Below are 57,671 nucleotides of genomic sequence, written 5' to 3'. Positions count from 1 at the left end.
CGCATTTTATTTTATTCATTCAAAACTCCCTCACAATAGTTACTAATTAAGTTAATCTGGTTGAATATCCTGTAAATATCCCTCCAGTCTTTCTAGTGATAGCGCACCACTTACCATTTCTTCAATTTCTCCATCTGGATTAATAAAAAATGTACTAGGAATCGGTCCTACTTTATATAAATCTCTAACCTCTCCTGATTTGTCATAGGGAATTGGGAAAGTTAAATCATATTTATCAATAAAACGATCGACCACTAGTTCTGTGCTATCTAAGCTAACAGCTACGATTTCAACGCCTTTTTCTTTGTATTCTGGATATAATTCCTGCATATATGGCATTTCAGCTTCACATGGTTTACACCATGTTGCCCAGAAATTTAACATAACCCCTTTTCCTTCTAAATCACTAAGTTGTACCGTTTCTAACTCACTATTTTTGTTAATTTGTTGTAATTGAAAATCCGGTGCCTTGTCTCCAATACTGTAAACCTTATTATCTGCCTGTAAGTTAGAAACAAGTGCAAATATCACTGCACCTAGTAACACTATTAATATGGCAGACCTGAAGATTAATCGGTTTCTTTTTTTACCTTTTTTCTGCTTTTTTATTTGATCTAAACTCATTTATATCACCCCTGATTACTAGTAAGGATTTCATTTCAGTTTGCTAATCAGAAACCCGTAAAGCCGCCGAACAAAGGTATTAACAAGGAAATAATTACCGTCATCAAATCAAAATACAAAAGAACACCCATGATAATCATTAAAATACCACCAAATACCATAAAACGATTTGCATACTTTTTTATGAAAGTCATTTTATCAATAAATAACGTCATAATTAAAAAGGGTATTGAAAATCCTAAGATATAAAAGGACATATAAAAAAGGCCCATACCTGGATTTACTACACCTAACGTAATCACTCCTGCAAGAATTGGTCCTGTACAAGGTGTCCATCCCGCAGCAAATCCCAAACCAATTAAAACAGATCCCAAGTACCCAGTAGGTCTTTTTTGAAAATGTAATTTTTTATCTTTAAGTAAAAATTCAAAATTTAAAACACCTGTTAAAATCAACCCGAAAAACACCAATATTATAGCACCAAATTGCCTTATCAAATCCTGATAGGTTATAAAAAATGCACCTATAAAAGAGGTTGATAGTCCTATAGCTAAAAACACAACTGAAAACCCTAATAAAAAGAGTAATGTATGGATTATAGCCTTTTTTCTTAATATTCCTCGTTCGGTCCTCAATTCATCCACCGTCATTCCAGTTATATAAGAAAGAAAAGCTGGATATAAAGGAAGCGAACACGGTGATAGAAAAGATAATAGGCCTGCCCCGAATGCAAGGAATAGATTTAATTCTCCCAAAAAATATTCACCCTCCATTTAAAAAATATATACTACTCCGTTATTATAAGTAAACTTTATGTAGAATGTGTGAAGATAGATAAATCAAAGGCATAACATAGTGAACTTTTTTTGAACGTTTGCTATAAAGAGAGAGTGTAGAGTGGTTAAAAGAGAGAATTCATTATAATAGTTCTATTTTCACGTTGATGTTTAATGACAAAATACTTCTCCCTCTTGTGCAAAAATGAACAACCTAGAATCCACACGATAATTCCAAGTCATGAGAGGACAACAATCTTAACCTATATAAAAAGAATTATGTTGCCCCCCGGATTATTGCCCTTAAATCCCTGAAATCTTATCATCTAATTATGTAGATTCTGTGAGGATTTGGTTAACATATTTGAATTCGTATAAAAATCATCATGATAATGTTTTAATACTTGGAAGGTGAGGTGAGACCTACATAAAAACACTAAAATAACATTTATAGAAATCCTCTCATATCAAGAACAGATTACACTAAAGTATTTATACTTTCTAATGTAGCGAAATTACTGAGCTATAAAATGTAAAAATGTAGCCTATAGATTTGATTAAGAAATTTATTTGTTTTATAAATAGATTATATTCATTGAAACAATTAAAACATCACATCAAAAAAAAGATTATAATACCAATACTTAAGGAGGTTGATATTATGTTAAATCATGAAGAAAGCAATGTAAAAGAATTAAAGTTAAGCAGTAGCGAATGGGTAGACACATTGCAAAGGGTAGGAGAATTAAAATATCTTTTTCTGGAAGTCCAGTGCGGAGAATTTTTATTTTGGTCAGATGGTAATTGGCTTTATAGAAAAGATAGGGGGGATTTGTCAAACATCCTCCCTTCTCCTCATATACTTCTTACTAAGGAAATGCTAGGAAAGATAACTGAAAAAAGTGTTGAGAACGTAATCTTTAACATTCAAAGATTGTTAAGTTTCTATAATACTTATATTACATATGAATATTATAAAAAAACTAGTTCTGAGGAATATCTGCAAACAAAAAAGAACTTCGATATATCTTCTATTTTAAACTTCAGTGTCTATGAAAGTTTTTGCCACTCATATAGTTTTTACGTTAAAAATAATAACATTGAATATTCTTATATTTTTGAATGGAGTAAAACCGGAGAAGATATTCGTTATATTTTAAATAATTCAAAGTATGGATATACTGGCTTTTACGCTCTGACAAACTTTCTTTTAAAAGAGTCATCAAGTATAACTGACTATGAAACGTTCACACGTTTTTGCAAAGAAATAAGAAAATTCCAAAGTTATTTTTATTATACTAAGTCAGAAGGTAACCCCAAGGGAGAATTATATACTTCAATGATAGAAGTAGAATTACTAAACCCTCAAAATAGATACAACTGGTTTAATTTTAATGGAAATCATTATGAAAAAAATCCTGCAGTTAAGATGGGAGATATTATTAACTACTTTGAATTGGACATTAAAGTAAACTCTCAAGAACAATTGAATAAGTGTATTGATACATCTTATCTATTTGATTTTTTCGCGTCTTATGAATACTTGGGTAACATTACAGTTTCAGAGGTCGAGGCTATTGTTGTTGAGACTATGGAAGATAGACTTCAAGAACCCTTCCAAATAAGGAAAGACAAATGTTCATACGAAAATAACTTTTCCATTAAGATTAAGGATAAAAATATTCTAGTAGAGTTTTTGGTTGAATGGAATTGTCTAGACGGGTGTTACAGAATTAGAAAAGATTTACTTCCATACGAATATTTTCGATCACCACATTTCTTAATTGATTTTATATTGTCACAAATCCCAACTGCCGATACTATCATCTACAATAATGAAATTAACGCTCTACTATCAGATTTATTGAGGACCATTGAAAAATCATCTAATCATGATTTGGAATTAGATAATTTACTTAAAAGAAAAAATGGTGTGGATACACCTAAGGAAATGTATGTCGATAATTTACCTTTTTAATATAAGCGTTATATAAGTAAACAACCCCTCTGCTATGGCAAAGGGGTTATTTGATGCTTGAATACAAGGTTATGAATGAAGTTAGAATTTTATAACCTTCATAAAAGAAATAACATATTCAATATCAAAAATTCAAAGTACAGGTATGCTATTATTGTTTTATATTTTACTTAAAAAATTTATAGAGACTATTTATATTTTTTCATACACAGACTTTGAAGTTGCGTGGATACAAGTGGGGAGACAAGCAATTACTTACTCAAAGTTAATAGATGAGCGTATTCTTAGAATTATTTGTCATATGATAAATATTTTTACTCTAAATATCAAAGTCCCTACTGTTAACCAGAGGGACTTTTGAGAAATTTTTAATCCACTAAACTCAAAAAGGCACGGAAAGTTTCGTTCTCCACCATAATATATATTCCTAATGCTATAAACACAATTGGAATAATCCATCGGCCGTATTTCTCAAGTGTTTCAGAAACATATCTGAACCTTGCTAGACGATAGCCAATAAAACACCAGACAGCAACCATTATAAAGAAAGTAACAACTGTAATTATCAGTTGGTTGTTATTTAAAGTAGAAAAGAATGGAACATAAATTCCAATATTGTCTCCACCATTGGCGAATGTGATAAAGGCTACACTTAAATAGAACTTATTAAATTTGTTTAAGCTGGAAAGAATGTTACCTTCATCTTCATCTTCACCCTTTATAAAGAGTTTTATTCCTAAGTAAATCGGTATTAATCCTAACAAACCTACCCACTGATCAGGAATGAGTGTTACTCCAAATGTTGCTAAGAGACTGATTAAAACTAAAAGTGCAAAACCAAGATATTGGCCAATGACTATATCTCTTGGATAAATACGGTTTCCATTCGACTCCATGCTAGCTACTCCGCCATTACTCGATTTAGCTTGTGTCCTTGCCTGAGAGAACAGTAACATCAAGACAAAAATGTCATCGACATTGGTTACTATAAAAGAACCTAAAGCAGAGAGAATTGTTAAAATTAAATTCATTTGTGGTTCCTCCTTCATGATAAACTCAATCATTGAACAATTGAGTTCATTTTCATTATGTTGCACTGATCAGATTAGTTTTTTATCTAAGCATTTCAATAACAATTTTAAAAACTAACCTATAATAGGAGCAATTTGCTCAAATATCTAATAAAAGGCAAAATATCATAAATTCCTATAACGAGGAAAAGAATTGCTAGTTGGTCTTTGCACACATACGTCACAGTTACAACAAGTAACCAAACCTATATATGAAAAACACCTATAGTCATAGAAAGAGATATTGAGCAAAGTTTAAATACAGGATAGCCAATGTTAAGACATAGAACAAAATAACCTAATATTCCCACTTCATTATAAAAAATTCAACCTGCACTTATGAATAGTGCAGGTTAGTCATCATTCACATTATTGTTTTTTATTTAACATGTGAATAGCATGTCCCATCACACCTTCTGCTGCTTCCATAAGTGGCTCTGGTAAGGTAGGATGTGCATGAATCGTAAGACTGAGATCTTCGGCTGTTGCCCCGGCTTCAATAGCAAAAACAGCTTCTGCAATGAGAGAGGATACTTCTGGCCCTACCATTTGCACACCTAACACGCGATTAGTTTCCTTATCTGCCACAACTTGTACAAAACCATCGGCATCCGAGACAGATAATGCCCTACCGTTAGCTGAGAATGGAAAACGACTAGAAACTGTTTCATAACCTTTTTCCTTTGCTTCCTTCTCCGTTAAACCAGTATAGGCAACTTCAGGATCACTGAAAATAACAAACGGCATCGCTTGAAAATCAATGACACTGTTTTGGCCACTGATCACTTCTGCTGCTACCTTTCCTTCATAGCTAGCCTTATGAGCAAGGAGATCACCACCAGCACAATCCCCTATTGCATAAACATGGTCAACGTTTGTTTGACATTTTTTATTTATCTTAATAAATCCTCGTTCGTTTAACTCCAATCCGATATTTTCAAGACCGATTTTTCCTGTGTTTGGTTTTCTCCCAATAGAAACTAAGCAATAATCACCTTTAATAATTTCCTCCTTTCCATCAACTTGAACACGAACATTAACTTCATCCTCTGTATTTTCCCCGCCTTGAACAAGAGCATTCGTTATAACAGTAACTCCAAGTTCCTTTAAATGACGTTTTACCGTTTTTGTTAGGATAGGATCGGTCCCGGACAAAATTGCATCCGATCCCTCAAGGATAGTCACTTTTGCCCCAAACTTTGCATAAGCAGTACCTAACTCTAAGCCGATATAACCACCACCCACCACAACTAAATGATTGGGTACTTCCTGTAGTTGCAATGCCTCCGTTGAAGAGATAATCCTTTTTTGATCAAATGGCATACTTTCTAACTCGACTGGTAAAGAACCTATTGCAAGAATTAAGTCTTTGTAAGAAAAGATTTGTTCTTCGTTCTCTATTTTTAATTTTGCACTATGTGCTTCAGTGAGATAGGCCTCCCCACTGATGACCTGTACACCATTTCCTTTTAACAAGGTACGAATCCCATTTGTTAGTTTGTTCACGATTCCGTCTTTCCACTTTACTACTTCAGGCATATCTACTTCAATATTGCCCGATACCTTGATGCCCATTGCATTGGCATGTTTAATGTGTTTTACTCGTTCAGATGCACTAATTAGTGCCTTTGATGGTATACAGCCACGATTGAGACAAACCCCACCTAGTTCGGCTTTATCAACCAAGACCACTTTTTTTCCTAATTGAGCAGCACGTATAGCCGCCACATAACCTCCAGACCCTGCTCCTATCACTAAAAGATCTACATCTTTTTTTACTTCTCCAGTCATCCTAGATTCCTCCTTTGATAAATAACTATAATTACTATTTGTACTCAAGGATATAGTTGTGTAATATGTATCTAACCTTTTTCTTATTTTCACCTATTTTTCTTCTCTTATTAGACTAAACTTGAAATTTATATAAGATAACCTAGTTTTTATTGAAAAGGGCTTTCCTGTATATACGGAAAGCCCTTTTACCTTTACTCTTTCACTCGCATAAGTCTTAAACTATTTAACGCTACAAGAAGTGTTGCCCCCATATCTGAAAGAATGGCAATCCAAAGCGTTAGCCAACCAGGTATAACTAGTAGTAATGCAATTAGCTTAATACCAATAGCAAAAGTAATGTTAGCCTTAATTATATTTAGAGCTTTACGGCTTAGTCTTACAGCAAATGGAAGTTTTCCCAAATCATCTCCCATTAACGCAACGTCTGCCGTCTCGATCGCTGTATCTGTACCAGCTCCACCCATGGCTATACCGACTGTTGAGGCTGCCAATGCCGGAGCATCGTTAACACCGTCCCCAACCATGGCTACATTCCCATGTTCTGATCGTAACTGTTTGATATAATCCAATTTATCTTGAGGCATTAATTCTGCCTGAATATCAGATACCCCAACATGCTCCCCTATTGCCTTTGCAGTACCCTGATTATCACCAGTTAGCATTATCGTTTGTTTTATCCCTAACTGATGTAGCTTTTGAATCACATCTTTGCTTGTTTCACGAACTTCATCAGCTACTGCAATAACTGCAAGTATATTTTGTTCAGTTCCAATAATCATTGCAGTTTTTCCCTGATTTTGAAGGTTTCTAATCTTATCTTCGAACTCTTGGCTAAAATCAGGAACATATAACTCCTTAAAGAGTTTTGGACTTCCTATATAATAGGTTGTTCCATTTACAATTCCTTTTATACCCCGACCCGTAATAGAAGAGAAGTCCTCGACATTTACATCTGAATAAGTGATATTTTCTTGCTCTGCTTTTTTCATAATTGCTGAAGCAAGAGGGTGCTGAGAACGGTATTCAAGAGCTGTAACGATTGAAAGTAATTCTTTCTCTTCTATTTGTTGATTTAATACAGTAAAGTCTGTTACAACTGGGACACCTTTGGTTAGTGTACCTGTTTTATCAAATGCAATGGACTTTAAGGCACCCATTTCTTCAAGGTAAACACCGCCTTTAATCAGCACACCTTTTTTCGCTGCATTCCCGATTGCTGAAACAATCGAAATTGGTGTAGAAATAACTAACGCACAAGGACATCCGACAACAAGAACAGCTAAACCTTGGTACACCCATGTTCCCCAGCTTCCATCAAAGAATAATGGAGGAACTACAGCAACTAATGCTGCAATAACCATAATGATAGGTGTATAATATTTTGCAAATTTATCAACAAAAGCTTGGGCTGGCGCACGCTCTCCTTGCGCTTCCTCTACAAGATGAATAATTTTAGAAATTGTTGTATCTTCTACAAGTTTTGTTATTTTTACTTCAAGTAATCCTTCTTCGTTTAAAGTACCTGCAAATACTTCGTCATCAACTGTTTTTCCGACGGGTACTGATTCACCTGTAATCGCTGCTTGGTTGACGGCAGAGTAGCCATTTACGACTACACCATCCATCGCAATCTTTTGTCCGGGTTTCACGATCATGATGTCACCAACAACGATATCGTCTACATGAATCATTAGTTCTTGCCCATTCCGTCTTACAAGTGCTTCTTTTGGCGCGATATCCATTAATGAACGAATCGATTGTCTTGCTCGATCCATGGAGAATCGTTCAAGCTCTTCACTGATAGCAAAGAGAATGACAACAAGAGCAACTTCTCCCCATTCACCAATAATAGCTCCACCTATAACAGCTACCGTCATAAGGGTTTTCATGTCAAATTCGAAGCGTAATAAGTTTTGAAAACCTATTTTAAAAAGCGACAATCCTCCTACCAACATTGATGCTAAAAATAATAAGGTTGTAAGAAGATTTTCTTCTCCATTTACAAAGTTGGAGAGATAACCTAAGGCAAGGAACGAAGTTGAATAAAGCAGTGTACTATACTTTTTATAAAATGGAATCTTTTCTTCTTTTGTTTCAACTGTTACCTCTTGCGAAACATTCCGAGCAGATTTTTCAGGAAACACTTTTAAATTCTCAAAAGCGCCTGCCTTTTCTAGCTCTTCAACCGACGCATTTCCATATACATCGATTTTTGAAGCTCCAAAGTTTACTTTTGCATCCTGAACTCCTGATATTTGTTTTACATTTTTTTCAAATTTTCCAGCACAGTTTGCACAGGAAAATCCCTCAACACGGTAAACATTTTTATCTTCAATTAACACAGGTTCGATACGTCTCTTCGGTTTTTCTGGTGCAACTTTAAGATTCTCAAAAGCACCAGCCTTTTCTAGCTCTTCAACGGTTGCATTGCCGAATACATCAATTTTAGAAGCCCCAAAATTGACTTTAGCATCCTGTACTCCTGGTAATTTTTTTACATTTTTTTCGAACTTCTCTGCACAGCTTGCACATGAAAATCCATCAACACGATAGACATTTTTCTCCTCTAATGGCTTCGTTGCTTCACTCATTTTTAATAACCTCCTTCTTAATTAACAAATGTTTATTTTATCAATACAGGTGGAATTCCTATTTTCTTGGTCACCTCTCATTATAATATTAATTTGAATGTTATATTATATTGCTATTCTATACCAACACATATAGATAGTCAAATGATTATTTGATTGAAGTTAAATTTTTTTGCTATGAAGGATTAAACTAAACGTTTTACGAATCTACTCATTTGAATTAATCATAACTATAACCCTTTCTTTTTTGCTTATTATTCAACTCCAACAACTCCTATGATCCAAGATGCTACGTAAAAAACAGCCACACCAAGTAAAACATAAAGACCAGTTTTTCGGTTTTCCGATTGATTAACTACTGGAAGTAAGTCCGTTGCCGCAACATACAGAAAAACACCTGCGGAAAAGGACAAACTTATTCTTGCAAAAGAATCGCCTAGTACTTCAGCTGCAAATCTTGTGTCGCTGAGTAGCCATACTAAAGCCCCCCCAAATATGGTAGCAGAAGCCAGTACTAACGACGCAATAAAAGCCTTTTTCCTGTCATTGAACGCTACGAGAACAATCGAAGAAATGGTTAAGCCATCTGGTACTTTATGAAGTAATACGGCAGTAAACACAAGAAGTCCTAATTCACCACTTACCTCGAATCCCGCAACAATTGAAACCCCATCAAAGAAACTATGAATGGTCATTCCTATAAAGGCACCTAAACCACCCGTTTTTTCACTGAGTTTATCTTTATGCCTTTCATAGCCGAAATGAAAATGAGTCGTGAGGATTCTTTGAAAAGCAAATAATACTAAAAATCCTACTAATATATAAATTCCATTTTCAGGTGAATTTTCTAATCCTTCTGGCATTAAATCAAGAATACCAATAGATAAAAGAAAACCTGCACTAAAAGCCATTAAATATGTAAGAGTTTGTGAGGACCATTTTTTTCTTACGACAATAAGTCCTCCAACAAGATTGGCTATACTTGTGAGTAACACAAGAGATACTACAGTCCATGATAACATTACAAAATCTCCTTATTTATTCATTCCATTTCACCTATAAATTCGGACCATTAGGGAACAATTCCGAGAAAAACAAGATTTAAGCCCTAGTGGACCACCCGGGGCTTAAATCTCCTTACATAATTGTTTATCTGCTGGTTTTTCTTAGGTTTTTTTATGGTTTAATTTTTGAACAGCTACATTCCATCATGAAAAGAGAAAGGAATGAGTTGTCTGGTAATATTTTAAGCTAATTTTTAACAACACTCACCAGATTTACTTCTTTTCCTTTAACTGTAGTGCTTCTTGCATAAGGTGGTGCACATGATTGCTTACCAGCCTATAAAAAACCATCTTCCCTTTTTTACGGTACTCTGCGAGTCCCATATTACGTAACATACGTAGGTGGTGTGAAGCAGTAGCATTAGTGGAACCAATAATCGTTGCTACATCACAGACACACATTTCATCTTCTTGCGTAAGTGCATAAACAATTTTCAACCGTGTATCGTCCGCAAAAACTTTAAACAATTGTGATAAGCCATCCGTTTGACCGACTTCCTGCTGACGGCGTTCAACCTTTTCTGGGTCATATATAAATGTCTCACAAGCATCTTTTCCCCTTGATTTTATACCATCTAAATCAAGTTCCTTTTTATTTATGGAAGTAATACTCAAAACAACCCCTCCTCTGTAAGTAGTGTATACAATAACATTCAAATTATTATTTGTATATATATCAGTATAATTAATATAACGTTTCATTGCAACAATAAAATATACATTTGTATGTTATACTTTAAAATAATACATTATTGAGGAGGATAAACTGGATGTACTATATCATTGCAGTCATCGTTTTACTCATTGATCAACTATTGAAGTCTGCGATTGTCAAATGGATGGAAATAGGTCAAACTATTCCCTTATGGGAGGGAGTATTCCATATTACTTCTCTTCGAAATAAAGGAGCAGCATTTGGAATCTTGCAAGGGCAACGTTGGTTATTCATTATAGTAACTATAATTGTTGTATTAGGTATTATTTATTACTTACAAAAAGAAGGAAGGAAAAACCGCCGAGCCTCCCTGGCCTTATCAATTTTGTTAGGTGGAGCATTAGGGAACTTTTTTGACCGCTTGATTAGAGGAGAAGTAGTAGATAGCCTTGATTTTCGGCTTATCGATTATCCGATTTTTAATCTTGCAGACGTTTTCATTGTTTCTGGTGTTGCTCTGCTTATTTTAGATATGTGGTTGGAAACTCGAAAGGGACAACAAAAACATGAAAGTAAAAAAGTATAATTTTAAAGAGAATTTGTATTGGAATTAGGAACACAAACAAGCAAATTTAAATATACAAAAAAGTCGGTTAATCCGTAATTTAGAGAACCGACTTTTTTAATAGTTATTCAAAAAAGAAATACAAACCAACAAGAAATAATCCAACGCCAATTACTTTACTCAAGAGTTTCTGCCACCGTACCATCCATCCAGTACTCTTCAATACCCTAGCCAACCATCCAATGATCAAAAAGGGCGTCCCATGGCCAATACCATATACTAGTAGCAAAAGGGTACTTTTAACCAGTGATCCAGTCATCGATGCAAAGGCGATCATAGCAATAATCATAGGTGTTGTACACGGTGAAGGTGTAAGGCCAAACAAAGTACCTAACGAGTAAGCCTTCATTATAGGATTACGAGGTTTTTGTTGTTTTTTTTCAGGTTTGGCATAAAAGGTAACAACTCTAAATGGAAGTAACTCCAGAAAGTGATGAAACCTTAATCCGATAACATAAAATCCAATAAATAAAAATAGGAAACCTAGAAAATTGTGAAATAAATCTTCGTATTGTTCCGTCCATTTTAATACTTGATCACCAAAAAAAATACTAACTACACCAAGAATCGTGAATGTAACTGTAAAAGAAAACATAAAGGTCAAAGCGATAGGAAAAATGCTTTTGTTCTTGGATTCTCCTTTAAAAGCAAAGATACTTGATGCCATCCCTAACATACAAGGATTAAAACTTGTCAATAATCCGACCGAAAAACTAACGATTATTGCAATAGAAAAGTGAATATTCGCCAATTGATCTATAATCTGAGTCGCCCACTCCATTTTTATCACCCCTTGTACAAGGCTATTAAAGGATGATAAATATTATTCGGTTATAAACAAAGCATTATCCATTACCTTATGGAACATCAAAAATAATCGCTACAATGGAGCTTAATAGAAGTACTCAGGGTAAAAGCACCATACCAGTAACAAATATTAACCAATTACAATTGGCAATGATACTTCGAAAGAACAATTAATCACCTAAATTAAATATTGGTATGTATCCCATGTACCTTAAACAAAGATGCTTAAAATGAAATATTGTTAACTATTGTAGAGGTAGCTAACTATATTTCAGAACAAACCTCTCTACATTTTCTTCATTGATAAAATAAGATGGCTTCCCCCATCCAAAAATTCATAGTCGTTTCTTGTTGTTTAGAAGTGCCAAGGATTTCCTATGGAGGGTAACTACAAATCCTATGCGATAGAAGGTAATATATATTGGCAAAGAATACTACAAAGACTGGATTGGGAAGAAGCAGAAAGAGACCATGCATATAAAAAAACTTTAAAAAGGCTAGAGGAAACTAAATTTTAGTTCCATTAGTTGATTGCAACTGGTTCACTATCTATCTTTAATATCAAATACGTTATTAAAGATAACAATGGTAATTCAATTAAAGGCCCAATTATTAGTACTAATGCAATTAGTGGTTCATGCGGAAAAGCTGTCATAGCAATAGCCAATGCAATTGGAGAATTTCTTGCCAAAGTCGTTAAGTTTAAACTGGCTTTATTAGCCTTATTAAACTTAAATATTCGACCTATAATCCGTCCCATAATAAAATTAATGAAAAAGAACCCTAGTATTGGTAACAATAGTTGAAGTAATAGTTCCAAATTATCTAGTAATAATCTTCCCTGTGAAGCAAACATGGCTATGATAGCCATGCCTAAGAATACGACTGGTAAGGAACTAATTTTTTCTAGTAACCTCTCTTCTCTTGCTTTCTTTTTTAATAGAAAACATCTCGTTAAGTAAGCAGCAACGAAAGGAAGTATTAATACAAGTAAGATACTCTCCACAACAATAGAAACATCCACGATACCCACTGTGCCCGAAAACAAGTAAAGATATAATGGTAACAACACTAATTGTAAAATTAAGTTTAGCGGTAGTATACTTGTTGATAGTGCGACATTTCCTTTTGCAATACCTGTAAAGATTATATACCAGTCCGTACAAGGTGTGACCATTAGCATGATAAACCCAAGCCATAATGCTGGATTATCTGCTAAGAATGTCGCTGCTAGCAACCAAGCCAACAGTGGTGTAAGGATAAAATTCATGCCTATACTAGCCAATGTGAATTTTCGATTTGAAAAAGAACGTTTTATATCTTTCACTGGAATTTGTAAGAAGGTTATATAAAGCATAATAATTAATAATGGAAGGATAGCCTTATCAGCGTATATTTCAATACCATCTACTTGCCCAATGATTAATCCAATCAATACTGATAAAATAATTAAAACCGTATATAATTTCTCGAATAAGCCCAAAGTTATCACCTTACTTTTCTCGAACTACCCAATCATACTTCTTCTGAATATGTTTCATTAAATACTCTGCATCATACCCTACACCTTGCAAAAGTGCAGAACCCCGTCTATATTGCCACGGTAAACCTAGAAAATATAAACCTTCTATATTGGTAATACCTCTATTATGTATAGGTTTCCCTTTTTCGTCTAATATGCGTGATACGTTTAACCATGAATAATCAGATGTGAAACCGGTAGCCCAGATTATATTATGTACATCAAGAAACGTGTTGTCTTGGAATTTAATCTTATCTTCCTTAGCGTCAATTGATCTATTTTTAATGACAACATCACCACTTCGAATAGCATATTTCAAATCATAACCAAAGATTGGGTCCCCTCTTTTTTGAATTAATTTCCCTATGAATGAATTGGAAGTTGCCTTTAATACGCCAACCTTATCAAACCACCAAAATATACTTCTATTTCTAAATGTCAAAGGCAGAAATGTTAAACGTTGACCAGTAGATAGATAAGTCTTCTTTTCTCGTGAAATTTCTACAGCTATTTGCGCTCCACTATTTCCACCACCCACAATTAGAACATTACCTTCTTTTAATTGAGATGGGTTTTGATATTCGGATGAATGTAACTGAACAATCTCCTTTGATAACTTATTCGCAAAGGCAGGAATTCTTGGCCTCTGAAAAGGACCGGTTGCTATTATGATATTCTCGGCTTTATATTCCATATGCTCAGTTGAAATGTGAAAAATATCATTCTTTTTTCGAACACTAATTACATTAGTATTATATTTAATCGGTAGTTTAAAAGATTGCGCATAGACCTTTAGATATTGTGATATTTCATCTTTTGAAGGAAAGCCATCAGGATCGCCATTGAGTTCTAGTCCCGGTAAAGAACTAAATGATTTTGGAGTAAACAGAACTAAAGAATCGTACCTCTTATCCCATACCTCTCCTACTTCTTCACTATCCAATATGAGGAAAGAATGATTATATTGTCTTAAGTAATAACCCATTGCAAGACCTGCTTGTCCAGCACCGATAACAATCGTATTGTACATTTCTTCACATCCTATCGGTAAACTATAGGCTAAATTGTGTTAATCGGTAAGCTATTCAATCCATAATTGAACAGCTTACCTAAAAAATTAGCCTTTTACTTTTAAAAGCCTTAGTGCATTTAAAATTACGATTATGGCAGCACCTGTATCGCTTAGCACGGCCATCCAAAGAGTAAGCCACCCCGGAAATATAAGAACCAATGCTACAAATTTTACAATTAACGAAAACCAAATATTTTGTTTAATAATAGTTAATGCTTTTCTACTTAACCTAACGGTATGTGGCAATTTTTCCAGATTATCTGCCATTAAGACAATATCAGACGTTTCCATTGCTGTATCGGTTCCTGCTCCACCCATCGCAATCCCTAAATCTGCAGTGGCAAGTGCTGGTGCATCGTTTATGCCGTCACCAACCATAGCGACTTTGTGACCTTCTTTTTGTAGTTGTTTAATCGCATCCACTTTATCTTCTGGCAATAGTTCTGCAAAATAACGATTGACATTAGTTTCGCTTGAAATCATCTTGGCTGTGCCCTCATTATCACCAGTTAACATCACCAGTTGATTTACACCAACTTGTTTCAATCCATTTAATGCTTTAACAGTAGTTGAGCGAATAGTATCGGAAACAGAGATAATCCCCATTATATCTTGTTGTGTACCGATTATCACTACTGTTTTTCCATGACTTTGTATCTTTTCTACTTTAGACCTAACATCATCTAAAGATATTTCCAGATCTTCAAACAATTTAAGATTACCAGCATAATGAACTTCTCCATTAATTGTTGCTTGAACACCTTTACCGACTATATTTTTAAATAACTCCCCTTCCTTAGCCTGAACTCCCTTCTCCTTCGCGTATTTAACAATCGTTTTTGCTATCGGATGAGTGGAGTAATCTTCCAATGTAAACGCTAGTGATACTAATTCGTCTTCAGAGATACTTATTGCTTCAAGTCCAGTAACTTTTGGCTTTCCTTCCGTTAATGTCCCTGTTTTATCAAACGCAATCGTATTAATAGCACCTGCTTTTTCTAGGAACGTACCACCTTTGATTAACACACCATTCTTTGCAGCGTTTCCGATAGCAGAAACAATTGCAACAGGAGTAGATATAACCAATGCACAAGGACAGGCAACTACTAATAATGCAAGACCTTTATAAACCCACTCTCCCCAAGTACCAAAGCCGATTAGGGGTGGTATCACGATTACAAATAGTGCTAAAGCAAAAACTATAGGTGTATAGATACTGGCAAACTTATCAATAAATGCTTGAGTTGGAGCCTTTTGCTCCTGTGCTTCTTCAACCAAATGAATGATTTTTGATATGGTTGTATCTTCGACTAACTTAGTAACTTTGATTTCAATCGAACCACTTTCATTAATGGTCCCTGCATATACAGTATCTCCGATTAATTTATCTACAGGTATTGACTCCCCAGTGATAGGTGCCTGATTAACACTAGTTTCACCTTGAATGATCTCACCATCTAGCGGAATTCGATCACCGGGTTTAATAACAACAATCTGACCAACTGAAACTTCTTCTACAGGTTTTTTAACTAATTCTGAACCTACTTTAATCCATGCCTCTGATGGTGCTAAATCCATTAAATTCCGAATAGATTTTCTAGTTTGCTCAATGGATCTATTTTGCAAGGCATTACCTAATGCAAATAACCATACTACGGTTGCACCTTCAAACCATTCTCCAATCAATGCAGCCCCAATAGCAGCTGCGGACATTAGAACATTCATATCAAGCGAACGACTTTTTATAGCATAATAGGCACTTTTCACTGGTTTATAACCACTAATAACGACAGCAACAGCATATAGAATGGTGGTCATTAATGGCGATATACCATTATAAGAACCAATAAACCCAAGTGCAATTAAAATACCAGAGAAGGTAATTAAGCCATATCCCTCTTTGTTTTTAGGAGAATCTGTAGATTGATTGCTATTTGTGATAAGTGAAGCTTTATACCCTAGCTTAGATATTTCTGAAACAATATCATCGACACTATTATCATGCTCCACTTTCATTTTTCCTGTTGAAAAATTGACAGTAACTGTATTAACTGTTGGAATCGTATTTAAATGATTTTCAATACTTTTAGCACAACTACTGCAGTCCATTCCTATGACATCATAAGTTCTTACATTTCTGTTTTGTATCAGAGGTTCGGCCGTATAGCCAAGCTTTTGGACTTCACTTTCTATACTGTCAAGAGACAATGCGTTGTTTCCGATTATCTGCAATTTAGCAGTATTGTAATTCACCTTTGCCTCTTGAATGTTATTTAACCCTCTCAAACCTTTTTCTATCGTTAATGCACAAGAAGGACAATCCATTCCATGTATCCTATATTTGACCTTCTCACCCCTATCAGGAGTTGCATTAATGTTAGGGGGTTCCTCAACCTTTCTACAACAACTTGATGTTTCTAAGGTGTTATCATCTTCTTTGTTAGTGTAACAAGACTTTATCTCTAAATCTTTATTAGGTTCTTGGCTACAACAAACTTCGGTAGTTTTACCATTTTCATTCTTAGATTGATTACTACAACAAGTTGAATTTGTTGCAATAATTGCTATTCCCTGAGATGAATTTTGACTGTTGCAACAACTGTCCTCCTCTTTTTTAGCCACCTTTTCGGCATTACTATTGCAACAGTCTTTATTATCTTCAATAGTTATCAGTTCTTCTTTCGGACCGCAGCACTTATCTGCCATTCATTCCACCTCCATTAATCTATATGATTTTTACAACAAGCAATATCATTTTGAACATCTTCAAGCACCACATCAAACATGGTTAATAAATCACGTACTAGTTGATTACGCACGCGGTAATATACATATTTTCCATCTTGTCTCCCGACAATAAGCCCACAACCTTTTAAGCACGCCAAATGCTGTGATATGTTCGATTGATTGCCATTTAAATCGTCAACAATTTGAGAAACTGTTTTTTCCTCAGTTTTTATACTTTCGAGTATTTGAATTCTGGTTTTATGTGAAAAGCCGTGCAAGAACTTCATTTTTGTATCAATATCGACTTTTAACAAGTAAGTACCCTCCTTATATTAGACATCACTAATATGTTCTGATATTATCATATTAGCAATCACTAATATGTGTGTCAAACTTTCAATTGTGAAAAGTATTTGAACAATATAGGATTAAGCCTTACACATAAAAGTTTGATGGTAAAATGAAATTTACTAAAGAATAGGTAGGTGCATTGATGAAAAATAATAATTCCCCATTTAAATTTGTTGTAATTATCACATTAGTTATTGTTGCATTAATAGTTGCTTTGGTCGTTATCAATAACAATAATTCTGAATCAAATGAAGAAACAACTTTTGACAAACAACCAACAATAGATGGACAACCTACGTTAGGTGATTTAGATGCCCCTGTAACAGTAGTGGAATTTGGTGATTTTAAATGTCCTTCATGTAAAGCATGGGGGGAAAATATTTACCCACAATTAGTAAGTGATTACGTTGACACAGGGAAGGTTAAATTCTCGTTTATAAATGTTTTATTTCACGGTGAAGAATCGAAGTTGGCGTCATTAGCTGCGGAATCAGTTTACAAACAAAATCCTGAAGCATACTGGGAATTTCATAAAGCGCTCTTTAAGGAACAACCAAGTGTGAATCATGACAGTAGTTGGGTTACAACAGAAAAGATTCTTGAAGTAGCAAGTGGAGTGTCAGGCATTGATACGGATAAATTAAAAACGGCAATTGAAAGCAATTCCGAAATGAATGAAGTCAATAAGGATACAGAATTGGTAACAGAATTCGATGTCCAACTAACACCAACTATTATGGTTAATGAAACAATGATTGAAGACCCTTTTGACTATGAAGCAATTAAAAAAGCTATAGATGACGCTTTAGAGGAAGATTAGGATTATGAAGAAAGTAGATATTTCTCAGCTATCACTTTATGTTGCTTGGCTAGTTTCGGTTGTTGCAACACTTGGGAGCCTTTACTTTAGTGAAATAAGAGGGTTTGTTCCATGTGAACTTTGCTGGTATCAGCGTATTCTGATGTATCCATTATCTTTATTACTTGGAATAGCAACATTTCAAAATGACCGGTCTGTTAAGAAGTATGTGTTACCAATGGCCATCATCGGCTGGTCTATTTCACTCTTTCACTATTTAGAGCAAAAAGTTCCGGGTTTTGCAGCAATTAAGCCATGTGCCAATGGCGTTCCATGTAGTGCCGAGTATATTAATTTGCTTGGATTTATTACAATACCATTTTTAGCATTCGTTGGTTTCACTCTAATTATCGTATTTATGCTATTTATTAAGAACCCAAAGAAAAACCAATAATAAATAGAGGTGCAATTCCATATAAACATGAATTGCACCTCTTTTCATTTACTTTTTATACCTTCTTATACTTCTACCCTACTGAACCCCTAACATTATTCCAACGTACACGGATAGGACCATTAATAACGCAGAGAATGTTGAAATAAAAACGGAATTCCTTTTAATAGCAGCAAAAATGGTTAATACCATAAATAATAACCCTAATCCAAATAACAAGTAACTTTCCATTCCAAAGGATACTGTTACATTAAAGGTGTCTGAACTACTAGCATTTTGTATTACATTTACAATTTCCCCATCATATATAGCTTCAAAAAGTGGTGAAGCACCTTCCGTTATTAACAGCATATAGATTTGATGTGGCGGCCATGACTGTCCCATAAATGCAGTCAATCCAAACACAATTAGTGCATAAGCACTTTCTGCTCTCGCCCATTTTAGAGGATTGAATGATTCCTGATTATTTTTTCGCCTAAATAGAATCCCATTAATGAATGCAAATAGAATTAATGAAATAATAAATATATGTTTTAATAAAAGTGCTTGTCCATAATTTACAATAAGGCCATTCTGGTATTCTTGTAAAACAGTTGCATTTGGATCGTCGTATGAATTAATATCAATCTCCATTGTAAAGTAACCAGCCACAATAGTAATAGCAAGACAGATGATAGCAACAGGAGTAAACCACTTAAGAAATGCTGACCAATTATTTTTATTTTTGGAGAACCAACTTACAACAAATAAAATACCAATCCAAATGGTTACCGCAAGAAAATGTAGTGAATGGAAAAGAAATCCTTGCCATTCTGTAATTGTTGCGGCATGGCTGGATCTTGTATAACCGAGAAGCATTAGCAAAGTAAGAACAAGAGCCCATGTTATTAAATGTGTTTTTGATTTGAAGTTTTTGGCAAATAATACACAAATTAAAATAATTGATACAAAAGTCATGAACAACCATGCTTTTCCTATTTCAAAGGTAAATACAACGTTTTTTATAACTAACCAAAAGTCATAATCACCAGCCAATATTATGGCGGTTTGGAAAACTGGTAGGAAAGCTGCAATAGGTATTATACCTGCGACTATATAAAGAACTTTCTTTGGTATATATATAGTTGGTCTTTTATTTTCTGAAACTAAGGATAGAATAAAATATCCGATTAGTAAGGAAAAACAAATATACAACAAAAACTCAGTTAGTGAAATTAATAGCATAAAGCACCTCCCTCTTATTTCTTCCGTTTACCAATTATCATCCATACTATTAATAATATGCCAAAGATAAATAGGAAAATAATAATTACAGATACCACAGAAGATTGCTCACTCTCATCGTCTGTTTGTTGTTCTGTCGAGGTTTGCTTCTCTGAATCTTGATTTAATTCATTTCCATTTGCCTCTTCACCATTAAGTTCCTCATTATTTGAACTACTATCAGTTTGTTCATCTTTGGTTTGGACTCCATTGTCCTCAGACTGATTATTTTCAGATCCCTTTACAGTAAAAGAATATTGATTTTCAATAAGATGACCGTCTGCTCCAACTATTTTCCAATTTACTTGATAAGTACTTGCTTCAAGTGCGTCCTGAAATGCTGCTTTTAACACATTATCCGTTATCTCAACAGACGAAGGTTGAATTTCCTTCCCAGTATCATTTACAAGGGAGAGAGTACTCCCGTTTTCAATTTTAGTGTTAAATGATAACTCTATACTATCTATACTTTCTTCTAGTTGTTCTCCATCTGTTGGTGTTGCTTTTTCTAGAACAGAATGTGCACTAGCCATACTAAATGGGATAATACTAAATAAAATTATTACAACTAACAATAGATAAATCCCTCTTACTTTAACCATATAATCTTCCTTTCCCTAAGTAATTTAAATTACCTTCATCAGAATCATATCATTAACTGAATAAAAGATAATTAGTCTGTCTCAATTGTAAGTAAATCGTCAATAATATAACTATAATTAGTGATATAGATTATTGACAAAAAGTAAGCCCCCATTAAGTTAAATGGAAGCTGATTAGTATATAGAATTTTTAATGATTTCTAATGTTGATGGTCATGGTCATGGGATTCATGATCGTTTTGACACATTAATGAGTCTTCGTGAGGGTGATCATTATTTTCCATCTGAATGGTCACATGACCAATACCTTTGTGCTCTAATTCATGCTCTATTGTTCTCAATATTTTTTGACTTTCAAGAACTGATAAATTCCCGTCTACCACCGCATGGCATGAGAGAGCATTTTGTCCACTGGTAATACTCCAAACGTGTAAGTCATGAATACTTAATACACCTGTAACATTCTCCATTATTTTTATAATGTTGTCCAAATCAACATTTTTGGGAGTACCCTCCATTAATACGTGTACAGCATCTTTCGTCACTCGCCAACCACTTATTAACACAAGAATTGCTACAATAACGCTCGCTAGTGGATCAGCCCAACCCCATCCAAAGAACATTATTAACAATGCTGCAGTAACTGCGCCAACAGAACCAAGTAAATCCCCTAACACATGAAGAAAGGCTGCACGTAAGTTTAAATTTTCTTCTGTATCACCACGCATTAATATCCATGCAACAAAGATATTTACCAATAAACCGATAGAAGCAATAATTAGCATTCCAGTCGATGCAACTTCAGGTGGTTCTGTAAAGCGGTGATAAGCTTCATAAAATATATAGATGGAAATTAATATGAGTGTGACCCCGTTAAATACAGCTGCTAATATTTCAAATCGTTTATATCCATAAGTTTTACTGTAATTAGCCACTTTTCCCCCAAGTGTAAAGGCCAATAATCCGACTCCAAGTGATACGGAGTCACTTAACATATGTCCTGCATCAGATAATAACGCAAGACTATTGGTAATGAATCCGCCAATCGCTTCAATAATCATATAACCTGTAATAATGATAAAACTAATCATTAACGCCTTTTTGTTTGCTCCATGTGTATGGTCATGTCCATGATCGTGTCCCAATTGTAAAACCTCCTACTTTTAATTTGTATGTGGTATATATTTATACATGTTCATATAACAATATTAATGACGCAAATTATTTTTTCTTAACCTTTATTATTGGTTATGGAATACTAATTATGACAAGCGTGTTCTATAGTTTGCCTTAACATATTCATTACGTGCTCATCATCATGAGAGTAATATAATGTTGTCCCTTCCCTACGATATTTGACTAAGCGTAAATTTTTCAAAAAACGTAATTGATGTGAAACAGTCGATTGTCTAAGGTGTAAGGTTTCTGAAATTCCATTTACAGAGAATTCTTTATGAAACAATAAGTTAAGAATCCGTATTCTGGTTGGATCTCCTAATGCTTTAAAAGTTTGCGATACTACAAATAATGTTTCTTCATCCAAGTCCTTATTGTCTATTTCTGCACGTTCCTTGTTATCTTCCATAGCAGTTTCCCCCTTGTAAAATTTATATGTATATAAGCCGAGTAAAAATTAGATTAAGTAGACTATATTATAATCCAACCGATATATGCATATATTAGTATATGTTCATATTTTATATATATCAAATACGATTGTCAATTAGTATTATAAATAAACAGTATAATCATTAGTCGATAACAATATAAAATAAGAGACAACCTTTTTTAGGGAGCGATTATATGGGTACAGCTTGGATAATTAGTGCGTTCGCCTCCGCTCTTGGCATTAGTATTGGTGGTGGACTTGCATGGATAATGAAGGGATTCCAACGAGGATTTGGCTTTATTTATTCATTATGCGCTGGTCTTATAGTTGGATTATTATTTCTTGAAATGATTCCTGAAAGTATTGAGTTAGGTGGTTGGATAATTCTCGCCATTGGAATTGCAATTGGCTTGCTACTATTTCAATACATTCATCAATTGATGGATAAAATTACGATCATCACAGATAGTCATCAAAAAGACATTTTTGTTCGTTCTGGGGTGCTTTTAGCCTTTAGCATTGCGTTTCACAATTTCCCAGTTGGTATTGTGCTTGGACCAACAATGGGTACGGATATAGGTGGTCTAATGCTAACAACACTTGTGTTACATAACATACCAGAGGGGATAATTGTCTTTACTCCATTGTTTCTAGCTGGATTTGGCATATTTACTTGTGTTTTTATTACTGCCATTATTACACTACCAATTGCTTTAGGAACATTGCTAGGACAATCATTCAATTTAGGAATTCCTTCCTTACTTGCATTTATGATAAACCTCTCCATTGCTATCATTTTTATGGTTGCAGTAAAAGAGATTTTCGGGGAAGCAGTTAGGAATTCTACTTTATTATTTTCCTTAGTGATTGGGCTGTTTGGATTTGGAATTATTTATTTGTACATGAACTTTTCACTTTAAGGAAAAAAATGTTACGCCTTTCATTGTAAACATACCTTGATGAATAAATTATTCATTAATGCAAATCCTAAATATTCAGTAGTTTCTATCATAAAAGGAATGACCCACCCAATCGGATATGTACTTGACCTTAGCACTTTTTTCCTCTAAGCGAACCCGCATAGAAAGGTTGTATTGTATAACAAAAGTGGTAACTGCGGTCATAATGTAATAAAATAACCCATCTCTTCTACCTATGACTAGAGAGATAGGTTATTTTTGTTACTATCTATTCGTTATCCACATGATTTTATGCTTCCACGAAGTCCTTATTCTTGATCAGTACTAGTACCTTCACCAATTGTTATAGATTTTTTAGGCATTGTATGTAAATCTCTTGCCGTCGTATGAGCATACATTTCATAGATCCCCTCAGTATCAAAGGATACTTCAGCAGTATACGTGCCATCCCCATTATTATTGGATTTAATCTTTGTACTATCTTCTTCGTTTCCTTTTTCCCAGTATTCAAATTCGACTTCATCCGCATCTTTCACTTTTTCATCGCCATATGAAACGATTGCCTTCAATTCTATTGTTTCGCCAATATCAGCTTTTTCTGGAACTTGGAATTCAACTTCAAGCATTTTTAGTTCGTCTGTTTCCTGATTATTCCCATCTTCAGATCCATTACTACATGCTGCTAATAATCCTATTAATAAAACTAACATTAATAAACATATTTTTATTCTCATTCTTATAATCCTCCGATTTTGAATCATTGATTATTTAAGTACTACTTTAAGATCATTAATAATTTGTTCTATCGACTCAGATTCGACACCTTTGTAATTTTTAACGACTTCCCCTTCTGGATTTACTAAATAAAATCTAGTACCATGCATTACTTGGTCAGAACCTTCTGGTGGCTTTTCTAGAGCGGACTGAAATGATTTTACCGATAGCTCTTTTATAGTTTGAAAATCATATCCAGTCAAAAAGGTCCAATTCTCCAAATCAGCCTGATAACTTTCTGCATATTCCTTTAAAACTTCAGGTGTGTCGTACTTAGGGTCAACACTGAATGATATAAGTTGAGCACCCAAATTTTCTTCTCTCATTTTGTCCTGAATTTTAGACATATTAGATGTCATTGGTAAGCAGACAGTTGTGCAGTTTGTAAATATAAAATCTGCAATCCACCACTCACCTTTCAATTCTTCTAAGGCTAGTGCTTCTTTGTCTTGAGTTGTAAACTCAAAGTCCATAACTTCTTTTGACATATTTGTTTCAAGTTCTTCACCACAAGCAACTAGGAAAATGATAAGAACAATCATTAGAACTAGTAGTCGTTTCAATAAACCCCCATCCTTTCTAACATTTATCAATTTACAAGTAGCTAATAATATTATTTTTCAGTCCAGTTGGTAACAGCCGATTTATCCCCCTTACCAATTTGATTAGACTTTTACCAAAATGTATCAGTATTAGGTTAACTAATCAATGGTTTTAATGTGAAAGGTTTGTGAAAACATGTCTAAATAAATTAAATTTCACCAAATGTTTAAAAAGGTATAGATTACAACATAAAAAGTGTTCTACCTTAAGATTGTCATGATAAATTCATTCCAAGAGATTAATACCGAGGTTTCGAAAAGTAGAAAATTTAAACTTAATCATCCCCCCTTCAACTACAGGGTTTTGATAAATTGAATATTTAGCACAAAAGACCTATTAGGTCTTTTTTTCATACATTAGTCAGATAAGGATAGAATAAGGTTAAATTTAATAGGTCAGGAGTGTTAGAATGGAGGGACAGTTTTTATCCTTCGAAGATCTAAGTGTTATTATAACCGCTGTAATTATCGGGACACTGGCAAGAGTATGGGTTTTAAAAGAAGACTATAGACAATATCCAAGTTATCCAAATGGATACTTAATTCACGTTATTACTGGTTTTGTTGCGGCCGCATTAGGGGCAGTTGCCATACCAGCATTAATCAGTAAGAACTTCGTTGCTGTTACTTTTCTTACATTGGCATTACAACAATTTAGAGATGTAAGGAAAATGGAGAAAGAAAGTCTAAGTGATTTGGAAAACACAGAATACACATATCGTGGAACGGCTTATATCGACGGGATTGCTAAAACTTTTGAATCCCGTAACTACATTGCTTTTATTACTGCATTTTTTGTTTCATTAACAACAACCATAATGCCATTAAATTTATGGATAAATATTATTGCTGGCATATTAGTCGGAGTAGCTGTTGTATTTTTTCTAAAGAATTTCACAAAAGGAAAAAGTATTGGAGACATTGCACAGGTTAAAGAAGGTAAAATTGAAGTCAAAGATTCTAGCCTCTTTGTGGATGGGATTTATGTTAGTAACCTTCTAGGTACAGATAACGCTAAAAAATTGTTCAAAGAAGAAGGCATGGCTGTTGTCATTCATCCTAATGAAAATCATTATCGAATCAACTTAGACAATTTTGGTCAACGGCAAGCAGCCCTATTTGAGGCAACAAGAGCGCTAGGTAATAAGCGTTATCACTTTACTAGGAAGGATTATGAACAAGGCAGAGTTGTCATTTGTCTTGTTCCAATTAAGCAAGATATTGATGCTTTAATAGAAGTAGTTAAAAAATGCCCTTTACTTGAAAGTTCTAAGAAGTCCCATAGCGTTATGAAAACAAACCTGAAGGGAGAATAAGAAATGGGAAGAGAATCAACCATGAAGCCTGATTATAGGATTCTTGCATATATAACAAGGGAAAAAGAGCGAGTTTTGACAAGTAATTGTCTAACTCTTTTTGCTGATTCAGAGGAATCCTGTAAAGAAATGACTGTTGATATTGCAAAGGCAATGAAAGCGGATGTTGTACAATTAACAAACGGAGACTATATGATATTACGAGTGTAGAAGCTAATTATATTCGGTATGGGGCTTAGCCATTACTGACCAGTCCCATCCGAAATACTTATTTTCTTTACTATTTCCCTAGTATGATAAATGAAACCACCTACAATAACTAAACAGAGTATCATGGCAAATATAAATTCAAGAAAATGCCCTCCAATAACAGAGCTTGCTTTTACATCTCCACTTGAAGTACTTTTCTCATTATTTTTTTGCTCTTTGCCAGCTGTCCCAACGTTTTCAATTTTATTTAAAGGATATGAAGATACTACACTTCCGTCTTGGGTTATTATTTCTAAAATTCCTTCATCACTAACTTTCTTGCTTAACTTTTCATTTATAGAATGAGTATAATAATTTCCTTGGTTGTCCTATACTCCTGATTACCAACCGTAAATATATTCCCTTCCTCAATCCTAGATGTTTCAAAGTTATTAAACCCATAGTCTAGTAGACTTATAGTATCTGTGTATGCGGCTGATTGAATATAACTGTTCAATGTGATTACGATTAGACTCAAATTGTCTCTTTTGGCTGTAGTTGCTAGTGTAAAACCAGATTGGTTAACAAAACCCGTCTTTCCACCTGTAATCCCTTCATAAGGCATTTCTCTCATTAATTTGTGATGCGTATAAAGTGTGGTGTCCCATGAATTACCGTCCCATTTCAACTCTTTTGTACCAAATATCTCTCGAAATGTCTCATTTTTTATAGCATATTGGGTTATTTTGGCCAAATCCTCTGCAGTAGTAACGTGTTTAGGCTCATAAAGACCATGTGGGTTCTCAAAATGTGTATTCTTTACACCAACTATATCTTGTAAATATTTGTTTATATCAGATGAAAAACCTTCAACACTACCACTCATGTGTTCTGCAATTGCTACTCCAGCGTCATTGCCAGAGTTTATTAGTAATCCTTGTATTAGTGTTCTTAGAGTTACCTCTTCTCCTTCCTCTAAATAGACTCTAGTACCTTCTATATCTCTAGCATTTTCACTTACTTTTACTACATCATCAAGATTACCAGTTTCAATAGCATAAATCGCAGTTGCAATCTTCGTTAAACTTGCAGGATACATCTCCTTATTACCACTTTTTTCATAAAGAACAGTACCCGTTTGGGAATCTATCATAATTGCAGCTTCACTAACTAATTTAGGAGGAGTATTATTAGATTCAGCATGGGATTTAGACATGAATAGAATATTCATGGAAACAATAAATACAATAAATATTACAAATTTATTCACTATTTTACACCTACTAACAATAAATGATGCTTTTCCTTGTTACATTTTAAATTATTTTTGATTAGGAATTATTGATTTTTATTAAATGAGTCAATTTCATAATTGCTCTTTTTAAAAATACAAAGACCAACAGAATTTCTAATTGTATTTTTAAAAACAGAAATCATGCAGCTTGTTGGTTTAATTGTGCATTAATACGATCCGCAGCTAATTTTGATGCATTGTAAATAAGCGTTACCATGTCAAAATGAATTTTTGCGCGTTCCCCAGTACGATAACGAACATTGTTAAGTTGAAAGAATTCCTTAAGATATGCATTGACCCGTTCAACGGCCGTACGACGTTTAAAAGTGGTTTTCCAAGCTTTAGATCCACGGGCTGGTGCTGTGTACCTTCGAAGGTCTTGGGTTATTTTAACCTTATAAACCTTTTGACAAATACCTTCATTAGCTAATGGACAGTCATTACATTCTTTTGGTCTCGTGTATTTCAGGGTTTCATATTTAGCGTCAAAACTGTCATAGCGATAGGAATGCTCACGAAAACAAGTTGGGGCAAAATATTTATCGAAACCAATTGGCTCTCCTTCATTTCGCTTATTATAAGCTATCACGGATTGTTGTCCCATTTGATGAACCTGTTCGTATATTGGGTCATAATCATAACCGGCGTCCATTGTTTGATAACGCAACGATGGGAGGGGAAGTTGTTCATGAATCCCCTTCAGTAATGGAATAGCTGCCTTTCCGTCATTTAGACTGCCTGAAGAAAAAAGTGACTGTAAAATGTATTGACTCGATGTGCCAACAGCCAAGTGTCCTTTGTAGCCAAACCAAAAGACATTTTTACCCTCTGAGTTCTTTTTCACACCCCATTTTGGGTCTTGAGGAACCTCAGCACGTAGCTCAGCTAAAGACACATCTAACTGAGCTTCAATCTTCTTTTCATAAAGAGGCAGATTGGCTTCCTTTTCAGCTTGTTCTTTTAGCCACCCGTCACGCTCTTCTTTCGATTTGCGACCGCGTTTCTTAGGTTCGGGTTTTGGCTTTTCTACTTTTGACGGTGCTTGATCACGTGCTTCAAAATGAGTTGCGTCGATGGCAACTGTATCATCCATGATAAAACCTTCTGCGATTGCTTGAAGGACAACTTTTTCTTGTTCTTTCTCAAAGATGTTACATTCCTTTAATTTTGTTACAAGTCGAGAATAAGACGCTTCAGACGGTATGTCGTCGGAAACTAGAAACCCACAGTTTAACTTAAATGCGATATCATCATGAAGTCGTTTAATAAGATCCTTAATTGTTGGGATACGTTCAATATATCTCACAAAAGTAGAAATAATCATGGCTGCATAATTTAGTTCTTCTGGCGCACCAAGTCGTGATTTTTTGGTTACTTCACGATAAATTGCATCCAAATCTAAAGCTGAAATAATCGCTTCATATTTTTGGGTAGGTTCCATGTCGTATAATTCTTGGATGCTAAATAAGCTAGTTTGTCGTATAATGGTCAAAGGGAGCACTCCTTCTGTCTTTTTTGGTTGTTTTGGTCAACTACCATTATACAAGATTTGGGGAGGTGCTTCCTTTTTTATGTTTTAAATCCCTTGTCATACAAGGGCTAAGAATTATGAAATTCATTCAAATGTAATATTTTTTTAACATTGTTAGTAATCCGTAATAAACTAATACGAAAAAGAACCTACCTATATTTTTGATAAATACAAGTAGGGCTAGTGTGTCTGCTTAATGTGTTAAACAAGGGAAATTTCATTTTAGTTATAATAATAGAAAAAGCATTTGCAAAAGAAGCCCGAATTATGAGAGGCTATTTTTCTAATAACAAAGTCAACTGTAACATATATTTTATAATTATTTATATGAAAAGATTACCCAGCACAACAAGACAGTTTAGAAACATCTTTATCAAGCGTAAGTGCTACTAATTTCAACCCTTCTGCCATTGTTAAGTATGGTGCTAGGCAATCTTTTAAATCTTCAACAGTCAACCCAAATTTGACTGCTAATGTTGCTGCATAAATCACATCCTCTGCATTTTCAGCCACAATGTGAGCTCCCAATACCTTTAATGTATTAGCATCTATAACTAATTTAAACACACCAGTGGTTTCCCGATTAACAATTGCTCTTGGAACGGCATCCAAAGGTAATGTAGACGTTTTAACATCATATCCCTTTTCCTTTGCTTGTTCTTCAGTTAAACCAACTGTTGCAATCGAAGGATTGGTAAACGTTACACCGGGTACAACTGATAAATCTACTTTTTTGTTTAACCCACCAATAGCATTGTCTGCGACTATTCCCCCTATATATGCTGCAACATATACAAACTGTGGTCCCAGTGTTACGTCACCTGCCGCATAAATCTTTTCGTTACTTGTCCTAGCATAATCATTTATCAAGATTTCATTTCTTTTTCCGACCTCCACCCCGGCTGCACTTAAATTTAAAGAATCCGTATTTGGTTTTCTTCCTGCTGCAACTAATAACTGATCAGATTCAACAACTTTTTTCTTTCCGTTTACCGTTACATGTACCTTTTTGATTTCTTCAACTTGTTCAACACGCTCAAAAGTTACCCCTTTTTCAAGGTTTATGCCCTGTTCAAGTAACGCTTTTTCCACTACTTCTGAAATCTCTGGGTCATAATCTTTTAAGAGGCGCTCACTTCTTTGTAATATAGTAACTTCAGAGCCTAAATTATGAAAAAGTTGGCCTAATTCCAATCCGATATACCCAGAGCCTATTACAGTTAAGTGTTTGGGTACTTTCTTTAATTCGAGAATTGTTGTACTTGTTAAATAATCAATTTCTTTAAGTCCTGAAATTGAAGGTATAGACGGAGAAGCACCTGTTGCAATTAAAAAGCGTTTTGCAGTAAGTATCTTTCCATTTACTTCAACTGTATTTTCATCTATAAACTTTGCCTCCCCCTTTATTAAATCAAATCCATATTCATCAATTAAATCTAAGTATTTCTGTTTACGTAGTTTATTTACTAACTCATCCTTTTGCTCCACTAAAGTTGCCAATTCCACTTCTCCGGCATTAGTATTTAAACCAGTAAAAGGATTTGTCTTTGCAAACTGATTAATATCCCCAGCTCTTAGAAGGGTTTTGGATGGAACACAACCAATATTTACACACGTTCCCCCAATAATTCCACGTTCAATCATTCCAACCTTTGCACCGTATTCCACGGCTTTAATTGCGGCAGAAAAAGCAGCGCTACCGGAACCAATAATAATTAAACCGTAATCACTGTCATTATCTAAAACTACCTTTTCCTGTAACGATACTTCTTCGACTTCTCCAGGCTGATAATTAGCATCCTTAATTGCATTTTTAGCACTATTAACTCCGATATTAAGGGGTAATTCAAATATTACTTCACCATTACGAAAACTGGCTTCAATGTTTTTAGCACCTATATTTTCAAGTGATGATATAACATGTTTTTCACAACCCGTACAAGTCATTCCCTGAATCTCTAGTTTGAATTTCCTCATTATAATTCTCCTTTCTTTAATCCACAATTAACATTTCAATTATTGGACACTCATGTAATTGCTTTACATCTGGACATCGTTGTTTTAAATCTTTTAACATAGTTTCAACTCTCTTTAGATCCTCTATTTGTTTTTGAAGTTCTTCTTCTTTTTGAGAAACAAAATCATACATACCTTGGCAGCGAATATTATCTTGATCTATAACCCCTAGCAATTTATATATCTCACTTAATGAAAAACCAAGCTCTTGTACACGCTTGATGAACCGCACCCTTTTAACATCATCACTTGAATATATCCGATAACCTGTACTCGTTCTAGATGGTTCCTGTAATAAGTTCTTACGCTCATAATATCTAATGGTTTCTTTATTAACACCGCAATTCTCTGCAAATTCGCTAATTTTATAACTCAATTTATTCACCCCATAATAAGAATAAACCGTGTACTAAGGTACACGGTCAAGTATAATATACGATTAATGTTTCAACTATTTGAACTAAAAAGAATGTGTTTTCAGGCAACTATTGCTTACCTTCCTTTGTAGCCACTATTTATCTGCTACTATTTCTTTTTTGTATTCTTTTTCTTCTTCGTTTCTACATCCTCATATCGCTTGGAAACAGTTTTATAGCGATAAACGATAAGAATAATAGCCCCAACAATTAGTAATATAGAAATAAACTGTGCGGTACGAAGGTTACCAACAATATATAAGCTATCTGTACGCATACCTTCTATGAAGAATCGTCCGACAGAATATGTGGCTAGGTATGTTAAAAATACTGTACCACGAATTGGATTTTTTCGACGTAACCATAGTAATAGTATAAGGACGAGGATATTCCAAATTGATTCATATAGAAATGTTGGAAAATATACAGTACCATCAATCCACATTTGATCCATTATAAAATCAGGTAGAACGGCATAATGCATCTCAAGTATGCCTTGATCCATTATTGGACCACCATGTGCCTCTTGATTCATGAAGTTACCCCAGCGACCAATTGCTTGCCCAAGTATCAAACTTGGAGCAGCAACATCGGCTAATTTCCAGAACGGAATCTTTTTTACACGAGCAAATACAACTGCAGTCAATACAGCACCAATCAGTGCCCCATGGATGGCAATGCCCCCTTCCCAAACAGCAAATACTTTCCACCATGGTCCACCTGCGTAACGTTCCCATTCAAAGGTTACATAATAAATCCTCGCAAATAAAATCGAAATTGGAATTGCGAAAACTACTAAATCAACAAATATATCCTTTTTAAGTCCTAATCGTTCAGATTCTTTCATGGCAATATAGAGACCTAGGAACGCCCCGATTGCAATAATTACCCCATACCAATAGATTGTAAATGTCCCAACTTGTAGAAAGACACGATCAAGTGTAGATGCATCATAATTCATATACTCACTCCTATTCCTGTCCCTTTTCTTGGACAATCTTATTTGTTAGAAGTTCAGAAAATACTTCTGATATAGTCAAACATTAAAATATTTTATGTATACAATACTTTATAAAAAAAGCTGATTTCACAAGAGGAAATCAGCTTTAATCTCTTCATGTTAGGCTACAACATCATAGCCTTGATCCTCAATTGCATTTCGCAAGGATTCTAATGTCACTTTAGATTCATCATAAGATACGGTTACATTACCAGTAGTTAAATCTACCTCAACATTAGATACTCCTTCTAATTCATTAAGGGCACCTTCTACTGACATTTTGCAATGTCCGCATGTCATACCTTTTACATCTAACGTCAACGTTTGCATGTTTTTTCACCTCCTTTTAAAGTTTTTGATTACAACTTGACTCTCTTCAATCGAAGCGAGTTAGAAACTACACTTACCGAACTCAATGCCATTGCAGCTCCAGCAACCCATGGCGCAAGTAATCCCACTGCTGCAACTGGAATTCCTGCTGTATTGTATCCGAAAGCCCAGAAAAGGTTTTGTCGGATATTTTTAATCGTTGCATGGCTGATTTTAATTGCTTTCGGTATGAGCAATAGCTCTCCACCAAGAATCGTAAGGTCAGCAGCTTCAATTGCTACTTCTGTACCAGTTCCAATGGCAATTCCAATATCTGCAGTTACTAATGCTGGTGCATCGTTCACACCGTCGCCAACCATTGCTACCTTTTTACCCTTACTTTGAATTTCTTTGATTTTATCAGCTTTTTCTTCAGGTAACACCCCGGCAATTACTTTGTCGATTCCTACTTGTTCTGCTATTGCTTGAGCCGTTCTTTCGTTATCCCCTGTTAACATGATAACTTCTAAGCCCTGTTCCTTTAGCTGCCTAATTGCTTCAGGTGCAGTCTCCTTGATAGTATCTGCTACCGCAACAATTCCGCGATATTTTCCATCAATAGCAATTAACATCGCTGTTTTTCCTTCGACTTCGTAATTGACCAGTTCTTGTTCAGCACCACCAACATCGACTTGGTGATCTTGCATTAACTTTCGATTCCCAACAAGAACTTGTTTTCCAGCGAGTCTAGCATCAATACCATGTCCAGGTATTGCATCAAATTCATCCACTTCCACAAAATCAATACCTTTTTCTGTTGCGTGTGCAACAATTGCTCCTGCAAGTGGATGTTCAGAACCTTTCTCAGCACTAGCTAATAGTTGTAATGTTTCATCATCACCAGTAAAATCCGTTACCTCTGGTTTACCTTTAGTGATGGTTCCTGTTTTATCAAGAACAATTGCCTCTAACTGATGCGTTCTCTCTAGATGTTCTCCACCTTTAAAAAGTATTCCGCTCTCTGCGGCTTTACCTGTCCCAACCATAATCGATGTTGGTGTTGCGAGTCCTAACGCACAAGGACATGCAATAACAAGCACAGCAATTGCTGAAACTAAGGCAGGTTCAATTTGGCCGGGTTGGACAAACGCTATCCATACAATAAATGTTAGAATAGCAATCACTACTACAATCGGTACGAAATAGCCAGAAATAATATCAGCTAAACGTTGAATTGGTGCTTTCGATCCTTGTGCTTCTTCCACAACTTTAACAATCGATGCTAGGGCGGTATCTTTACCTACTTTTGTTGCTTCCATTTCAATAGAACCATTTTTGTTGATTGTAGAGCCAATTAGGCTAGCGTCTAATTCTTTTTCAATTGGAATGGATTCCCCTGTAATCATCGATTCATCGACAGATGTTCTCCCCTTTACAACGATACCGTCTACAGGTATCTTCTCTCCTGGTTTTACAACTAATCGATCACCAACGACAACTTCGCTTGCAGGAATCATAATTTCCTCGTCATTTCTAATTACACGAGCTTCTTTTGCCTGTAAATTAAGTAATGAGGAAAGTGCATTCGTCGTCTGGCTTTTTGCTCTCATTTCTAAATATTTACCAAATACAATCAGGGTGATTAGTACAGCACTTGTTTCAAAATATAAATGTGGCATATATTCTGTATTGCCTATGGTCTTAAATGCTTCATATAGACTATAGAAATAAGCAGCACTTGTACCTAATGCAACAAGCACATCCATGTTCGCTCCACCATTGCGTAGATTCTTATAGGCTCCTATATAAAATTGCCATCCAATGATAAATTGAACGGGTGTTGCTAAAGCAAATTGGAACCATGGATTCATGAATATGTCGGGTAAACCCCAACCGAAGAAATGAACAAACATGGTTAATAATAATGGGAAAGAAAGGATGGCAGAAATAATTAGCTTATTTTTTTGCCGTTTTAACTCCTTCTCTTTATGTGACTGCTTTTCTTTGTTTTCTGCTTTTGGCTTTGCATCATAGCCAATATTTTTGATTTTCTTAATCAAGGCTTCTACATCGACTAATCCAGGATTATATTCAATCGCTGCACTTTCTGTTGTTAAATTTACGGATGCCTTTGAAACGCCTTCTTGTTTGTTCAGAACCTTTTCTATACGAGTAGAACAAGCTGCACAAGTCATTCCAAACACATCTAGATCAACTTTCTCTTTTAAAACTCCATAACCGATATTCTCAATTTTCTTTGTAATATCATCAAGAGAAGATTTTTCTGGATTGTAATTAACAGATGCCTTTTCTGTAGTTAAATTAACCTGTGCTTCCACGCCATCTATTTTATTTAATGTTTTTTCAATACGATTGGAACAAGCAGCACAAGTCATACCTGTTATTCCAAGTGTTGCATGATTTTTCTCACTCACAGTAGTTCCCTCCTTACTTGGAAAATTGTTTTAAAACTTCCATTAATTCCTCAATAGTTTCCTTACCTTCACCTTGTCTAACCGCATCACTGACACAATGATTGATATGGCGTTCTGTGACAGCAAACCCCACATTTTTCAAGGCAGATTGAATAGCACTAATTTGTACTAATATATCTACACAATAACGATCTTCCTCTACCATTTTTTGTATCCCGCGAACTTGCCCTTCAATTCGCTTCAAACGATTGATGACAGCTTGCTTTTCATTTTTCGTTCTTGGTGTTGTAGGATGTTCATGTAAGAATTTATCCAAATGAATCACTTCCTTATATTTTATATTTATACTATACCCCCCTATCGTATAGTTGTCAAATGAAAAGCGTAATATTTTTTATGGTTTTGATCAAAGTTAAATTAATATGTAGGCATTTTGTAGATAAGTGAATTTTAGAGTTTATTAAAGTATTACCATTGCATGGCTACCTGTCTTCCCATAAATTTCAAAAAATTGATCTGAATCATATACTACTTGTCCTCTTAATGGATCCATTGCATAGACAATCTCCTCACTGAATCCAGTTAGAACAACTGTGTGTGAATTAGTAGGCACTTGAAGTATTTCATTGGTTCCTTTTATATACCAAGAAAAATTTTTATTTGGTTCCGATAAGTCTCTTGTCGTCCATACTATTACTGGCGTGCCTTCTTTAAGATACTTCAAAATCTCATCGCGTGTGCTTCCACTAATATCTTTTGAATTGTTTTTTCCATCGTTGCTCTGGATGAATTCATTTGCAGTTCGAACAATCGGAGGTGCATAACTAAAGAATCCACTATTACTACTCGGGTCACCAGCATATGCATCGTATGGATTTACACCAAACAATTTATTATTTTTTTGTGAAAAAGGGACTTTAGGTAAATATTTTTCTGCAAGCTCCATTTTAGTTGTCTTATAGCCATAATAATCAAGTACAGAAGCTAAAGCTGTAACTTCACACCCATTAGGTAATTCTGGATACTGCAATATCGTATCTAAAGACAATTGAAGATTAGTAATGATTATTTCTTTATCTTCTGTTCGTTCATAATCTTTAATATAGCTTGGGACATCATTATTAATTGTAACCCGATCATTTTTCTCACTAAATTCCACTACATATTGTTCCTTATTTAATACATAGGGCTCCATTACATTAGTTTGGGTTATTTTATATGTTTTATCAAAATAAAGTAAATTGGATATCGCCATACCACTAGAGTCTGTATATAATACTTCGACAATATTATCTGTCTCCAAATCTATTATTCTAAATTCACTGTTTTTAATCGGGAATCCATTTTTTGCATCAACGCTAAAAATCTTTAATTTACCTTGATCTTTATCAAGAAATTCATAAATTGTATCGTAAAGTTTATTACTATGTATGCTTATTAAAATAATTAGAGAAGATAGTAAAAAAATGATAGTTGAGTTCCTTAATATCAACTTTTTTACTACTTTTTTTCGATTCATCGTCTCCACCCCTGAAACCATCAATTAATGAAATAAACAAAAATAACATTTTTAAACAACTCTAATTAATAAAGAAATTGATGCATCGCCTGAAAATGATATACAATATGGGTTTGGTTACCGCTCTACCAATCAATATAACGAATCTTTATCAAGAAAGTTTGCAAAAATAATATTTTGTCTTCAGAAATCCACTAAAAAAGTCGTGCACACTTAGTAAGAATACACGACTTTTCCCGGTTCATTTATATAATTGTATATGGATTTCTTTTTCTATTTCCTCCTTGCTCATCTCTTAATTTAAACTATATTAAGTTCTTCCTTAATTTGTTCAATCCCAAATCGATCAACAAATCTATAAAACTTTTCTCTTTTTTTTCCATTTTCTCGATAGATAACTAGAATTTTATCAACGAGATCATATAATTCATCAGGTACTAAATTTGACTTAACCAATTTTCCCGATTTTATATCTCTTCCTTTTGAATATCCTCCTATATATAACTCATACGTATCTTGGTCCTTCATTACACCTATATCATTTATCAAGGGTTCTCCACAACCGATTGGACAACCAGTATATGCAGGCTTCAATGTAAAGGGTACTTCCTGACCAGCTATTCGACGATTTAATTCTTTTGCAACAGGCATCCCCTCTGCTTCTTCCCCTTTACAAAAGTTACAAGTGCGTAAACTTTTTACATAGTTTCCTACCTTATAACAGGCTAATCCAACTTCCTCAAATTTTCTTTTTACACTCTCTACCTCTTCTTCAGGAATTTGAACAATCAGCTGTTGTAAAGTAGTCAACTCAATCTCGGAATCTTCCTCTAAATACTCACCTAATACAACTAACTGTCTTGGATTAAGTTTTGCTCCAAATCCAATCCCACCATTAACTGCTAACTGTATATACCCTTTTTTTATAAACATTATATGTCAATCTCCTTTTCGATTTATCAACCAAATAAATAGTATACCCCTGTATAGTATACTATGTCTATTTACAATATACGATATAATTGATTTAACGGAAACACATTAATAAAAAAATGCAACGTGATTTTGAAGTCAAGATTAACTCTGCTTATAACCAAATCAAGAATATACGGCAGTTTTCGTTATAAAACAACAACAAAGAACTGAATTTTTGTTGACCAAAAAGATCTTTGTTGTTGTTTCGATAATATTCACACCTATTACTTTTTTTCTCTTACTTGAAATTCAGATGGCTGTATTTATAAAACCAATAGAAATGATATGATTGGAATCAGTTCTTTCGGCAATTATATCTAATCTTGTAGTCATTAATCGATAAAGGTTTATTCCAAATATTACACCGGTGTTAGGCTCTACTATTCTGAGCCACTAATCCCAAGTGTGGGTATTTATGGCTACATGTCCTAAATAATATTCCTCATACGATCTATCTCAAAACAAATATGAGATACCATTAAAACTATATCTCCTAGGAAGGAGAATAATAGTTAATGGATAAAGGGTAGTTATCCTTCTATTCTATTTATTCAAATCAATCTCCAACAGTGTAGAAACTTCTTGAAAACCAAGTTTCTTATAAAGTTTCTTGGCCTGATTTCCTGAAAAAACATTTAATTGAACATTTGTATAGCCCTCTTCTCTTAATTTTGTTAATGCTTCCTTACATAGTTTTTCAGCTATGCCATGTCCACGATATAGTGGCATTACATAAAGTTCAGAAATATAACCTATTACTTTTTCCAAATAGTAATCAAAAATACTACCTATTCCAATCCATCCTTTAATTTCGTCATTTTCAATGTAAATGAGATAGCTACCCCCGTCTGCCATAAATGGAGATACCATTTTATCCGCATTTCTCTGGGTGGGAGTTATTCGTTCGTTAGTTGATTCTCTTAATACCTCCATTGAATGGCTAAGAATTACTTTTATATCATTGTATGTTGCTTTTCGTATCGTCAAATGACATCCCCCCAAGCAATTTATAATTGTTAAATATTACATCGGAATATCCGAAATCCTAAGCTATCTCGATATAAATCAGTAAAATATTCATGTTTCTTTAGAATATAAAAACAATCATCAGGAATATTTTCAGATAGAGAAAATTCTGCAGTATTATCCAAATCATTCAGTTCATTTTTTAATTTAACTTTTTCAACATTTACCTGTCCAAACCCATTTGCTCGAAAGATAGTTATCCAATCATTTTCACTTAAAAGATGAGATACTTCATAAAAATCTTGGATTTCTGTCCGTGCTTCATTTGATAATTCTCGCTCGCATACCATTTCGATTGCCAATAATACACCACATGGTTTGAGGACTCGTTTAACTTCAGATATGGATTTGGAAGTATTGGTAAAAGCTAGTACAGACTCTGAAAGAATTAGATCAAATAATAGATTCTCGAACGGAAGGTTTTCTACATACCCATGAACAATATCAATAGATAAGGAAAGCTCTGAAAATCTTTCCCTTGATTTTTCTAACATCACATAATTCGAATCCAACGCTGTAACATCACATTCATATTGGTTTGCTATAAAAGCCGATGTCTGTCCCGTACCGCATCCAATATCAAGTGCTTTTTTAGTTTTATCTATATCTTCTTTTAATAGAATATCTTTAGTAAGTTTAAGTCCTCCAGGATGTGCCCCACCAACTCCTAGCAATGACAAACAATTCAAGTATGTTGGTTTCATAAAAAATCCCCTTTTTTGCAATCTAGTAGCTATCTTTTAATAAACTTAGAAAAATATGGACTTACTTGATTATAAACATCCATTATCTTCTTTCCGGTTACCATAACCTTATCAATATCCATATCCCCTTCATCATTCTGAAAACTAGACAGCAAACTGGATTTATTGGGAATCTGTTTTCTTTTTATTTGCTGTGGTCTAGGTGGCAAAATTGGCTTTGGTCCTCTTGGTCTTTCTGGAAACATATCCGGAACACCCCCATTTCTGTTTATTTTAAAGTATTCCGATAAAAAATTTATGGAAAGGTATACGCCTATATATGATTTAGATTCCATACCGAATTCTGAAACGTTTATTTAGTCCATACATACTATAAAGAATAAAAATTAGTTAGGAGTCTATAAGGTGAGTATAATTACAACAGATCAGTGGCTACAAACTGACTACTATCAACCTATTAAAATATGTGAAAATATAAAACAATATTTTCATAATGCTTCTGCAAAGGAAATTTATGAGTATTTAGTCATGCATGGAATGTATCAACCTATACCACAGGGTACTGAACAATTTAAAACATTACAAGAAAATAAGGTATGGAATACAATTAATGAGGAGTTTCTATCACTCCAAAAGGAATGGGAAGGACCAGATATTCCTATTTTTATTTTTCCTTCAGATTCACAAAATACAAGGTTAAAAAAGTTATCCCAAGGAAAGTCTGGCTTAGCATTTAAAGATAAACTTTTTCTATTTGTATCCCAGGAAAATACAGAAAAAGAATTAAAAGCACTAATTACGCATGAATATAACCATGTGTGTCGATTAACTAAATGGGAAAAGGATGAGAAAGACTACGTATTACTTGATACGATTATATTGGAGGGACTAGCAGAAAATGCAGTTTTAGAAAGAGTAGGTAAAGAATATGTAGCAGAATGGACCTCCTATTATGCTGAAAATGAACTTAGTCACATATGGAAGGACCTGATTTACCCTAACAGAAATGTTTCGAAGTTTGACTTCATACATCAAATGATTGTATATGGCTTAGATGACTATCCTAAAATGAGCGGATACTGTATGGGCTATTCCCTAATAAAAAAATACGTAAAAGCATTCAAAGTCACTAGTAAAGAGATGTTAAGCATGGAATCAAATACTATAGCACAATTGCTTTTGGATAATGACGAACATCACCCATTGTTGTAGGATACAAGAACAAATGGCTTTAAATCCATAAGCCATTTGTTCTTATGCTTACCAAAAGAAGAAAGGTATTAATGCTAGTGTGGCAATCGCACCAAGTGCAATTCCATAGCCAAAGCCACCATAGCCGTAATAACCATAACCAAAACCACCAAGGTTTCTATTAGGACCGAGTGGTTGCAAATAAACCCTATTCCTAGTAACGCTTCGAATTATCCCAGTGTGCATACTACCGTCACGACACCTTATTCTAATAGCCCTTCCTTTATATCGACAACACATTTCATAATGATGATCAATTGACAAACTTTTCACCTCCCAAGTATCCATAGCCACATAACATTGTATGCATAGTGACCTATTTTCTTAAATGACATATATACCAGGGCATAAGTGGATTTAATTTAAGTAATTTGGAACATTCTCAGCAAAAAAGTTAATGAAGAATTAAATCAAATCATTATTTAATTAATTATTTCTGGGATAATATCCATACCAGAAATAGTGAGCTTTCATATAGTAAATGTATATGATTAGGGAGGTGTATTTTTTAATGAGTGATGTTGCTGCAGGTGTAGGTGTAGGATATGGCGGAGGATTCGCTTTGCTTGTTGTGTTGTTTATCCTTTTAATTATTATTGGTGCGTCCTACGTGGGATATGGATATTAATGATATAGATTACTGAAAGGTGTGGTGGATTATGGGATTCGGATTCGGCATAGGACCATATGGTGGTGGCGGCCTTGGTTATGGAGGCTATGGATATAATACAGCGGGAACTGGTTATGGAGCTAATGGCTTCGCTTTAATCGTTGTATTATTTATCCTGCTTATTATTGTATGCGCCGCTTGTTTATAATCTCAACTTTAATGGAGTACAATTCATTTTGTGCTCCATTAAAGTTATACGAGAATTCACTTAATTGCACACTGCCATTTATTTGAATGAAAAATGTTGAATGTCTAATACTATTAATGATTACTTCAACGGATTTAGAGATAGAAACAATATCCCTTTATACAAGGAGGTCCTTTATGGATACTGAAATGATATCCTCTCAATATCTTGTAATGATTGTAACAGGAATTGTTATGGGTACTATGGCTCGTATAATGACTATTAAAGCTGACTATCGGCAATATCCTAGTTATCCAAATGGATATTTAATACATTTAGTTACAGGCTTTGTCGCCGCATCATTAGGGGCAGTTGCAATACCAGCATTAATGACTAAAAATTTTGTAGCCGTAACTTTTCTAACAGTTGCTATTCAACAGTTTCGTGATGTAAGAAAATCTGAGAGGGAGAGCTTAAAGGACTTAGAAAATACAGAATTTGCATACCGTGGAGATGCCTATATTGATGGGATATCCAAAACGTTTGAATCAAGAAATTATTTCGCATTGATAGTTGCTCTCGTATCATCATTGACAATTCAAATTGTCAATCTGGAACAAATTTGGTTAAGCGTTTTAGCAGCAATTGTTATTGGTGGACTAACTTTTTATATCATCAATCGCTTTTCAAAAGGAAAAAGTGTTGGTGATATAGCTGATGTCAAACAAGGTGAAATTGAAGTAAAAGGATCAGAATTATTTGTGGATGGCATTTATGTTTCCAATCTTCTAGGGAGTGAAAATGCCGCAAAGATGTTTAAAGATGAAGGAATAGCAGTAGTGATTCACCCCCATGAAGAACATTTCCGTATTGGACTTGATAACTTTGGGCAAAGACAGGCAATATTATTTGAAGCAACTAGAGCATTAGGTGCAAAGAGATACCACTTTAGTAGAAAGGAATATGATGATGGAAGAATTGTTATTACCTTAATACCTATTGCTGGTGATATCAATAAACTATTACATACTGTTAGGAATACCCCTATACTTGAAAGCGTTAAAAAAAGCAGTAAATTAATGAACACAAAATTTATTGGGAGGGAATGATTAATGGGTAGAGAAATATCCCAAAGACCAAATTATCAAGTGCTGGCCATTGTGACATTGCAAAAAGACCGCATACTAGGTGGGTCACAACTTTCATTGTTAGCTAACGATGAGGAACAGCAAAAGCGTATCACACAGGACATTGCTAAAGCAATGAAGGCAGATGTGGTAAAAATGAAGGATGGCGATTATCTCGTTATAAGGGTTTAAAAGGATGAATAGTTCGAATGAGACTGACAATAATAATATTAATCACTAGGTAATACACCTATAAAAGGGAGCTTTTTAAATGTTAAAAACTATAGATGTAGGGCTTATGGCAAATCACCTGTCAGTCCATAATGCACTTATCAAAAAGTTGGAGCTATATGCTTCTGGTACTAAAAATCAGCAGTTAATAATGTTGTTGGAACAACATGCAGGATTAATGAAAAATCATGTAAATGTAATGAATAACTTATTAAATCCAGACAATTTGAACCAGGTGTCTTTACCACCAATTCCACACGTTACAAGTCATAACCACAATACTTATTCTTCACTTGGTTTAGAGGATAAAGATATTGCGACAGATGCCCAAATTACAGCAATGGCAATGGCAAACAATAATTTCACTTCAGCACTTAATATGAAAAACCCACAGGTTAAAAAAATACATGTTGAAATGGCCTTACAACAGTCACAGATAGCTGAACAAATTGGTATGTTAGCACAACAGAATGGATGGATGAGCCACCCTAACGCATCTACAACAGAGCAAGTTGAGGCCCAAAATCCATTACAAGCGAATAATAATCATAACCATATGCCAATTTATCAAAACAAAAACGTTAACACTAACCAACCAAACCAGTTACACCATTAAGGGTAAAAAGATATAATACCCTCCTGATAGTAAATGTCCCTTTTTTTGGGACATTTTTACTTAGAAGTCAATCCTAACCTAATTTCTTGTTAATTCAATAATAAGAGGTGAGATAATATGGAACAACATCATCAGCATCATGAAAGCACTATACCAAACCAAAATTTTCATAATGAAATTAACGTTTCCTTAACATATAGAGATAATATCGTAGAAATTCATTTGGAAAATAATGATGATATCAATAATCCAATTGAATTAGTAGAAAATCATGAAAAATATATGCATCTGATTATAGTTAGTAACGATCTGGAGGAATACTATCATCTACATCCAAAAAAAATAAAAGATAACCATTTTGAAGCAAAAGTTAAATTAAGTGATAGAGGAAGCTATAAGGGTTTTGTAGATATTATTGTTGAAGGAAAAGATTATGTTATAGAACCTATTTCAATAGGTAGAAATCACGCAAATGAATCAATAATGCGATTAAAGCCTGATTCCGAAAATGAAAAAGAAATAAAAGGATATCAAATTATATTGGAGCATGGGCATTTTGCCACCAATGAAAAGGTTGAATTAAAATTTAATTTAAAAAATGCAAACCCCGATCCATATTTAGGTGCATTAGGTCACGTTGTCATTCTTGATGAACTAGCGGAAAGGTTTATTCATGTACATCCAGTATCAAATAATAAAACAATTTTTGAAACGCATTTTGATATAGCAGGAAAGTATAAACTCTGGGCTGAATTTAAAATTGGACAAGATATTATTACCTTTCCATATGTTTTTGAAGTGATAGAATCCCATTACTAAACTCTTGTATAATATCCAACTCATAGAGAATCCTACTAATGTTAAATTTTTAATGAAAAGGAGTGTTTATAGATGGGCGTACTTTCCAACTCACCATCAAACATGGATCATTGTATTGAAGAATGTATAAAGTGTGCACGTGCCTGTGAGGAATGTCATACAGCATGTTTACAAGAACCAGACGTTCAAGCAAGAATTACATGTATTCAGCATCTAAATGACTGTGCTGAAATTTGTTTACAGGCTGCGGCTCTAATGGCTAGAAACAGTCATATGGCTAAAAGCTTTTGTGAACTTTGTGCTTCAATGTGTGAAGGCTGTGCTACGGAATGTGATAAATTCCCAGATGCACATTGCAAGGAATGTGCTGAAATTTGCCGTTCATGTGCAACTGCATGCAGGCAGATGGCTTCCTAAGATTCTCGTTAGAGTTAATATTAATAAGAGTAACAAAGCGTAGATGAGTGTTTGATAATTCAAAAATGACGTGTCAGTTGTGAGATATACCCTAAAATCACTTTTTGGGGCTCCTACAGCTTCACACGTCATTTTTTAAGGGGTAATTCCTATGCAATAAGATTGGGTTCCTTAGGCAGCAGCAAACTAAAATCTGAAAGATACAATTTAGAAAGCAATGTAATTGTTAGTTAAAAAGTTCCCTTAACAACCCTTGTTCTGCTCAATCACAATTAAATCAGCTGCATAGTCGTTATGCAAGTGTTGTCACCTTCAAATGTGGAAATTTCAGATTCTGCTATTTTTCCATCATATTCAATTTTAACTTGAAATGTTTTATCTCGAGGTAACCATAAGTCAATAAATCCATTCTTTAACGATGTTATTGTTTCATTAACAACTACATTCCCATCTTCATCTTGAATATATACATCAAATTCTTTATCGATTAGTTCACCTTGACAGCCAGTTAGGCTGTGATTTGTACAAGGATGAGTTGTATTAATGAATGGAGCAATTGAAACAAAAAACTCATCCTCAGGCAAGTTGTAGGTAGTTTTCTCATTATCACTTTCTGTAACAATTAATTCTTGAGATGTAATGGAAGCATTTACACCATCAATGCTATTGACACTATATTCATATACCATTTCCTTAATATTCTTTTCCCCTTCTATCTCCTGTGTACTGCCATTACATGCCGATAACAAAATTATGAGCAATAATCCAATCACTGCAAATAAACCTTTTTGCATCTATTATTCAACTCCTGTTGTTGTTAAAATACTAGAATCCATAAAATCCAATCCAACCTGCTAAAAAGGAAGTTAGTTTAGTAAGCCAATCAAAGAAAAGTGCAACTCCCATGAAAATCATTATATATCCACCGATTTTTATAATTTTGACACTATGTTTTTTAATCCATTTTATTCGTCCTACAAAGAAGGAAAGTACAAAGAATGGAATTGAAAATCCTAATACATAAGCTATCATCATCACCATGCCAACATCTGGATTGGTAGCAGCCAACGACAATACAATGGCTAGTATTGGTCCTGTACAAGGTGTCCACCCTAGTGAGAACGCCATACCAATTAAAAATGATCCTAAAAATCCACCTGGACGGTTTTTAAACGATATTCTCCTATCCTTCATAAGAAACTTAAAATTAAGAACTCCTACAATAACTAATCCAAAGAAAATAATTAATATAGCACCAATTTGTCTAATAATATCTTGATATATTAATAAGAATTCAGAGATGAAAGATGTCGTAAATCCTATCATGATAAAAATGCTGGAAAAACCAATTAAAAAGAAAATGGTATGTAAAATTGCTCGTTTATTCATTTTTTTATTCTCTTCTTTCACTTCACTAACGCTCATTCCGGTAATATATGATATAAAAGCAGGATAAAGCGGTAAGCAACATGGTGAAATAAAAGATAGAAATCCCGCACCAAAAGCAAGAAAAATATTAATTTCGTCCAATTCAATCCCCCTCTGATTGTCATAATAGTATCTCTAGAAACATCTTTTGACAATTATATAGTTCAAATTATACAAAACTACATTTCACCTTTTATCATGTAAATTTACAATTAAACAATTCCAATTATAAATTTAAACATTACTTCCTAATATAGCCTCAATTAATGCAGAAATTGTGCAGGTTTACAAAACCTCACAAAATCGCCACAATTAGCCACGAATTAATCAATGTTTATCATTATGAAAATAGTTAGGATTATTTATCGGCGTCCTCTTATGATAATACTCTAATTCAAATGCTGACTCCCCCTCCCTTCCTTTTCTCATAAAAAGAATATTTTTAGTATGGACAGACATATAATTAATTAACTTCATAATTGGACAAGAAAAGAGAGGGGTTTGAACAAAATGGGAACAACTTTGTATTTGATATTTTTAATCACTTTTCTATTATCAACTATTATTATTGGAAAAACATTTTACAATAGAAGAAAAGTACCCTGTATGACTGGTATGATGATTTCAATGACACTAGGAATGAGTGTTGGATTACTTCTCGGTATAATCTTTGGGATACTATTTTTTGAAAACTTTTTTCTAGCCACCTTATTAGGAATGGCTGCAGGGATGATTGTCGGATTTTTAGCGGGAGTCCCCGTCAGTGTCATGGCCGTTCTAGACGGTCTTTTATCAGGTTTGATGGGCGGAATGATGGGTGCTATGCTAGGAGCGATGATTGCAATGGAATATCACGATGCCATTGTTCTAATAATGTTCTTTTTATTCCTCGCTACCATGCTGATTCTATTTTATATGATGCAAAAAGAGAATATCGGAAAAGAATTATCCCTTTTTTACAATCCGTTAGTACCCGTTTTTCTATTTGGATTTTTATTTTTTGTTTTCAATCAAACTGGTCCCGTCTTTATAGAAACAGGTTCAGCAGAGCATAATCACTCTGAAAATGAAGAGAGCAACAATAGTTTGAAAATCAACACAAATGAATATAATTTTCTACCTAATAATGTTAACGTCAAGGTCGGAGAAACGGTAACTTTATCAATAGAGAATACTGGTAAGATAGAACACGATCTAGAAATTATCGGTTTTACTCCATCAAATGTGCAGCAAAACTCTAACCATCATCATGAGAATACCGCAAATACTATTCATCTTCATGCTGCCCCTGGAGAAGAACAATCCATTTCTTTTACTCCTACTGAACCTGGGGTATATAAGTTTGTTTGCACAATACCTGGTCATAAAGAGTCGGGAATGATAGGAACAATGGAGGTTTCGTGAGAATTACAGAATATAATAATAAGAACAGATTTTTTGTTGAATCAATGCTCTTTTCAATTCTCAAGTTATACTTTCATGCCCAATAGCTAATTTATAATTTGTTCACAAAGAAGTCCTTCTTTCTGCACAGAAAGTAGACAATTGTATTCTAGAGTTATCATTAGTAAGAATATATCAAAATTGTTAAGGAGGAATTTCTATGAATAAAGGATTATTGGCATTGATTACAATAGGGCTAGTTTTGGTATTAGCAGCATGTGGGCAAACTAATAGTAGTGACACGGATAACAGTAATTCTTCACAAACTGGGGAAGCTACCTCAAACAATATGGTTAACATCAAAGCAACCAATTGGGAGTTTGACCAAGCTGAATACAGCGTAAATGCTGGTGAGGAAGTCTCTATCTCCCTAACAAATAATGAGGGTATGCATGGGATTGCAATTGATGAATTTGATGTAAATATTGAGGGTGATGGTAAAGCATCATTTACACCTGATCAACCTGGGGAATACATAATCTATTGTAGCATTCCGTGTGGTGAAGGTCATAGTGAAATGAAATCAACATTAATAGTTAAATAATCAAGTAATAAAGAGTTGTTCATGGTGGACAACTCTTTATTTACCTTTCTTTTCATGTCTAACATGCTTAAATATATTTTTTCGACCTAGTAGTTGTTAACACACGAAGACATATTCTCTTTTGTTGTTTGAGGATGACAATGAGACTCTGGATCTTCTCTTTGATCAGTCTTTTCAACAATCCATCTGTTGCGTTTAAATTGTATGATAAGCACTAAGGCTCTTAGCCCAGTATCTAAGCCAATAGCTATCCAAACCCCTAACAACCCCCATCCAAGTTTAATGCCTAACACATATACAAATAGTGTTCGCACTGCCCACATTCCAACTCCAGTTAAATACATTGGAAATTTCGTATTATTTGCGCCTTGAAAGGCACCAGTTAATGTCAGTACAACTGCTAGAAAAGGCTGAAAAACTCCCGAAACTTTTAAGGCGGTCCCTATGTCTTCTTTAACCTGTGGATCCTGTGAGAAGAATCCACCAGCCCATTCTCCAAAGAAAAACAGCAATGCACCAAAAATAGTCATAAATCCTACGGCTAAAAAAGCGGATAGTTTAGCGTATTTTGTAGCTTCTTGTTGATTTCCTGCACCCAATTGCTGCCCTACCAAAATAGTCACTGCAGTAGCAAAACCATACCCAATCATATAGGAAAAAACTTCTATATTTCCTGCTATTTGATGAGCAGCAAATACATTAGTTCCTAGTGCCACCACAAAGCTAAAGTATACAACTTGCCCAGCTCTCATAATTAACCTTTCCCCAGCTGCCGGACTACCAAGAACCATTAATTCTTTCATATGTGTTTTGTCTAACTTCCAGTATTCCTTTTTAAATTTTATTAATTCTGACCGTTGAATATACAGTAGTAATCCTATAGCACCGATTACACGTGCTATCACGGTAGCAATTGCAGCCCCTACAATCCCCATACCAGGAATAACCCAGAATCCAAAGATAAAAATATAATCTAGTACGGCATTAATGATATTTACGATAATACTTATTTTCATTGGAGATTTCGTATCCCCTGCACCACGCAAGATTGCGCTTGCTACAAACATAAGAGACATAAAAATCGAGGGTATGGCTACTATTTTAAAGTACATAGTACCTGCCGCTAACACATTGGCCTCAATGCCCATTAATTGCAAAAGTTCTTCCGCAAAAAGTAGCGTAATAATACCGGTTATAACACCAAATACTGAGGCTAAAATAAGGGATTGTTGTGCTATATGTCTTGCCTTTTCTACTTTATTTGCACCTAAAAAATTAGCAATATATACATTTGCTGCTACACCTATGGCCATAAATAGTGCGAAGTAAATAGCTAATACCGCATTCGTAACACCAACAGCCGAAACCTCTACTAATCCGAGCTTTGACACAAAATATGTATCAACAAATCCTAAAATCGTTTGGAAAAGGTTTTCTATTATAGCCGGAAATGCTAACAATAAGATTACTTTAATCTTTTTCATATCTGTATCAGCTAATTTAATTTTATCATCTTCACTGTGAGTGGTCATAATTGGTCCCGGTCACCATCCTTTCTGGGTATTTTCATTTATTATTTTCAGCATATAGTTTATTTCTATACTGCCCTATATCTGTACATCATGAAGATTAGGTGAAGTAATATTATTTCTATTTTGCTAATAGAACACATTTTATTTACAAATATTGTTAAAAACATTAAGTGATTATTACAGTTATAAATCTGCACAGTAACTCCATATTTTAAATTTAAAATTAAGTAGTTAATCTAATTTCTATCTAAGGAGTCTATTTTATATATGAAAATCGAACAATTATTGGATGGAATTGAAATTCTAAATAATATAAAGCAGGAAACTAAAGAACTAATTATTGAGGGTATTGCTTACAGTTCATTTGACATAAATATCAATTATGTTTTTGTAGCCATTAAGGGACATAACGCTGATGGTCATGATTACATAAAAGATGCTATCAACAAGGGTGCATGTCTAATAGTAGGTGAAAAAGGAATTGATGATTTACCCATACCATATGTACAGGTTGACGATAGTAGAAAAACATTGGGGATCCTATCGAGAAACTTTTATCGCAATCCCTCGAAAAATAAAATTATGATTGGAATCACCGGGACGAACGGAAAAACAACAACCAGTCACCTTTTAAAACACATTTTAGAAAGTAACGGTAAAACTTGTTCTTTAATTGGCACCATACAAAACATAATCAATGGTGAGGTAAAAAACAGTACCAATACCACACCGAGCTCATTAGAATTACACAAACTTATAGCTGAGAGCAAGGATGAGGTGATTATTATTGAAATCTCTTCCCATGGCTTAACTCAACACCGAGTTGAAGGTTTAGCATTTGATTTATGCTTGTTTACAAATCTAGATCATGAACACCTGGACTATCACAAAACGATGGAAGAATACTTTAGAAGCAAAATGTTATTGTTTGACTATCTAAAAGAAGATGGACAAGCAATTATTAACATAGATAATTTTTGGGGTGACGAATTAGCAAAGATATTAGATGGCCAAGGAAAAATTGTTTACTCAATTGGACAAAAACCTAAGTGTAAGTTTAAAATAATAAATTTTAACTCAAAGAACTCTATCGTAACCATTATGGATAATAAAATCGAAAATGATATTTTTTCTCCTATGGAAGGAATTCATAATATGTACAATAGTGTTATGGCATATGGAACTGCAAGGATAATGGGATTAGGGAGTGAATCCATTCTTGAAACAATTATTAATTTTAAGGGTGTCAGAGGGAGATTTGAAATTTATAAACTGTCCAATGGAGCAACAGCTGTTGTCGACTATGCTCATACTGCTGATGCAATTTTTCATTGTTTAAGAACCGCAAACCAGAAAGGTTCAAAAAGAATAACACATGTATTTGGCTTTCGTGGTGGTAGGGATTTGAGTAAAAGACCAGAAATGTTATCTGTTACTTCCGAACTAAGTACCCGATATATTTTGACATTAGATGATTTAAATTCTGTTTCTAAGAATGAAATGATAAGAACTCTCAGTTATTTAAACCATTCATATGGAAATGAAAAAGGTATGATTATCGAGGATCGAACAATGGCTATAAAATGGGCTATTGAACATAGTCAAAAAGGTGATTGGATTATTATTACTGGTAAGGGTCATGAGCAGTACAAGCAAAGTTTTAAATTACCTACTTATTTTGACACTGATACAGTTCTATACGTTAACGATCTATTTCAAAGAAAGGCCCTTATTGAATAATCATCCTTTTAAGGTTTAAAGTTTAATAAAATGTTAATTTCACAATAGTGAAGGATTTTAATTTAGCATGAAATATGGTTCTTACTCTAAACTAACTATTTTGAAATAAAATGCCTCCCATTTGAGTATGGAAGGCATTTATTTACTTTAACTTTTTTTGAGTTTACGATCAAATAAAATTCATTTGAACTATCATTAACCGTATTGATTTCAAACTGTTCTTTGGAAATTGCAATTCATTTGTTAACTTCAAATTGAATCCTTGAACTCTAACCAAGAGCAACATCTAAGATCATCATCACGGTAAATCCAATCATTAAACTCATTGAAGCAAGATCCTTATTCCCCTTCTCTTGAGAACCTGGGATTACCTCTTCGGCCACAACAAATATCATTGCACCTGCAGCAAAACTTAGAGCGTATGGCAAAAGTGGCTCAACTAGCGATACTGCTAGTACGCCAACAACAGCTGAAATAGGTTCAACCATACCAGAGAATTGACCATAATAAAAACTCTTTCTTCTAGACATTCCATCCCTTCGTAACGGCATAGATACAGCTACCCCTTCAGGAAAGTTCTGAATTCCAATACCAATGGCTAAAGCAATTGCTCCAGCTATGGAGGCAGTTGGAGAATCCGTTGCTAGAGCCCCAAAAGCAACACCTATTGCTAAACCTTCTGGAATATTGTGTAAGGTTATAGCAAGTACCATTAATGTACTTCTTTTAGCTTTTTTGGAATGCAGTCCCTCCGCCTGCCCCAATGAGGCGTTCGGGTGAAGATGTGGAAGTAATTTATCAACTCCCCACAAAACTCCTCCGCCTAACATAAAACCAACAGCTGCAGGAATCCAAGCTGGTACTTTTCCTCCCTCTGCCATATCTATTGCAGGAGATAGTAACGACCAAAAACTGGCTGCAATCATTACTCCACCGGCAAACCCCAACATACTATCTAATAATCTTTGATTAAATGATTTTGTAGTGAATACCAAAGCGGCTCCTAGTGCCGTCATCCCCCAAGTAAAAAGTGTTGCTATCATTGCTTGAATTACTGGGGGAAATTCTATAAAAACATCAATCATACTTTCCTCTCCTTCTAGTAGGATTTTTATCATGATATGCCCATGTCATAAAAAGTTTCCTAATGGAAACATTTTAATCCTAAGCAACAATAATTACAATATAATAAACTAAAAAAATTAGATAGGAAATCAGTTTTGTCACATTTCAGTTATTAAAAATGCATAATTTCTTCATATTTCTTTAGTACACTCGATATGAAAGAGGAGGAAACAAAACATGAAAAAATTTATAATTTCATCACTCTTAATATCTATTATTGCTATTTTAGCGGCATGTACAGACCAATCTAATGGATCTAATGCTGAGAAAGATGAAACATCCAATTCAGAGGGAACTGTTTCTGAAGTAGTACAAGTTAAAACAGAAAATTTTGACGGCAAGAAAATTAATGAATTTAATCTCACTGCACAAGAAGCAGAATGGGAATTAAGCTCAGATAAAACTATAACGGCTTGGACCTACAATGGTACTGTTCCGGGTGAACAAATACGTGTAAAACAAGGTGAAGTAGTAAAGGTTAACCTAACCAATGAATTAGAAGAACCTGTATCCATTCATTGGCATGGTATTCCTGTACCTAATACACAAGACGGGATTCCGGGTGTAACACAGGATGCTGTGCTTCCAGGAGAAACATACACCTATGAATTTATAGCAAATGATCCAGGAACATATTGGTATCATTCCCATCAAAATGGTGTTGAGCAATTAGATAAGGGATTATACGGGACTATAATCGTAGAATCTGAGGACGATGCTGATGTCGACCGAGACTACACCCTAGTACTTGATGAGTGGGAATCAGGTAGTCATGAGGAAAATGACATGAATATGGATGGCATGGATCATGGTGATATGGGTGACATGGATAGTATGGAAGACATGGAACATAACGGTATGGATATGGAATCATCGGACATGAGCGATATGATGGCTCATGATATGTCATCTTATGATATTTTCACCATTAATGGAAAGACTTACGAAAATAATGAGCCGTTGTTCGTAAAGGAAGGCGAAACTGTAAAGTTACGATTTGTAAATGCAGGCTATATGGCACATCAAATTCATATTCCGGTTGATTATAAAGTGACACATGTTGATGGACAAAAAGTGAATAATCCACAAATAATAGCTGGCTCAGTTATTGAAGTTGCTCCTGGGGAACGTGTTGACGTTGAATTTGTTGCGGATGGCAGTGGTGACTTTACCATCGATTGTCATGGAGAAATGGAAGCTGCTCAGGACATGAAAATGGATATTGTATATGAAGATGGAAATGGCCAAAAGGCTGAACATTTTCTAACACCGGATATAGTAGATATCACGAAGCTTGGAGAGAAAACAGAATCTCAATTTAATTTAAATGATAATTTTGATGTAGAGTACGAAATGGAGCTTAACACTGCAATGAGTTCTGAAGAAGAAATGGGCATGGTATGGACTATAAATGGAGCAACCTATCCAGACGTCCCTCCTATTGAGGTAGATAAAGGAGACAAAGTGAAAGTTACACTTACCAATAACAGTATGGATAAAGCTGACCATCCTATGCATCTTCATGGTCACTTCTTCCAAATTCTAAGTAAAAATGGAGAGGAACTTCAAGGTTCCCCTATTATCAAAGATACATTGAACGTTAAGTATGGGGAAACTTATGAAGTAGCATTCGTTGCAGATAATCCTGGTAACTGGTTATTCCACTGCCATGATTTACATCACGCATCTAGTGGAATGGTTACAACAGTTGAATACAATAATTTTGAACCATTTTATACAGATACAGGTAGAGTAGATAATCAGCCTGAATAAGGAAATCAAAATATTAAGGTATGCAAGGGTAAGTTCCTGGCATACCTTTTAAAGTTAATATCAAGCCCGCCCTGATTCTTAGATAAATTTGTAATCTTTAACCTTGATTTGGAGCAATAACCTCAATAACTCCCTCATACTGTTCCATAAAAACATCGGAAAATGCGTTTATTGTATTGGATAGTTCTTTTTTATTGTTTTCAATTCCACCCATTTCTATTAATAGAGATCTATTTGATATATCCTGATTATAGACACCATTACCCTCAGAACTTGTTTTCAAATAAACACCTCTACTGAGTCCAGGATACTTCTCTTCAAGTTTCTCATGAAGCTCTTTAGCAAATAATAAATTCTCCTCATAATTAGCATATTCTTTCCCAACTACAAAATATAGCCTTGCATAACTTTTCCCATTAATAGTGACAGTTGTTATATCTCTTGTCGCTGAATCCCGATGTATATCAATTAAATATGTTATATCTTCATTTTTAGAAACTGTAGTTTCGATAAGTTCACGAGACAATTGATAAGAATGGCTATAATTCCATCCCCTATCCTTTAATGCTTTAGCAATGTTAGTTTGGTCCTGTACCGCATAAACACCATACTCGTTCAATTTTTTTGCTAGCATGGAACCAACTAGAACTACATTTTCATTATTATTAATACTTGATGAGTCACTTGTCCTCTCATGCTCTGCCATTAAAGGTAGATATCCTTCCCAACTATGAGACTGGTAGATAAGAACTGTTGGATTATTTGAACTATCTGTATTTATGTTTGGTACATTCTGGTTATCTTTAACTGAACCTTCTGTCTTTAGTAGTTCATCAAAGTCTGGTGGTGGAGATTCTTGAGGGAGATTTGAATAATCTGAACCCTGACCAGCCACATAAATTACATTATTATAACTGAATCCTGGAATTTCACTAATTAGTACCATATTGAGGTTATCAGTATTAATTCCGGTTATTGATTCTAATAACAAGTTACCAATGGAAGGAGTATTATATTCATTGTCTATATACTCTTTAAAATTGGGAATTTCTTCTCCCATTATAGATAAAAAAACCTTCGAAAATTCATCTGAGTTAATAAGTTGTGCAAACATATTGTCTTTCACATTTGAAGTATTTATTACCAAAGTTATAATAATTGTCATCGGAATAAATAAACTGATTAATATTATTGAAAATACTCTTACCCTATTAGCATTCTTCAAAATATCACCTCTATTTAATCTATGATTTGTTGGGCTAAAATAGAAGTTATATCATTGTATATTCAACTTCTATTAAAAAACTATCACCATTTTCCCGGTGATAGTTTTAAAAATGCTTATATTAGGGTTATATTTAAAACAGTTTAAAGTAACATCAATTAATTGCATTATGCATAAGAGTGAAGCCCTGCTATCACTAAATTTACAACAATTAGGTTAAATAAAATTATCCCAAAACCTATTATAGCTAGCCACGCTGACTTTTCTCCATGCCAACCGCGTGAAAGTCTTAAATGTAAGTATGCAGCATAGAAGAACCAGGTGATAAGTGCCCAAACTTCTTTTGGATCCCAGCCCCAGAAGCGTCCCCAAGCTTCTTGAGCCCAAATAGAGGCAAAAACTAATCCGCCCAATGTGAAGATTGGAAACCCAATTGCTACTGCACGATAATTGATCTCATCCAATAACTCGGGGTTTACTTTTTTAAGTAGCGGACTAATTGCCGCACCTACACGCTTCCGTAACAGCAACCGGGTTAAACCATAGAGAGCTGACCCTACAACCATTGACCAAATAACACTGTTAAATTTTCTTCCGGCATGAGAACCTTGCATCCATGAAGGGGTTTCGAACCACGGTTCCATTACACCTTCAGTTACTAAGGTACTTTCATTCGGTGCGGCAATCGCTGGTAGCTCATATTCTGTCATTACCCTCTTACCATTTAAATCATATTCAAAAATTGCACTATAATTCATAGCACTAAATACGGAAGAAATAAGGATAAACCCTAATAACAGGAATATGAAATATAAAACTACTTCTAACGAAACAACTCGAGCATCACGTTTACGTTGATCAACTTGGCGAATTAAGTACATTAATCCTGCAACAAAGCTAATAAATAAAATGCCTGACCCTAAAGCAACAGTAGTTACATGAATATATAACCAGTAGCTTTTTAATGATGGAACTAGTGGTGCAATTTCTGTTGGAAACACACTTGCATATGCAATAAAAATCATAGCAATCGGTAATGCAAATAAACCTAAAATGTTTAATTTGTAAATAAAATAGATAATAATAAACGCTAACACTAAACACATACCAAGGAAAGTAACAAATTCGAACATATTACTAACTGGAGCATGTCCTGAGGCCATCCATCTTGTAATAAAGTAGATTAGCTGCGCAACTAACCCAAGTATTGTTAGTGTTATTGCTAGTTTTCCAGCAAAACCGGATTTTTTTTGTTCACCATTTTTCTCTTTGATAGTTGCACCGAAAAATAATGTTGCGATTAAGTACAATATGAACGCAGTGAACAGCATTGTACTACTCGTATTTAATAAGCCCTCCATGATTGTCCTCCCTAATCATCCTCTTTTTGTTCTTCCACCATTTGAATGGAAGTCCCGTCGATTACTTTTTCAATATCCTTTTTAAGTCCAAACCAGTTCTTATTGGTATGAGCAGCTAAAAGAATACCTTCTTTTTTTGGATGTATCCAAATTCTTCTGTGCTGCCAATACATACCTTGGATGACACCTATCATAAAGATTAGTGTACCTAATACAAAAAGTGGAATGGTATAATCCCTTTTAATACTTAAGCCACTCTTACGGTCAAATTCTATGGAATCAATTAAAATACGATATTGATTTTCACCAGTAGGGTCAATTGAAGGTGCGAATGCCCCTATAAGATTACCCATTGGCTGTAGGTCAACAGCGGAAGTGTCTATCCCTAAATCCTCTGCTGAACCGATAACGTCACCTACAAAACTAATCTCAGCATCTTCACTACCAGGAGGATATAAGTTAAACACGAATGCAGGATTATTGGAATCTTTTGTCTTAGACCTTACCTGATCTTCGGTTAATGTATAATCTGGATAGTATTCAACCACTTCTACTCTGAATTCACTATCAATCTCGTACTCTGTTTTGGGGTCAAATAAATCAACTGTAAATTCCCCTAATGCTTCAGCCTCTGGATCATTCAATTGATAGATTTTAAAGGTCATCTTCGAGAATTCATTTATTTGATAGCCTTGTTGATATAAAGTATAACGTAAACCCGTATTCAAACAACGCATATAAAAATACCAACACCTCCTGTTAAGATAGACATATCAATTCAAGGAGGTGCTTTTTTTATGCCAAGCCAAGAACTTACTATCGTCCCCGTTACA

The 57,671-nt window shown here is 34.4% G+C and carries 58 protein-coding genes and 1 pseudogene (1 of these 59 running past the window's edge); 19 read left to right on the top strand and 40 right to left on the bottom strand.

The window, feature by feature from the left end; genetic code table 11:
• The 3 genes in view from resB to D8M05_RS14435 are tightly spaced (at most 47 nt apart) and all read right to left on the bottom strand, a layout consistent with a single transcriptional unit that may run on beyond the window.
• On the bottom strand, positions 1-19 hold the start of the coding sequence (gene resB / locus D8M05_RS14445; RefSeq protein ID WP_121133009.1) for a cytochrome c biogenesis protein ResB. Its footprint begins 1,622 nt before the window's first position; 19 of the gene's 1,641 nt are visible here — the first part of the coding sequence; the start codon lies at positions 17-19; its stop codon lies beyond the left edge, outside the window.
• Between the two features lie 32 nt (positions 20-51).
• On the bottom strand, positions 52-624 hold the full coding sequence (resA, locus tag D8M05_RS14440; protein WP_121133007.1) for a thiol-disulfide oxidoreductase ResA: 573 nt from the start codon (positions 622-624) through the stop codon (positions 52-54).
• Positions 625-671: 47 nt separating this feature from the next.
• Positions 672-1,379 (bottom strand): cytochrome c biogenesis CcdA family protein, encoded by a 708-nt coding sequence (locus tag D8M05_RS14435; protein WP_147405186.1) that lies wholly within the window; start codon positions 1,377-1,379, stop codon positions 672-674.
• 682 nt (positions 1,380-2,061) lie between these two features.
• Between D8M05_RS14435 and D8M05_RS14430 the strand changes: the two genes are divergently transcribed.
• Complete coding sequence (locus D8M05_RS14430) at positions 2,062-3,378, top strand: hypothetical protein (RefSeq protein ID WP_121133003.1); 1,317 nt, start codon at positions 2,062-2,064, stop codon at positions 3,376-3,378.
• 368 nt (positions 3,379-3,746) lie between these two features.
• On the opposite strand, the gene D8M05_RS14425 is transcribed toward D8M05_RS14430, so the two are convergent.
• The 5 genes from D8M05_RS14425 to D8M05_RS14405 form a co-directional block, all read right to left on the bottom strand.
• Positions 3,747-4,409, bottom strand: a complete 663-nt coding sequence (locus tag D8M05_RS14425; protein ID WP_121133001.1) for a CadD family cadmium resistance transporter — start codon at positions 4,407-4,409, stop codon at positions 3,747-3,749.
• A gap of 408 nt (positions 4,410-4,817) precedes the next feature.
• Positions 4,818-6,239, bottom strand: a complete 1,422-nt coding sequence (lpdA, locus tag D8M05_RS14420; RefSeq protein ID WP_183072809.1) for a dihydrolipoyl dehydrogenase — start codon at positions 6,237-6,239, stop codon at positions 4,818-4,820.
• A gap of 194 nt (positions 6,240-6,433) precedes the next feature.
• Positions 6,434-8,833 (bottom strand): heavy metal translocating P-type ATPase, encoded by a 2,400-nt coding sequence (locus tag D8M05_RS14415; RefSeq protein ID WP_121132997.1) that lies wholly within the window; start codon positions 8,831-8,833, stop codon positions 6,434-6,436.
• Between the two features lie 254 nt (positions 8,834-9,087).
• On the bottom strand, positions 9,088-9,855 hold the full coding sequence (locus D8M05_RS14410) for a ZIP family metal transporter (protein ID WP_121132996.1): 768 nt from the start codon (positions 9,853-9,855) through the stop codon (positions 9,088-9,090).
• A gap of 255 nt (positions 9,856-10,110) precedes the next feature.
• Positions 10,111-10,512, bottom strand: a complete 402-nt coding sequence (locus D8M05_RS14405) for an ArsR/SmtB family transcription factor (protein WP_121132994.1) — start codon at positions 10,510-10,512, stop codon at positions 10,111-10,113.
• A 155-nt stretch (positions 10,513-10,667) separates the two neighbouring features.
• On the opposite strand from D8M05_RS14405, the gene lspA reads away from it, so the two are divergent.
• On the top strand, positions 10,668-11,138 hold the full coding sequence (gene lspA / locus D8M05_RS14400) for a signal peptidase II (protein ID WP_121132992.1): 471 nt from the start codon (positions 10,668-10,670) through the stop codon (positions 11,136-11,138).
• Positions 11,139-11,241: 103 nt separating this feature from the next.
• Here the strand turns inward: lspA and D8M05_RS14395 are convergent, their stop codons facing one another.
• The 5 genes from D8M05_RS14395 to D8M05_RS14375 all read right to left on the bottom strand — a co-directional run bounded on the left by D8M05_RS14395 (position 11,242) and on the right by D8M05_RS14375 (position 17,592).
• On the bottom strand, positions 11,242-11,958 hold the full coding sequence (locus D8M05_RS14395; protein ID WP_121132990.1) for a cytochrome c biogenesis CcdA family protein: 717 nt from the start codon (positions 11,956-11,958) through the stop codon (positions 11,242-11,244).
• A 549-nt stretch (positions 11,959-12,507) separates the two neighbouring features.
• A complete protein-coding gene (locus tag D8M05_RS14390; RefSeq protein WP_121132988.1) occupies positions 12,508-13,467 on the bottom strand; it encodes an arsenic resistance protein in 960 nt (319 codons plus the stop codon).
• A 10-nt stretch (positions 13,468-13,477) separates the two neighbouring features.
• Entirely contained in the window at positions 13,478-14,536 is a 1,059-nt protein-coding gene (locus D8M05_RS14385; protein WP_121132986.1) for a flavin-containing monooxygenase, read from the bottom strand.
• An 87-nt stretch (positions 14,537-14,623) separates the two neighbouring features.
• The gene (locus tag D8M05_RS14380; RefSeq protein WP_121132984.1) at positions 14,624-17,284 is read right to left on the bottom strand and encodes a heavy metal translocating P-type ATPase; all 2,661 of its coding nucleotides are present in this window, start codon (positions 17,282-17,284) and stop codon (positions 14,624-14,626) included.
• 14 nt (positions 17,285-17,298) lie between these two features.
• Positions 17,299-17,592: an ArsR/SmtB family transcription factor gene (locus tag D8M05_RS14375; RefSeq protein WP_379543224.1), complete on the bottom strand. Its 294-nt coding sequence runs from the start codon at positions 17,590-17,592 to the stop codon at positions 17,299-17,301.
• A 206-nt stretch (positions 17,593-17,798) separates the two neighbouring features.
• On the opposite strand from D8M05_RS14375, the gene D8M05_RS14370 reads away from it, so the two are divergent.
• Together D8M05_RS14370 and D8M05_RS14365 are read left to right on the top strand one after the other, a co-directional pair.
• Positions 17,799-18,476: a DsbA family protein gene (locus D8M05_RS14370; protein WP_121132980.1), complete on the top strand. Its 678-nt coding sequence runs from the start codon at positions 17,799-17,801 to the stop codon at positions 18,474-18,476.
• 4 nt (positions 18,477-18,480) lie between these two features.
• Positions 18,481-18,909 (top strand): disulfide oxidoreductase, encoded by a 429-nt coding sequence (locus tag D8M05_RS14365; protein WP_121132978.1) that lies wholly within the window; start codon positions 18,481-18,483, stop codon positions 18,907-18,909.
• A 78-nt stretch (positions 18,910-18,987) separates the two neighbouring features.
• On the opposite strand, the gene D8M05_RS14360 is transcribed toward D8M05_RS14365, so the two are convergent.
• The 4 genes from D8M05_RS14360 to D8M05_RS14345 form a co-directional block, all read right to left on the bottom strand.
• Complete coding sequence (locus D8M05_RS14360; RefSeq protein ID WP_121132976.1) at positions 18,988-20,133, bottom strand: copper resistance D family protein; 1,146 nt, start codon at positions 20,131-20,133, stop codon at positions 18,988-18,990.
• Positions 20,134-20,147: 14 nt separating this feature from the next.
• Positions 20,148-20,774 (bottom strand): copper resistance CopC family protein, encoded by a 627-nt coding sequence (locus D8M05_RS14355; RefSeq protein ID WP_121132974.1) that lies wholly within the window; start codon positions 20,772-20,774, stop codon positions 20,148-20,150.
• 200 nt (positions 20,775-20,974) lie between these two features.
• A complete protein-coding gene (locus D8M05_RS14350) occupies positions 20,975-21,919 on the bottom strand; it encodes a cation diffusion facilitator family transporter (protein ID WP_281271920.1) in 945 nt (314 codons plus the stop codon).
• A gap of 113 nt (positions 21,920-22,032) precedes the next feature.
• A complete protein-coding gene (locus D8M05_RS14345) occupies positions 22,033-22,359 on the bottom strand; it encodes an ArsR/SmtB family transcription factor (RefSeq protein ID WP_121132972.1) in 327 nt (108 codons plus the stop codon).
• 218 nt (positions 22,360-22,577) lie between these two features.
• Between D8M05_RS14345 and D8M05_RS20600 the strand changes: the two genes are divergently transcribed.
• The gene (locus D8M05_RS20600) at positions 22,578-23,303 is read left to right on the top strand and encodes a ZIP family metal transporter (RefSeq protein WP_245985384.1); all 726 of its coding nucleotides are present in this window, start codon (positions 22,578-22,580) and stop codon (positions 23,301-23,303) included.
• A 308-nt stretch (positions 23,304-23,611) separates the two neighbouring features.
• Here D8M05_RS20600 and D8M05_RS14335 read toward each other — a convergent pair whose 3' ends face one another.
• Both D8M05_RS14335 and D8M05_RS14330 read right to left on the bottom strand, forming a co-directional pair.
• Positions 23,612-24,037, bottom strand: a complete 426-nt coding sequence (locus D8M05_RS14335) for a FixH family protein (protein ID WP_121132970.1) — start codon at positions 24,035-24,037, stop codon at positions 23,612-23,614.
• A gap of 30 nt (positions 24,038-24,067) precedes the next feature.
• Entirely contained in the window at positions 24,068-24,640 is a 573-nt protein-coding gene (locus D8M05_RS14330; RefSeq protein WP_281271919.1) for an SCO family protein, read from the bottom strand.
• A gap of 449 nt (positions 24,641-25,089) precedes the next feature.
• Between D8M05_RS14330 and D8M05_RS14325 the strand changes: the two genes are divergently transcribed.
• Both D8M05_RS14325 and D8M05_RS14320 read left to right on the top strand, forming a co-directional pair.
• Positions 25,090-25,995 carry a YIEGIA family protein gene (locus D8M05_RS14325; protein WP_121132968.1) on the top strand — a complete coding sequence of 302 codons (906 nt, stop codon included), beginning with the start codon at positions 25,090-25,092 and terminating at the stop codon, positions 25,993-25,995.
• Positions 25,996-25,998: 3 nt separating this feature from the next.
• Positions 25,999-26,205, top strand: a complete 207-nt coding sequence (locus D8M05_RS14320) for a capping complex subunit for YIEGIA (RefSeq protein WP_121132966.1) — start codon at positions 25,999-26,001, stop codon at positions 26,203-26,205.
• 334 nt (positions 26,206-26,539) lie between these two features.
• Here D8M05_RS14320 and D8M05_RS14315 read toward each other — a convergent pair whose 3' ends face one another.
• The 13 genes from D8M05_RS14315 to D8M05_RS14255 form a co-directional block, all read right to left on the bottom strand.
• A complete protein-coding gene (locus D8M05_RS14315; protein ID WP_342772265.1) occupies positions 26,540-27,454 on the bottom strand; it encodes a D-alanyl-D-alanine carboxypeptidase family protein in 915 nt (304 codons plus the stop codon).
• A 163-nt stretch (positions 27,455-27,617) separates the two neighbouring features.
• The gene (locus D8M05_RS14310; protein ID WP_121132964.1) at positions 27,618-28,970 is read right to left on the bottom strand and encodes an IS1182 family transposase; all 1,353 of its coding nucleotides are present in this window, start codon (positions 28,968-28,970) and stop codon (positions 27,618-27,620) included.
• A gap of 375 nt (positions 28,971-29,345) precedes the next feature.
• On the bottom strand, positions 29,346-30,986 hold the full coding sequence (merA, locus tag D8M05_RS14305; RefSeq protein ID WP_121132962.1) for a mercury(II) reductase: 1,641 nt from the start codon (positions 30,984-30,986) through the stop codon (positions 29,346-29,348).
• A 16-nt stretch (positions 30,987-31,002) separates the two neighbouring features.
• Positions 31,003-31,401 (bottom strand): mercury resistance transcriptional regulator MerR, encoded by a 399-nt coding sequence (gene merR / locus D8M05_RS14300; RefSeq protein ID WP_047984060.1) that lies wholly within the window; start codon positions 31,399-31,401, stop codon positions 31,003-31,005.
• A 149-nt stretch (positions 31,402-31,550) separates the two neighbouring features.
• Complete coding sequence (gene lgt / locus D8M05_RS14295) at positions 31,551-32,402, bottom strand: prolipoprotein diacylglyceryl transferase (protein ID WP_121132960.1); 852 nt, start codon at positions 32,400-32,402, stop codon at positions 31,551-31,553.
• 159 nt (positions 32,403-32,561) lie between these two features.
• Positions 32,562-32,771, bottom strand: a complete 210-nt coding sequence (gene copZ, locus D8M05_RS14290; protein WP_121132958.1) for a copper chaperone CopZ — start codon at positions 32,769-32,771, stop codon at positions 32,562-32,564.
• A gap of 29 nt (positions 32,772-32,800) precedes the next feature.
• Complete coding sequence (locus tag D8M05_RS14285) at positions 32,801-35,185, bottom strand: heavy metal translocating P-type ATPase (protein ID WP_121132956.1); 2,385 nt, start codon at positions 35,183-35,185, stop codon at positions 32,801-32,803.
• Positions 35,186-35,198: 13 nt separating this feature from the next.
• Positions 35,199-35,501: a metal-sensing transcriptional repressor gene (locus D8M05_RS14280; protein WP_121132954.1), complete on the bottom strand. Its 303-nt coding sequence runs from the start codon at positions 35,499-35,501 to the stop codon at positions 35,199-35,201.
• 144 nt (positions 35,502-35,645) lie between these two features.
• On the bottom strand, positions 35,646-36,704 hold the full coding sequence (locus tag D8M05_RS14275) for a C39 family peptidase (protein WP_183072808.1): 1,059 nt from the start codon (positions 36,702-36,704) through the stop codon (positions 35,646-35,648).
• Between the two features lie 300 nt (positions 36,705-37,004).
• Entirely contained in the window at positions 37,005-37,637 is a 633-nt protein-coding gene (locus D8M05_RS14270; protein ID WP_121132950.1) for an NAD(P)/FAD-dependent oxidoreductase, read from the bottom strand.
• Between the two features lie 585 nt (positions 37,638-38,222).
• On the bottom strand, positions 38,223-38,666 hold the full coding sequence (locus D8M05_RS14265; RefSeq protein WP_121132948.1) for a GNAT family N-acetyltransferase: 444 nt from the start codon (positions 38,664-38,666) through the stop codon (positions 38,223-38,225).
• 29 nt (positions 38,667-38,695) lie between these two features.
• Positions 38,696-39,409 carry a class I SAM-dependent methyltransferase gene (locus D8M05_RS14260; protein ID WP_121132947.1) on the bottom strand — a complete coding sequence of 238 codons (714 nt, stop codon included), beginning with the start codon at positions 39,407-39,409 and terminating at the stop codon, positions 38,696-38,698.
• A 29-nt stretch (positions 39,410-39,438) separates the two neighbouring features.
• Positions 39,439-39,654, bottom strand: coding sequence for a YppG family protein (locus D8M05_RS14255; protein ID WP_183072807.1), 216 nt, complete (start codon positions 39,652-39,654; stop codon positions 39,439-39,441).
• Positions 39,655-39,814: 160 nt separating this feature from the next.
• On the opposite strand from D8M05_RS14255, the gene D8M05_RS14250 reads away from it, so the two are divergent.
• Positions 39,815-40,621: a DUF2268 domain-containing putative Zn-dependent protease gene (locus D8M05_RS14250; RefSeq protein ID WP_121132943.1), complete on the top strand. Its 807-nt coding sequence runs from the start codon at positions 39,815-39,817 to the stop codon at positions 40,619-40,621.
• Positions 40,622-40,669: 48 nt separating this feature from the next.
• Here the strand turns inward: D8M05_RS14250 and D8M05_RS14245 are convergent, their stop codons facing one another.
• A complete protein-coding gene (locus D8M05_RS14245; protein WP_379543222.1) occupies positions 40,670-40,900 on the bottom strand; it encodes a hypothetical protein in 231 nt (76 codons plus the stop codon).
• 271 nt (positions 40,901-41,171) lie between these two features.
• On the opposite strand from D8M05_RS14245, the gene D8M05_RS14240 reads away from it, so the two are divergent.
• From D8M05_RS14240 to D8M05_RS14210, 7 genes and pseudogenes are all read left to right on the top strand, one after another.
• Complete coding sequence (locus D8M05_RS14240; RefSeq protein ID WP_121132939.1) at positions 41,172-41,288, top strand: YjcZ family sporulation protein; 117 nt, start codon at positions 41,172-41,174, stop codon at positions 41,286-41,288.
• A 112-nt stretch (positions 41,289-41,400) separates the two neighbouring features.
• Positions 41,401-41,478 (top strand): annotated as a pseudogene (locus D8M05_RS20935) (YjcZ family sporulation protein); the annotation flags it as partial.
• Between the two features lie 176 nt (positions 41,479-41,654).
• Complete coding sequence (locus D8M05_RS14230; protein ID WP_121132936.1) at positions 41,655-42,566, top strand: YIEGIA family protein; 912 nt, start codon at positions 41,655-41,657, stop codon at positions 42,564-42,566.
• 3 nt (positions 42,567-42,569) lie between these two features.
• Positions 42,570-42,776 (top strand): capping complex subunit for YIEGIA, encoded by a 207-nt coding sequence (locus tag D8M05_RS14225; RefSeq protein ID WP_047984077.1) that lies wholly within the window; start codon positions 42,570-42,572, stop codon positions 42,774-42,776.
• A 79-nt stretch (positions 42,777-42,855) separates the two neighbouring features.
• Entirely contained in the window at positions 42,856-43,431 is a 576-nt protein-coding gene (locus D8M05_RS14220; protein ID WP_121132934.1) for a spore coat protein, read from the top strand.
• A gap of 117 nt (positions 43,432-43,548) precedes the next feature.
• Complete coding sequence (locus D8M05_RS14215; RefSeq protein WP_121132932.1) at positions 43,549-44,250, top strand: hypothetical protein; 702 nt, start codon at positions 43,549-43,551, stop codon at positions 44,248-44,250.
• A 72-nt stretch (positions 44,251-44,322) separates the two neighbouring features.
• A complete protein-coding gene (locus D8M05_RS14210; RefSeq protein WP_121132930.1) occupies positions 44,323-44,667 on the top strand; it encodes a four-helix bundle copper-binding protein in 345 nt (114 codons plus the stop codon).
• A 272-nt stretch (positions 44,668-44,939) separates the two neighbouring features.
• On the opposite strand, the gene D8M05_RS14205 is transcribed toward D8M05_RS14210, so the two are convergent.
• Together D8M05_RS14205 and D8M05_RS14200 are read right to left on the bottom strand one after the other, a co-directional pair.
• A complete protein-coding gene (locus D8M05_RS14205; RefSeq protein WP_121132928.1) occupies positions 44,940-45,461 on the bottom strand; it encodes a CueP family metal-binding protein in 522 nt (173 codons plus the stop codon).
• Positions 45,462-45,492: 31 nt separating this feature from the next.
• Positions 45,493-46,197, bottom strand: coding sequence for a cytochrome c biogenesis CcdA family protein (locus D8M05_RS14200; RefSeq protein WP_121132926.1), 705 nt, complete (start codon positions 46,195-46,197; stop codon positions 45,493-45,495).
• A 408-nt stretch (positions 46,198-46,605) separates the two neighbouring features.
• On the opposite strand from D8M05_RS14200, the gene D8M05_RS14195 reads away from it, so the two are divergent.
• Together D8M05_RS14195 and D8M05_RS14190 are read left to right on the top strand one after the other, a co-directional pair.
• Positions 46,606-47,499 carry a cupredoxin domain-containing protein gene (locus D8M05_RS14195; RefSeq protein WP_121132924.1) on the top strand — a complete coding sequence of 298 codons (894 nt, stop codon included), beginning with the start codon at positions 46,606-46,608 and terminating at the stop codon, positions 47,497-47,499.
• 199 nt (positions 47,500-47,698) lie between these two features.
• Entirely contained in the window at positions 47,699-48,082 is a 384-nt protein-coding gene (locus D8M05_RS14190) for a cupredoxin domain-containing protein (protein ID WP_121132922.1), read from the top strand.
• An 86-nt stretch (positions 48,083-48,168) separates the two neighbouring features.
• Here the strand turns inward: D8M05_RS14190 and D8M05_RS14185 are convergent, their stop codons facing one another.
• On the bottom strand, positions 48,169-49,614 hold the full coding sequence (locus D8M05_RS14185; RefSeq protein ID WP_047982424.1) for an MATE family efflux transporter: 1,446 nt from the start codon (positions 49,612-49,614) through the stop codon (positions 48,169-48,171).
• A 267-nt stretch (positions 49,615-49,881) separates the two neighbouring features.
• Between D8M05_RS14185 and D8M05_RS14180 the strand changes: the two genes are divergently transcribed.
• Positions 49,882-51,354 (top strand): UDP-N-acetylmuramoyl-L-alanyl-D-glutamate--2,6-diaminopimelate ligase, encoded by a 1,473-nt coding sequence (locus tag D8M05_RS14180; protein WP_121132920.1) that lies wholly within the window; start codon positions 49,882-49,884, stop codon positions 51,352-51,354.
• A gap of 269 nt (positions 51,355-51,623) precedes the next feature.
• Here the strand turns inward: D8M05_RS14180 and D8M05_RS14175 are convergent, their stop codons facing one another.
• The gene (locus D8M05_RS14175) at positions 51,624-52,439 is read right to left on the bottom strand and encodes a ZIP family metal transporter (RefSeq protein ID WP_121132918.1); all 816 of its coding nucleotides are present in this window, start codon (positions 52,437-52,439) and stop codon (positions 51,624-51,626) included.
• A gap of 217 nt (positions 52,440-52,656) precedes the next feature.
• Between D8M05_RS14175 and D8M05_RS14170 the strand changes: the two genes are divergently transcribed.
• The gene (locus tag D8M05_RS14170; protein WP_121132916.1) at positions 52,657-54,252 is read left to right on the top strand and encodes a multicopper oxidase family protein; all 1,596 of its coding nucleotides are present in this window, start codon (positions 52,657-52,659) and stop codon (positions 54,250-54,252) included.
• Positions 54,253-54,349: 97 nt separating this feature from the next.
• Here D8M05_RS14170 and spoIIP read toward each other — a convergent pair whose 3' ends face one another.
• The 3 genes from spoIIP to D8M05_RS14155 all read right to left on the bottom strand — a co-directional run bounded on the left by spoIIP (position 54,350) and on the right by D8M05_RS14155 (position 57,575).
• Positions 54,350-55,477 carry a stage II sporulation protein P gene (spoIIP, locus tag D8M05_RS14165; protein ID WP_121132914.1) on the bottom strand — a complete coding sequence of 376 codons (1,128 nt, stop codon included), beginning with the start codon at positions 55,475-55,477 and terminating at the stop codon, positions 54,350-54,352.
• Positions 55,478-55,644: 167 nt separating this feature from the next.
• The gene (ccsB, locus tag D8M05_RS14160; RefSeq protein WP_121132912.1) at positions 55,645-56,838 is read right to left on the bottom strand and encodes a c-type cytochrome biogenesis protein CcsB; all 1,194 of its coding nucleotides are present in this window, start codon (positions 56,836-56,838) and stop codon (positions 55,645-55,647) included.
• An 11-nt stretch (positions 56,839-56,849) separates the two neighbouring features.
• On the bottom strand, positions 56,850-57,575 hold the full coding sequence (locus D8M05_RS14155) for a cytochrome c biogenesis ResB family protein (RefSeq protein ID WP_121132910.1): 726 nt from the start codon (positions 57,573-57,575) through the stop codon (positions 56,850-56,852).
• Between the last annotated feature and the right edge of the window lie 96 nt (positions 57,576-57,671).

It is taken from the genome of Oceanobacillus bengalensis (assembly GCF_003628445.1).
Lineage (GTDB): Bacteria > Bacillota > Bacilli > Bacillales > Amphibacillaceae > Oceanobacillus > Oceanobacillus bengalensis.
This window is presented reverse-complemented; position numbering and strand designations above follow the sequence as displayed.

Excerpts from the sequence above, each read along its gene's own strand:
- resA (WP_121133007.1), bottom strand. The coding sequence starts at position 624 with ATGAGTTTAGATCAAATAAAAAAGCAGAAAAAAGGTAAAAAAAGAAAC.
- D8M05_RS14430 (WP_121133003.1), top strand. The coding sequence starts at position 2,062 with ATGTTAAATCATGAAGAAAGCAATGTAAAAGAATTAAAGTTAAGCAGT.
- D8M05_RS14425 (WP_121133001.1), bottom strand. The coding sequence starts at position 4,409 with ATGAATTTAATTTTAACAATTCTCTCTGCTTTAGGTTCTTTTATAGTA.
- lpdA (WP_183072809.1), bottom strand. The coding sequence starts at position 6,239 with ATGACTGGAGAAGTAAAAAAAGATGTAGATCTTTTAGTGATAGGAGCA.
- D8M05_RS14415 (WP_121132997.1), bottom strand. The coding sequence starts at position 8,833 with ATGAGTGAAGCAACGAAGCCATTAGAGGAGAAAAATGTCTATCGTGTT.
- D8M05_RS14410 (WP_121132996.1), bottom strand. The coding sequence starts at position 9,855 with ATGTTATCATGGACTGTAGTATCTCTTGTGTTACTCACAAGTATAGCC.
- lspA (WP_121132992.1), top strand. The coding sequence starts at position 10,668 with ATGTACTATATCATTGCAGTCATCGTTTTACTCATTGATCAACTATTG.
- D8M05_RS14395 (WP_121132990.1), bottom strand. The coding sequence starts at position 11,958 with ATGGAGTGGGCGACTCAGATTATAGATCAATTGGCGAATATTCACTTT.
- D8M05_RS14385 (WP_121132986.1), bottom strand. The coding sequence starts at position 14,536 with ATGTACAATACGATTGTTATCGGTGCTGGACAAGCAGGTCTTGCAATG.
- D8M05_RS14380 (WP_121132984.1), bottom strand. The coding sequence starts at position 17,284 with ATGGCAGATAAGTGCTGCGGTCCGAAAGAAGAACTGATAACTATTGAA.
- D8M05_RS14375 (WP_379543224.1), bottom strand. The coding sequence starts at position 17,592 with ATGAAGTTCTTGCACGGCTTTTCACATAAAACCAGAATTCAAATACTC.
- D8M05_RS14370 (WP_121132980.1), top strand. The coding sequence starts at position 17,799 with ATGAAAAATAATAATTCCCCATTTAAATTTGTTGTAATTATCACATTA.
- D8M05_RS14365 (WP_121132978.1), top strand. The coding sequence starts at position 18,481 with ATGAAGAAAGTAGATATTTCTCAGCTATCACTTTATGTTGCTTGGCTA.
- D8M05_RS14360 (WP_121132976.1), bottom strand. The coding sequence starts at position 20,133 with ATGCTATTAATTTCACTAACTGAGTTTTTGTTGTATATTTGTTTTTCC.
- D8M05_RS14355 (WP_121132974.1), bottom strand. The coding sequence starts at position 20,774 with ATGGTTAAAGTAAGAGGGATTTATCTATTGTTAGTTGTAATAATTTTA.
- D8M05_RS14345 (WP_121132972.1), bottom strand. The coding sequence starts at position 22,359 with ATGGAAGATAACAAGGAACGTGCAGAAATAGACAATAAGGACTTGGAT.
- D8M05_RS20600 (WP_245985384.1), top strand. The coding sequence starts at position 22,578 with ATGGGTACAGCTTGGATAATTAGTGCGTTCGCCTCCGCTCTTGGCATT.
- D8M05_RS14335 (WP_121132970.1), bottom strand. The coding sequence starts at position 24,037 with ATGAGAATAAAAATATGTTTATTAATGTTAGTTTTATTAATAGGATTA.
- D8M05_RS14325 (WP_121132968.1), top strand. The coding sequence starts at position 25,090 with ATGGAGGGACAGTTTTTATCCTTCGAAGATCTAAGTGTTATTATAACC.
- D8M05_RS14320 (WP_121132966.1), top strand. The coding sequence starts at position 25,999 with ATGGGAAGAGAATCAACCATGAAGCCTGATTATAGGATTCTTGCATAT.
- merA (WP_121132962.1), bottom strand. The coding sequence starts at position 30,986 with ATGAGGAAATTCAAACTAGAGATTCAGGGAATGACTTGTACGGGTTGT.
- lgt (WP_121132960.1), bottom strand. The coding sequence starts at position 32,402 with ATGAATTATGATGCATCTACACTTGATCGTGTCTTTCTACAAGTTGGG.
- copZ (WP_121132958.1), bottom strand. The coding sequence starts at position 32,771 with ATGCAAACGTTGACGTTAGATGTAAAAGGTATGACATGCGGACATTGC.
- D8M05_RS14275 (WP_183072808.1), bottom strand. The coding sequence starts at position 36,704 with ATGAATCGAAAAAAAGTAGTAAAAAAGTTGATATTAAGGAACTCAACT.
- D8M05_RS14270 (WP_121132950.1), bottom strand. The coding sequence starts at position 37,637 with ATGTTTATAAAAAAAGGGTATATACAGTTAGCAGTTAATGGTGGGATT.
- D8M05_RS14260 (WP_121132947.1), bottom strand. The coding sequence starts at position 39,409 with ATGAAACCAACATACTTGAATTGTTTGTCATTGCTAGGAGTTGGTGGG.
- D8M05_RS14255 (WP_183072807.1), bottom strand. The coding sequence starts at position 39,654 with ATGTTTCCAGAAAGACCAAGAGGACCAAAGCCAATTTTGCCACCTAGA.
- D8M05_RS14245 (WP_379543222.1), bottom strand. The coding sequence starts at position 40,900 with ATGTGTTGTCGATATAAAGGAAGGGCTATTAGAATAAGGTGTCGTGAC.
- D8M05_RS14240 (WP_121132939.1), top strand. The coding sequence starts at position 41,172 with ATGAGTGATGTTGCTGCAGGTGTAGGTGTAGGATATGGCGGAGGATTC.
- D8M05_RS14230 (WP_121132936.1), top strand. The coding sequence starts at position 41,655 with ATGGATACTGAAATGATATCCTCTCAATATCTTGTAATGATTGTAACA.
- D8M05_RS14225 (WP_047984077.1), top strand. The coding sequence starts at position 42,570 with ATGGGTAGAGAAATATCCCAAAGACCAAATTATCAAGTGCTGGCCATT.
- D8M05_RS14220 (WP_121132934.1), top strand. The coding sequence starts at position 42,856 with ATGTTAAAAACTATAGATGTAGGGCTTATGGCAAATCACCTGTCAGTC.
- D8M05_RS14215 (WP_121132932.1), top strand. The coding sequence starts at position 43,549 with ATGGAACAACATCATCAGCATCATGAAAGCACTATACCAAACCAAAAT.
- D8M05_RS14210 (WP_121132930.1), top strand. The coding sequence starts at position 44,323 with ATGGGCGTACTTTCCAACTCACCATCAAACATGGATCATTGTATTGAA.
- D8M05_RS14205 (WP_121132928.1), bottom strand. The coding sequence starts at position 45,461 with ATGCAAAAAGGTTTATTTGCAGTGATTGGATTATTGCTCATAATTTTG.
- D8M05_RS14195 (WP_121132924.1), top strand. The coding sequence starts at position 46,606 with ATGGGAACAACTTTGTATTTGATATTTTTAATCACTTTTCTATTATCA.
- D8M05_RS14190 (WP_121132922.1), top strand. The coding sequence starts at position 47,699 with ATGAATAAAGGATTATTGGCATTGATTACAATAGGGCTAGTTTTGGTA.
- D8M05_RS14185 (WP_047982424.1), bottom strand. The coding sequence starts at position 49,614 with ATGACCACTCACAGTGAAGATGATAAAATTAAATTAGCTGATACAGAT.
- D8M05_RS14180 (WP_121132920.1), top strand. The coding sequence starts at position 49,882 with ATGAAAATCGAACAATTATTGGATGGAATTGAAATTCTAAATAATATA.
- D8M05_RS14175 (WP_121132918.1), bottom strand. The coding sequence starts at position 52,439 with ATGATTGATGTTTTTATAGAATTTCCCCCAGTAATTCAAGCAATGATA.
- D8M05_RS14170 (WP_121132916.1), top strand. The coding sequence starts at position 52,657 with ATGAAAAAATTTATAATTTCATCACTCTTAATATCTATTATTGCTATT.
- ccsB (WP_121132912.1), bottom strand. The coding sequence starts at position 56,838 with ATGGAGGGCTTATTAAATACGAGTAGTACAATGCTGTTCACTGCGTTC.
- D8M05_RS14155 (WP_121132910.1), bottom strand. The coding sequence starts at position 57,575 with ATGCGTTGTTTGAATACGGGTTTACGTTATACTTTATATCAACAAGGC.